Origin of the sequence: Variovorax gossypii (assembly GCF_003965815.1) — a bacterium.
GTDB lineage: Bacteria > Pseudomonadota > Gammaproteobacteria > Burkholderiales > Burkholderiaceae_C > Variovorax > Variovorax gossypii.
This window is the reverse complement of sequence record NZ_RXOE01000009.1, coordinates 1-54,176: the sequence shown is the minus strand read 5'-3', so window position 1 is coordinate 54,176 and position 54,176 is coordinate 1. Positions and strand designations below refer to the sequence as shown.

Sequence of the window (54,176 nt, the reverse complement as noted above, 5' to 3'; positions counted from 1 at the left end):
GCATCGCGACTGGTTCAGAAATGCTTCAAAACGTTGCAGAATTCGAGGCCATGCACCTTCACCGCATCTCCCAACGCCGCGCACCGTCTCTTGCTCTGCGCGCCCTCGCGGCCTTGCCCCTCGTGCTCGCCGCATCCTTCGCCACCGCACAGCAGGACCCGTCGGGCTTTCCGCTCGACTCGGTCGGCTACCTGAACGAGGAGCTGCCCCGCATGGAGGCCGCCATCGCCGCCAAGGACCGCAGCTTCTTCCACGGCGCGATGGTCCGCACGGTGCAGTTCTCGGAGCGCTGGGGCTTCAAGAGCAAGGCCAATCCCGAGCTTGCCGCATACCCCATGTGCACGGCGGCGGTGATGGACTACGCTGTGGTCGGCATGTGCAGGCTAGCCCCTTCCGACGAGTGCGAACCGGGCCTGGCCTCGCGCTTCGACGCGAACGTGCAGCGCTGCCGGGAAGTGGCGGCAAGAAAGTAGCCGAACAACCGAAAGAGACCCTGCAATGGACTACGCCGCCCGCTACAAGACCCTCGCCATCGAGCGCCGCGGAGCGAACGGCGCGGTGCTCGACATCCGGATGCTGGCGGCCAACGGCAAGCTGCCCACGGCGGGCCATGACGGCCATCGCGAACTCGCCGAAATCTGGCGCGACGTGTCGGCCGACGACAGCGTGCGCTGCGCGGTGCTGCGGGGCGAGGGGCTGGGCTTTTCGGGCGGTGGCGACCTGGCCATGGTGCAGGACATGACCACCGACGACGCGGTGCGCCAGCGCGTGTGGCGCGAGGCGCGCGACCTCGTCTACAACATCATCAACTGCGACAAGCCCATCGTGAGCGCCATGCACGGCCCGGCGGTGGGCGCGGGGCTGGTGGCGGGGCTGCTCGCCGACATCTCCATCGCCACGAAGAACGCGAAGATCGTCGACGGCCACACCCGCCTGGGCGTGGCGGCGGGCGACCATGCAGCCATCGTCTGGCCGCTCCTGTGCGGCATGGCCAAGGCCAAGTACCACCTGCTGCTGTGCGAGCCGGTGAGCGGCGAGGAGGCCGAGCGCATCGGCCTCGTGTCGCTCGCGGTGGAAGAGGCGGAGCTCTTGCCGCGCGCCTACGAGGTGGCCGACCGGCTCGCGGCCGGCAGCCAGAGCGCCATCCGCTTCACCAAGTACGCGCTGAACAACTGGCTGCGCCAGGCCGGTCCGACCTTCGACGCATCGCTGGCGCTCGAATTCATGGGCTTCGCGGGGGCCGACGTGCGCGAGGGCGTCGCCTCGCTGCGCGAGAAGCGCGCGCCGGACTTCGGCTGACTGGCCTCGGATTGTTCGCGGGACACCGCGGAACCGGTTTTGCCGGGCCGCTGGTGTCGCCCCCTGAAAGGGGGTTGGCGAAGCGACACGAAGTGCGCGAAGACTGGGGGTCAGCTCGCTTTCAGGCCCTGCAGCGTCTGCAGCAGCACGACGCGGGTCTGGCCCAGGATCATTCCCTTCCACTCGTCGTTGTCGCAGTAGAAGCCGTCGCGCAGCCGCGTGCGGATCTCGCGCTTCTGCGCTTCCGGCGCCTCGGGGTGGCGACGCAGCCAGGTGTCGGCGCGCAGGCGGTCCAGCACTTCCAGATCGGGCAGCGTGCCGAACTCGAGGCCCATCGGCGCGATCTTCGCGTTCGGGCATTCGTCGTAGGCGGTCGAGATCACAGGGCCCGACACGTCCGCCGAGGCCGAGTCGCCGGCGAAGGGCGCGAACACGTCGGCGCCCCACCAGTCGTGGGCTCGCGCCAGGTCTTCGGGCGTGTTGCGGCCGGGGTAGATCTTTTCGCCGTGGCCGTAGGGGCCCAGGCCCGTGTGCACGTCGATCCAGCCGAGGTGCGTGGCAGAGGCGGCGTACTTGCGCAGGATCTTGCGGATGGTCCTGTTGCTCCACGAGGGCGCGGTGCCGCCGTAGAACAGGCCGTCGGGCGATGTGTACTGGCCGCGCGTCACGGCGGCGCGGAAGGCGCGCATGCCGTGCTTCGCCACGTAGGCCGCCACGGCCGCTTCGTCGGCGGGTGTCGGCGGCCAGGTCGCGGGCAGCACCAGCGGCTCGACATCGGCGTATTCGGCGTTCACCGGCAGCGGCGCGTCGAAGTCGATGTGGTTGCGGTTCAGGTCGATATTGTCTTCGTTCGTGCGGTGCAGGTGCGAGAAGCCGTGCGGGTTGACCGCGTGCACCAGCAGCAGCGAGACGCCGGCCTGTTCCAGGCGCGAGAGCAGGTCCGCGTCGTTGAGCGTGGCGACCTGCGTGCCCGAGCCGCAGAAGCCTTCGGGGCCGTGCGTGCCCGAGCTCACGAGCAGCACCTTCTTCGCGTCGATGGCGCCGATCAGCGCGACGTCGGTGGCCAGTTCTTCGCCGAGCGCGCCGCGGTGTGCTTCCAGCACGAACGATTCGACGGCCGCGCCGCGCTGCGCGGCGGCTTCGAGGAACTTGGCGCGGGCCTCGACGTAGGTGCCCGAGAAGAACCGCGTTGCTGCGGTGGCTTGTGCTTGCATGAGGTGGGGACTCCTGTGCTTGGAATGATGGGGAAGATCGTCAGGCCGATGCGGCGTGGGCGTCCGCGGCGTCGATGTCGCGGCCCGTATGGTCGCGCAGCCAGATCAGGCCCAGCAGCGAGACCACCGTCATCGCCACCAGGTACCAGGCGGGCGCGAGCTTGCTGCCCGTGGCGTTGAGCAGCCAGGTGCTGATGAAGGGCGCGAAGCCGCCGAACAGCGCCACGCCCACGCTGTACACCAGCGACATGCCGCTGGCGCGCACGGCCTTCGGGAACATCTCGGGCAGCATCGTGATGCCGGGCACCGTCTGCACGACCAGGCCGAAGCTGAACACGCCGAGCACCACGAACAGCACCGTGGGCGTGGGCGAGGCGTTGAGCCACAGGAAGCCCGGGTAGATCAGCACCGCCAGCGCGATGCGGCTCCACACGATCAGCGTCTTGCGGCCCACCACGTCCGACAGCTTGCCGACGAAGGGCGCGAAGGCGAACGAGATCAGCCCCGTGAGCGCTGCGCCGAAGAGCGCCACCGACGGCGTGAAGCCGAGCTCGCGCACGGCGTAGGTCGGCATGTAGAAGGTCACGACATACGCGGCCGTGGTGCCGCCCACCAGCGTGAGGATGGCGGCCAGCACCGTCTTGCCGTGCTGCGTGCAGACGATCTTCAGGCTGCTCTCGCGCGGCGCGGCGGCCTGTTCGGGCGAGACGTGCAGCGATTCCTCGAGGTGGCGGCGGATGTACATGCCCACCGGCGCGATCAGCATGCCGATGACGAAGGGCACGCGCCAGCCCCAGCTCTGCATCGATTCCGTCGACAGCGTGAAGGTCAGCAAGCCCACCACGACGGCGCCGAGCATCACGCCCAGGCCCTGGCTGGCGAACTGCCAGCTCGCCATGTAGCCGCGGTTGGCCGGCGTGGCGTGCTCCACCAGCAGCGTGGTCGATGCGCCGACCTCGCCGCCGGCCGAGAAGCCCTGGATGAGCCGTGCCAGCACGATGACGATCGGCGCCGCGACGCCGATGGAGGCATAGGTGGGCGTGAAGGCGATGAGCGCGCAGCCCAGCGCCATCAGGAAGATGGTGAGCGTCATGGCCTTCTTGCGGCCCGCGCGGTCGGCATACGCGCCGATGACGATGCCGCCCAACGGCCGCATGATGAAGCCCACGCCGAAGCTCGCCACCGTCAGCAGCAGCTGGCCGTAGGAACTGAAGGTCGGAAAGAACAGCTTGCCGATCACGAGCGCCAGGAAGCCGTAGACGGTGAAGTCGAAGAACTCCAGCCCGTTGCCGATGGTGGTGGCCACGATGGTCTGGCGGCGGCGCGCGGGAGAAGAGGACGGCGCGGGCCGGGTGCTTGGGGTGCTCATGTGTCTCCAGTGTTGGCTTGCTTTTCGGAATGTCGGTCGAAGGTCTACGCCTTGGCCGCGCCGGATGCTAGAGATTCGCCGCTGTCATGAAAAGACAATAATTGGGCGTCGAAGATAACTTTTTGTTTTCATGAAACCCAACCAGCTGCATGCCTTCGTGGCCGTGGTCGAGCAGTTGAGCATCCGCGCCGCCGCGCGCGTGCTGGGCATCTCGCAGCCGGCCGTCACCAAGATCGTGCGCGAGCTGGAGCGCGAGGTCGGCGCGCCGCTGGTGGAGCGCAGCGTCAAGGGCGTGCAGCTCACCGAGTTCGGCAAGGCCTTCGCGCCGCGCGCACGGCTGCTGCTGGCCGACATGCAGCGCGCCCGCGACGAGATCGCGCAGATCCGCGACGGCCTCACCGGCAAGGTGGCGCTGGCCGTCAGCACCTCGTTTGCGCTCACGGTGCTGCCGGCCGCCTTCAAGGACTTCCACGCGCGCCTGCCGGCGGTCGACGTGCAGTTCAGCGAAACCGTGCTGCCCTGGATGCTGGCCCGCCTGCGCGAAGGCTCGCTCGACTTCGCGGTGGCGCACGTGGTGCCGGGCCGGCTCGACCCGCAGTTCGAGGCGATGGAGCTCTTTCCGGTGAAGCTGGTGGTGGGCATGCGCGAGCGCCATCCGCTGCGCGGCAGCCGCTCGATCCGCGATCTGTACAAGGCCGAGTGGATTCTTCCGGGCGACGACCACTTCAGCGGCCGGGAGGCCGTGTCGCCGCTGCTGCCGCTGGGCCTGCCGCCGCCGGCGAGGGTGATACAGGGGCAGTCGGTCACGGTGGCGCTGGCGCTGGTCGGGCAGATGGACCTGGTCGGCCTGTTCGTCGAGCCGCTGGCCACGCTGACCTTCAAGCGCCACGGCATCCGCCGCGTGGAGATCGAGGAGGAGCTTCCGATGCTCAGCGTGAGCGTGATCAAGCGCCGCGGGCAACTGCTGACGCCGGCCGCGCAGCATTTCGTCGAATGCATCCAGCGGGCCTCGGCGGCGGCGATGGCCGGCTAAGGCGAAGGCGGAAAGTCGACGCCGGTTTCGCCGGACTTCCAGGGCGCGTACTTGTGCATCGCGCGCTCGAAGATCCCGGAGGCGGTCCAGCCCGAGAGCCAGGCCTGCAGGCGCGGCCTCGGCTGCGAGTCGAACCATGCCCGATCGACCATCGCGAACTGGCGCACGAAGGGCATGACGGCGGCGTCGGCCAGTGTCGCGTGCGAGGCGGCCAGCTGCGGCGAGCGGGCCAGCCTGGCCTCTAGGTCGCGCAGGAAGGCGGCACCGCGCTCGCGAGCGGTTTCGCCGCCGTCCGCGTGGCGCTCGGGGTACTTGTAGCGGTCGAGCTGGGGCTTGAACTCGTCGTCGCACGTCGCGACCAGCGCGAGCATGTCCTGCAGCGTGCCGTTGGCGGGCTGCAGCCAGCGCAGCGGGTCGTCGCGGCGCAGGGCCCACAGCATCACGTCGAGGCTCTGCTCCAGCACCGTGCCGTCTTCCGCGAGCAGCACGGGCACCGTGCCCTTGGGCGATGCCGTGAGCATCTCGGCGGGCTTGTTGCGCAGCACCACCTCGCGCAACTCGCAACGCTGTCCGGCGGCGACCAGCGCGAGGCGGGCGCGCATCGCATAGGGGCAGCGACGGAACGAATAGAGAACGGGCAGGGCGGAAGGCATTCGATTCGGACAGGCGAGGCGGCCGATTTTCGGCCATGCCCGGGCGGGTTTTTCAACACAATCGGTGCCCATGGCCGAACGCCTCTTCCTCCGGCTCGACGACGACCCCTTGCACGGGCCGGAATCGGGCGTGCCTGCCGGCACGCTGCGCGCGTTTCCGGTCGAGGCCGCGCTGCGCGGGCATGTCTCGCACGTGATGCTGTACCGCGAGAGCTTCGCCGACGGCCACGAGGTGCATGAGCGCGTCTTGCCTGACGGCGCCGTGCGGCTGGTCTTCAACTTCGGCGATGCGCCCTCCGTCGGCGACGAGCAGGGGCAGGCGGTGGAGGCCATCGGTGCCTCGACCACGCCGGTCGTCGTGCGCATGCGGCGGAAGGTGGAAGGGCTCTCCGTCACCCTTCGCCCCGGTGCCGCCGCCGCGCTGCTGGGGCTGCCGGCCGGGGAGATCGGCGGCACGGCCGTGCATCTCGATGCGCTCTGGCGCGGCGAAGGCACGGAACTGCTCGAACGCATGATCGATGCGCGGGACGACGCGGCGCGGGTGGCGCTGCTGCAGGCCGTGCTGCAGCGCAGGCTTCGCGACGGCAATCCGGGGGGCAGTGCCGGCAACGCCGGTGCCATGCATGCCGCGCAGCTCATCGCCGACTCGGGCGGGCGGCGTCCGTTGCGCGAGGTGGCGGCCGCCGTCGGTGTCGGCGAACGGCGCCTGCAGCAGCTCTTCCATGCCCATGTGGGGCTCTCGCCGCGTGCCTGGGGCCGGCTCGCGCGCATGCACGGCTGCCTGCGGGCGCTGCGCCTGCAGTCCTCGCCCGCCTGGGCCGAGGTGGCGCTGGAGGGCGGCTTCTACGACCAGTCGCACCTGGTCAACGAGTTTCGCGCGCTGTGCGGCGTCACGCCGACCGAGTTCCTCGATCAGGCGGTTTCGGGTTCTTCCAAGACGGCGGTTTGAGCGCTGGCTATCTTCATCCGCTCCGAGGCCAACGGATCAAAGGAACGAACAGGATGAACGACGAAGAAAACACGGCAGGCCGCCCGCTGAATGACTGCGTGGCGGTTGTGACCGGCGCGAGCCGCGGCGCGGGACGCGGCATCGCAGTGGAGCTGGGCGCGGCCGGCGCCACCGTGTACGTCACCGGGCGCAGCACGCGCGAGCGGCCCGCCGACACCTACGGCCAGCTGCTGGCACTTTCCGACATGGCGACGGTGCCCGGCAGCATCGACGACACGGCGGACGAGGTCACGCGCATGGGCGGGCGCGGCATCGCGGTGCGCTGCGATCACACGAACGAAGAGGAGGTCGCCGCGCTCTTCGCCCGGGTGGAGCGCGAGGCCGGCCGCGTCGACCTGCTCGTGAACAACGCCTGGGGCGGCCACGAGACCTTCAACGGCGTGTTCGAGGCGCCGTTCTGGGAGCATCCGCTCGCCAACTGGGACTCGATGTTCGACCGCGGCGTACGCAACCACCTCGTGGCCAGCCGCTGCGCCGCGCCGCTGATGGTGCGGCGGAAGAAGGGCCTGATCGTCACCACCACCTTCTGGGACCGCGGCCACTACCTGCGCGGCAGCCTCTTCTACGACCTGGCCAAGGCGTCGATGACGCGGCTGGCCTTCGGCATGGCGCAGGACCTGAAGCCGCACGGAGTGGCATCGGTGGCCGTCTCTCCCGGCTGGATGCGCACCGAGTTCGTGCTGGCCGGCCACAAGACCGACGAGGCGCACTGGCAGGAGCGGCCCGCGCTGTCGCGCACCGAGTCGCCGCGCTACCTGGGGCGGGCCGTCGCGGCACTGGCCGGCGACCCGAAGGTCATGGACAGGAGCGGCGAGGTGCTCCGCGTGGCCGACCTCGCGCGCGAGTACGGCTTCACCGACATCGACGGCCGGCAGGTCGCGGCCTTCGAGATGTAGCGCTACCGCAGCGCCCGCACGTCGATGCGAAAGCGCAGTTCCGGCGTGCCGCCGAGCCCGGGCAGCTTGACGAATTCCTCGACCAGCACGCCGCCGTTGGCACGGATCACCTGCTGCGAGGCGATGTTGCCCGGGTCGGTCGTGATGTCGACGTGGTCGAGGCCCCTGGCGCGCGCCTCGGGCAGCAGGGCGCGCAACGCGGCCTTGGCGTAGCCCCGGCCGCTCTTCCACGGCACCACGGCGTAGCCGATGTGGCCGAGGCAGTAGTCGGGCAGGGCGCTGGTGCCCGGCTGCCAGCGCAGCTGGATGCTGCCGCAGAACTCGCCGTCCCACATCCAGCGCCGGTAGCCCGGCAGGCGGGGCACGGTGTCGCCGTCGGGCAGCGCGACGGGCGGGCCCTTGGCCTCGGGGTCGACGAGGCTGGCCAGAAAGCCTTCGGGGTCGGCGTGGATCTGTGCAAGGTCTTCCCGGCCCGCTTCGGGCCGAAGGTTGTTGGGCGACCAACCGCGCTCGAGCGCGGCGATGTAGCTGGAAAGATGTTCCCGCGAGGGCCAGACGAGTTGCATGGAGAGTCTTTTCCTTCAGTAAGAGCGCAGCGAGATGCCCCAGCGCTCGCCGGTCCTCACGACGATCCACAGGTTGACGTGCGTGCTGAGCACGGCGTCCGCCGCGTCGCGCCGCGTGTAGGTCACGACGAAATGGACTTTGTCGTTGCCCGCCAGCACCGGCTCCTTCTTCTCGTACTGCGTGCGCGCCCAGCCGGTGGCCTTCAGTGCCTCGAAGAAGCCGGGCGGGTGCTGGCCCGGGCCGACCCAGTCGAGCCGCTGCGCGCCCGACAGCATCACGTGCGGAAAGTGCAGCTCGGCGTCCATGCCGCGGGTGTCCGATGCGTTGAATGCGGCGGTGAAGCGGTCGAGGCAGGCAGAGGCGGCGTCGACCGCCGCGGCATGGAGCTCGCCGGAAGGCGGCGGCGCGACGAAGGCGGAGAAATCGGAGCGGGCGGTCATGCCGCCGATGGTAGGCCAAGGCCCGGCATCGCAACAAATGCAACGCAGTTGCATTGGATTCATATAATGCAATCCTGTTGCATATATGGAGCCTCCTCCCATGGCCAACCGCCTCCCCGTCACCGTGCTCTCCGGCTTTCTCGGCGCCGGCAAGACGACGCTGCTGAACCACATCCTCCACAACCGCGAAGGCCGGCGCGTCGCCGTCATCGTCAACGACATGAGCGAGGTCAACATCGACGCCGCGCTGGTGCGCGACGGCGGCGCCGAGCTCTCGCGCACGGACGAGAAGCTGGTGGAGATGAGCAACGGCTGCATCTGCTGCACCCTGCGCGAAGACCTGCTGCTCGAGGTCAGGCGCCTCGCGAAGGAAAAGCGCTTCGACCAGCTCGTGATCGAGTCCACCGGCATCTCGGAGCCGCTGCCGGTGGCCGAGACCTTCACCTTCGCTGGCGAGGACGGCAAGAGCCTGTCCGACGTGGCGCGGCTCGACACCATGGTGACGGTGGTCGACGCCTTCAACTTCCTGCGCGACTACGGCTCGCCCGACAGCCTCGGCCAGCGCGGACAGTCGCTCGGCGACGAGGACACGCGCACCGTGGTGGACCTGCTGATCGAGCAGATCGAGTTCTGCGACGTGCTGGTGGTGAACAAGACCGATCTCGTCTCGCCCGAGGAGCGCGAGCGGCTGATGGCGATATTGCGCAGCCTGAACCCGCGCGCACGAATCGAAGTCTCGGAGTTCGGCCGCGTGGCGCTCGACCGCGTGCTCGACACCGGCCTCTTCGACTTCGAGCAGGCCGAGCAGGCGCCCGGCTGGCTGGCCGAACTGCGCGGCGAGCACGTGCCCGAAAGCGAGGAATACGGCATCCGCAGTTTCGTCTACCGCTCGCGGCTGCCGTTCCACCCGATGCGCTTCTGGAAGCTGGTGCAGAGCGAATGGGAGGGCGTGGTGCGTTCCAAGGGCTTCTTCTGGCTCGCCAGCCGCGCCACGCGCGCGGGCTCGTGGTCGCAGGCCGGCGGCGCATGCCGCTACGGCGCGGCGGGCTTCTGGTGGGCGGCGGTGCCGCGCGAGCACTGGCCGACCGACCCCGATGCGCTGGAACTCATCCGCAAGAACTGGGACCCGGCCACCGGAGATGCCCGCCAGGAGCTGGTGCTTATCGGCATCGGCATGGACGAGGACGCCCTGCGCGCCCAACTCGACGCCTGCCTGCTCACGGAGAACGAGATGCGCTTCGGCGCCTCGTGGTGGCAGAACTTCCCGGATCCGTTCCCGTCCTGGAACGTCTAGAGAGCGGCTAGCGGGCGCAGTCGCCGCAGGTGCCGTGCAGGGTGAGGGCGGTGTGGCGGGTGTCGATGCCCTGCTTGCGCAGCGCGCGCCCCAGTCGGCCCATCACCTTCGGCAGCTCCGGGTCGGAGGGCAGCGCCAGCACCTTGTGGCACTGGTCGCATTCGAAGGTGTTGCCCGACTCGGCTTCCACGTGGCGCGAGAAGCGGTTGACGCGGTCGGCGCCCACGCGGCGGTCGCACAGGCCAGCCTCCACCAGGCGGTCGAGCACGCGATAGACCGTCACCCGGTCGGGCGCCTCGCCGGCGGTGGCGGTGTAGGCGGCGGCCACTTCCTCGTGCGTCAGGGGTTGCGAGCTGTGCTCGATGAGCTCGAGCACGGTCTGGGCGGCGCGCGTCACGCGCAGGCCGCTCTCGCGCAGCAGCGTTTCGCTGTCGAACGGGGCGGCGCGCGGGGGCTTCGGGTGCGAGGGCGTTGTCTTCATGCGGTCTTCTTGCGAAACGCCATTGTGTTGCATCCCGGGGCGCCATGGGTAGCGGGCGGCCGAATCGCCCGCCTGGCATGCCAGATAATCGCCGCCATCTCCGAGACAGACAGACCACCGGGCGGCACGAACAGCATGGACACAGAGCGGGACGGCGACGTACTCAGCCATGTGCTTGCGACGTACAGGTCCGAAAGGGCCGTGACCGCGCGCTTCTCGCTGTCCGCCCCATGGTCGCTGCACTCGAGCGGCGTCGCCGGCCCGCTGATCCGCATGTGCACCGGCGCGCCGTACTGGATCGCGGTGGACGGCGCCGAGCCGGTGCAGGTCGCGCCGCACGACATCGCGATGCTGCCGCAGGGCGGTGCGCACACCGTGTCGTCAGCGCCGGGGCTGGAGCCGATGCCGTTCCGCACGCTGATCGAGGCGAACTCGGTCGGCCGGCATGGCGACCATCCCATCGTCTTCTCGCACGGCGGGGGCGGTCCGGCCACCGAGCTCTTCTCGCTGCACCTGTGGATGCCCGCACAGGGGCTGGGCTCGATCATCGGCAGCCTGCCGCCGCTGATCGTGCTGCGGCAGGCGCAGATTCCCACCACCGCCTCGCTCGCGCAGGCCATGGAATCGCTGGTGAACGAGACCGTCGCCCAGCGCCCGGGCTGGCAGCTGTCGGCGGCGCGCATGGCCGACCTGCTGCTGGTGCACATCCTCTGCGAGCACCTCTACGCCCAGCCGCAGGCGCAGGAGCACGGCGGCAGGTTCGGCAGCCTGCGCGGGCTGGACGACGAGAGCATCGCCCGCGCGATCTCGCTGATGCACGAGAAGCCGGGGCACCCGTGGTCGGTCGCCTCGCTGGCGCAGGCCAGCTACCTGTCGCGCACCGTCTTCAGCGAACGCTTCCGCGCGCTGGTGGGCGTGACGCCCATGCACTACCTGGGCTCCTACCGCATGACGCTGGCGGCCGAGAAGCTCAAGAACCGGCAGCTGAGCCTGCACCAGGTGGCCGAGGCGGTCGGGTACGAGTCGGAGAAGGCGTTCTCGCGCGCCTTCCAGCGCTGGACGGGCATGACGCCCAGCGCGTACGCGCGCCGGGCCGAAGCGGACTGAATCCGCTTCCCCGTACGCCCGGTGCCCAAATCCGGCCTGCCGGAGGTTGAGGCAGCCGCGCACGCGCCGAACAATCGGCGCATGGCCACCACCCCACGCAAGAGAGTCGTTCCCGAAGTCCGCAACCCCGCGCTCGAGCTGTCGCTGGTGAAGCCCATCGCCACCGGCGACAACACGCAGCGCGCCACGACCGTGCGCGACACCGACGGCGAGCCGCTGACCGCCTTCGAGGGCACCAGCAACCCTTACCTGGAGCACCAGCGCAACGACCTGCTGCTGAGCCTGCAGCACATGCGCAGCGAAGGCCACGACGAGATGGTCTTCATGTGCATCACGCACTGCAAGGAGCTCACCTTCAAGGCCATTCACTACGAGCTGGCCAACATGCAGGCGCGCGTGCGGGCCGACGACGTGGCCGGCGCGCTGCAGCTGGCGCCGCGCGTGAAGGCGCTGCTCGAATTCCTCGGCAAGACCTGGGACGTGCTCTCGACCATCACGCCGCACGAGTTCAACCAGTTCCGCAACACGCTGGGCATCGCCTCGGGGCAGCAGTCGTACATGTACCGGCACGTGGAGTTCATCCTGGGCAACAAGTCGGTACCGCTGGCGCGCGCGCATGCCAACAACCCCGACGTGTGGCTCTGGATGGAGCGGGCTCTGAACTCGCCGAGCCTCTACGACGACGTGCTCGCGCTGCTGCACCGCCGCGACATCGCCGTGCCGCCCGAGGCGCTGTCGCGCGACTGGTCCGCGCCCTACGTGACGAACCCCGGCGTGGAGGCGGCATGGCTGTGGGTGTACGGCGATCCGACGCCCGAGAACGAGCTCTACCGCCTCGGCGAGGCGCTGATGGACATCGCCGACGTGTTCTCGCAGTACCGCTGGCGGCACTTCGTGTCGGTCGAGCGCATCCTGGGCTTCAAGCCCGGCACGGGCGGCTCGGCCGGCGTGGGATGGCTGCGCAGCGTGGTCGACCACCGCTTCTTTCCCGAGCTGTGGTCGGTGCGCACGCAGCTCTGAGGCTGCCTCTTTTTCTTTCTCCTGGAGTTCCTGTGTTCGATCGACTGCCGGCGTACGCCGACGACCCCATCCTCGGCCTGTTCGAGACCTACAAGGCCGACCCGCGACCCGACAAGGTCAACCTCGGCATCGGCATCTACTGCGACGAAGCGGGGCAGGTGCCGGTGCTCGAATCGGTGCGGGCGGCGCGTGAGGCGGGCGCGGGGGCGCACGGCCCCAGCGTCTACCTGCCGACCGAGGGCGACGAGGCTTATCGCCATGCCGTGCGCGAACTGGTCTTCGGCGGGAACACCGGGAACATCGTGGTGGTGCAGACCGTCGCCGGCACCGGCGCGCTGAAGGTCGGCGCCGATTTCCTGAAGGGCGTGCTGCCCGATGCCGCGATCTGGATGCCCGACCCGACCTGGGCCAACCACGAGGCCATCTTCGCCGGCGCGGGATTCAGCGTCGAGAGCTATCCGTACTACGCGAAGGCGACTGGGCGCTTCGACCTCGACGGCGCCGTCGCGGCGCTGCGGAAGCTGCAGGCCGGCAGCGTGGTGCTGCTGCACCCGTGCTGCCACAACCCGACCGGCGTCGATCCGTCGCAGGCAGAGTGGCGAGCGCTGCTCGACGTGATCGAACAGCGCGGCCTGCTGCCTTTCTTCGACATGGCCTACCAGGGCTTCGCGCACGGCGTGGACGAGGACGCATGGGCGGTGCGCGAATGCGTGCGGCGCGGCATCGCCTGCCTCGTGGCGAGTTCGTTCTCGAAGATCTTCTCGCTGTATGGCGAGCGCGTGGGCGCGCTGGCCGTGCACGCGTCCTCGGCGGACCAGGGGCGGCTGCTGGGGCAGCTCAAGCTGGCGATCCGCCGCAGCTATTCGTGCCCGCCGGCACAAGGGGCTGCGCTGGTCGAGGCCGTGCTTTCGAACGCAGCCTGGAACGCGCAGTGGCGCGCCGAACTGGACGCCATGCGAGCCCGCATGCGCGCGATGCGCACGGGCCTGCACCGCATGCTGGGCGAGGCCCTGCCTGAGCAGGACTTCGGCTTTCTCGTCGAGCAGAGCGGCATGTTCAGCTACTCGGGGCTGTCGGCCCGGCAGATCGCGGCGCTGCAGTCGCGCCACGGGGTCTACGTGGTGGGGTCGGGGCGCATCTGCGTCGCGGGGCTCAACGAGTCGAACATCGCCCGCGTCTGCGAGGCGCTGGCCGACGTGTGCGGTGGCGAGGTGGCGCGATGATGCAGGCGGCACGGGTATTGATCGTCGGCGCGGGCATCGCGGGCTGCTCGGCCGCCATCGCGCTGGCCGACCGGGGCTTTCGCGTCACGCTGGTCGAGAAGCAGGCCGAGTGGCGCTTCCAGAGCTCGGGCATCTTCATCTACGGCAACGGGCTGGAGGCGCTGCGCCGGGTCGGGGTGCTGCCGGAGATCCTGCAGGCGGGCTTCTCCATCGAGGACGGCCGCAACGTCTACCTCGACCACCACGGCGAGCCCATCGTCGACGTGTTCTATCCGCGCTCCAGCGGCGGCGCGGCGCCCATCGTGGGCATCAGGCGCGCGGAGATGCATCGCATCCTGGCAGCGCGGCTCGATGCGCTGGGCGTGGAGATCCGGCTGGCGACCACCGTGACGAAGATCGAATCGCCGGAAGGCAGCGATTGCGCGGAGGTCGTGTTCTCCGATGGCACGGCGCAGCGCTTCGACCTCGTCGTCGGCGCCGATGGCATCCGCTCGCAGCTGCGCGAGGCCGTCGCCGGCCCCATCGCGCCGCGCTACACCGGCTTCGGCGTCTGGCGCAGCGTGCACGAGCGGCCGCGCGAGCTGGACGCCAAGATCATGATGATGGGCATCGGCAAGCGACTGGGCATCATGCCGATCAGCGACGACAGGCTCTACATCTTCGGCACGGTGAGCGAGCCGGCCGGGCGCTGGTATCCGAAGGAGGACTGGCCCGCGCGTATGCGCGAGCGCTTCGCCGAGTTCGGCGGGCCGGCCCGGCAGTTCCTCGACCAGCTCGACGCCGGGTCCGAGGTGCTCTACACGGCGGTCGAGGAAGTGCAGGCGCCGCTGCCCTGGCACGCGGGCCGCGTGCTGCTGATCGGCGATGCGGCGCATGCCTCCACGCCCTTCATGGGGCAGGGCGGGGCGATGGCGGTGGAAGACGCCGTGGTGCTGGCCGACATGCTGGCGCGCGACGGCATCGGCGAAGCCACGCTGCGGGCGTTCGGCGAGCGCCGGTTCCCGATGTGCCGCTTCGTGCAGGACGCTTCGCGCAGGGTCGGCGAGGCGGGCGCGCTGGAAGACGCGGAAAGCTGCGCCCGGCGCAACGCCGCCATGCGCGAGGGCGCGCAGCAGCAGGTCGATGCCTTCTATGGCCAGCTGGCCGGGTTCGCGGCGCCGCATATGCCGGAACCGGCCTAAGCATCTGACAAATGGGTCGTTCGCTTGCGGGCGAGGGCGCGACAGAATCGCGCCCTTTGTCTCCTGCAACCGAAAGTTCGTCATGCGCGCCCATTCCCCTTTGTCGAAGCTGCTGAAACCCGCCCTCGTGCTGCTGGCGTGTGCTTCGCTGGGCGTGGCCGCTCAGGCGCAGACGGCCGCGGCGGCCTATCCGTCGAAGCCGGTGCACATCACCGTGGCGAACACGCCCGGAAGCTCGCCCGACGTGCTGGCGCGCTACCTGGGGCAGCGGCTGTCGGAGCAATGGAAGCAGCCGGTGGTGGTCGACAACCGCGCCGGCGCGGCGGGCATCCTGGCAGCCGACGGGCTGGCCAAGGCGCAGCCCGACGGCTATTCGCTGCTGGTGGGGGCGGACGGCCCCATCACCATCCTTCCCAACATCCAGGCCGGTCTTCCCTATGACGCGCGGCGCGACCTGGTGCCGGTGGTGTCGCTCGGCCAGATCGACTTCGTGCTGGTCGCCAACCCGAAGACGGGTTTCCGCACGGTGGCCGACTTCGTGCACGCGGCGAAGGCCCGCCCGGGGCACATCAACTACGCATCGGCCGGCAACGGCAGCCCGCAGCAGCTCAGCATGGAGCTGCTCAAGCAGAAGGCGGGCATCTACGTCACCCACATCCCGTACCGCGGCGGCCCGCTGGGCATGCAGGACGTGATCGCGGGGCAGGTCGACGTGATGTTCATCGCGGTCGGGCCGGCGCTGCCGCACATACGCAGCGGCCGGCTGGTGGCGCTGGGCACCAGCGGCGAGAAGCGCCATGCGCTGCTGCCCGAGGTGCCGACCGTGGCCGAGAGCTACAAGGGCTACCGCTCGGGTACCTGGTTCGGCCTGTTCGCGCCGGCGCGCACGCCGCAGCCGGTGCTCGACGCCATCGCCTCGGAGGCCGGGCGCATCGTGCAGGCACCGGCCGCCCGCGCCGAACTCGCGGCGCAGGGCATCGAGGCCACGGGCTATCCGCAGCGGCAGTTCCAGACGCAGGTGTCGGCCGAGTACGAGCGCTATGCGCAGATCGTCAAGGCCGTCGGCATCAAGGCCGAATAGCAACGTTTCGCCCCTCGAGGTAACGGCAGGGCCGCACATCGAAACGATGTGCAAGTCGGCCTACCGGCCGTTTCGGAGGCCCGGGCCGGGATGCGCTAAGGTCCGGGCATCCGAGTTCCCGAATACCTTCGCCCGACCATGTCCCGTCCTCCCATCGAGATCGAAACCGCCCCCAACCCCACCGCCACGGTGATCGTGATGCACGGCCTCGGCGCCGACGGCAACGATTTCGTGCCCATCGCCGGCGAGCTCGACCTCTCGGTCGTGGGGCCGGTGCGCTTCGTGTTCCCCAACGCGCCCGTCATGCCCGTGACCATCAACGGCGGCTACCAGATGCCTGCCTGGTACGACATCGTCGTGCCCGACCTCGAGGCTGAGGAAGACGAAGCCGGCCTGCGCCGCTCGCAGGCGACCGTCGAGGCCGTGATCGCAGGCGAGAAGGCCCGCGGCATCGCCGCCGACCGCATCGTGGTGGCCGGCTTCTCGCAAGGCTGCGCGATGGCCCTGATGACTGGCCTGCGCCACACCGAGCGGCTGGCCGGCATCGTCGGCCTCTCGGGTTACCTGCCGATCGCGGCCACCACCGCGGCCGAGCGGCATGCGGCCAACCACGAGACGCCCGTTTTCCTCGCCCACGGCCGGCAGGACCCGGTGGTCCCCTATGCGGCGGCCGTGCGCACGCGCGAGGCGCTCGGCGCGCTGGGCTATGCCGTCGAATGGCACGAATACACCATGGCGCACTCGGTGTGCATGGAAGAAGTCGCCGACCTGAACCGCTTCCTGCTGCGGGTGCTCGGCTGAACCTGAATCAACGCTCGCACGAAGGAGCCGCAAAATGATCCTCGTCATCGGACACGCGCTGGCCAAGCCGGACACCCTGCAGGCCATGCTCGCCATCAGCACCGAGCACGTGCTGCGTTCGCGCGCCGAGCCCGGCTGCATCTCGCACGAGGTGTCGACGGACGTGCAGGAGCCGCTGCGCCTGACCTTCGTGGAGCGCTGGAGCGACATGGACGCGCTGCAGGCGCACTTCCGGGTGGACGCCTCGCGCGCCTTCGCCAAGGCGCTCTCGGCCATGGCCGAGGGCACGCCGGAAATCCATGTGTACCGGTCGGAAGAGATCGACCTGTCGGCGGGCCGCTCCAGGGTCTGAGCGGGGCCCGGAATGCCGGCAGCTATCAAAAACATAGCGCGCAACAGGGTAGCCAGCCCCGGGATTCCCTGCACGAGCAGTGCCCGCTTGCCCGTGCTACCTTCCTGCCCCTCAGAAGATTGATGGGTCATAACAATATGAGCAACAGATTGCAGGAGAGGTTGGGTGCACTTTCAGCCGTACGACTGAAGGGCATGCGACGCGGAATCGAGAAGGAAAGCCTGCGCGCGCTGCCGGACGGCAAGCTCGCGCTCACGCCGCATCCGCTCGCGCTGGGCTCCGCGCTCACGCATCCGCACATCACCACCGACTTCAGCGAATCGCAGCTCGAACTCATCACGGGCGTGCACGCGGACGTCGATTCGGCGATCGAGGAACTCACGCGGGTGCACCAGTTCACCTACCGCGTGCTCGACGGACTTGGCGACGAGCGCCTCTGGGTGTCGAGCATGCCCTGCGGCCTGCCCACCGACGAGACCATTCCGATCGGCCGCTACGGCTCGTCGAATGTGGGGCGCGCCAAGAGCGTCTACCGCATGGGCCTGAGCCACCGCTATGGTCGACGCATGCAGACCATCTCGGGTATCCACTACAACTGGTCGCTGCCCGACGTGTCGAGCGAACAGTATTTCGCGCTCATCCGCAACTTCCGCCGCCAGGCCTTCCTGCTGCTGTACCTGTTCGGCGCCTCGCCGGCGCTGTGTTCGAGCTTCGTGGCGGGCCGCCCGCACGAGCTGCAGCCGCTGGGCGACGGCAGCATGTTCATGCCGCACGGCACCTCGCTGCGCATGGGCCGCCTGGGCTACCAGAGCGACGCGCAGGCCTCGCTGGCCGTGAGCTACAACAGCCTCGAGGGCTACGGCGCCTCGCTGCAGGACGCGCTCACGCGCCCGTGGCCGGCGTACGAGGCCATCGGCATCCGCAACCTCGGTGGCGACTACAACCAGCTCGGCACCAGCCTGCTGCAGATCGAGAACGAGTTCTACGGCACCATCCGCCCCAAGCGCGTGATCAACCCCGGCGAGCGCCCGCTGCATGCACTGCGCGAGCGCGGCGTGGAGTACGTCGAGGTGCGCCTGATGGACCTCGACCCCTTCGAGACCGTCGGCATCAACGCGCAGACCATGCGCTTCATCGACGTGTTCCTGCTGCACTGCCTGCTGAGCGACAGCCCCGACGACACGCCGCAGGAAATCGCCGACCTCGCGCAGAACCAGCACCTCACCGCCGCGCGCGGCCGCGAGCCGGGCCTGAAGCTGCGGCGCAACGGCGCCGAGGTGACGCTGGCCGACTGGGGCCTGGAGCTGGTCGAGCAGTGCCTGCCCATCGCCGCCGCGCTCGACGCGGCGCAGGGCAGCGGCACGGCGCATGCCGATGCGGTGCGCGCCGCCAGGGCCGCGCTGCAGGACCCCGACAGCCTGCCTTCGGCGCGCGTTCTCGCGGCCATCGAGAAGGAGCACGGCAACTCCTTCATCGGCTTCGTGCGTGCCCGCTCCGAGCAGACCCGCGCCACGCTGCTGGGCCTGCCGTTCTCGGCGGCGCAGCAGGCGGAGTTCGAGCAGATGACGGCCGAGTCCATCCAGGAGCAGAAGCGCATCGAGGCGGCCGACACCATGCCCTTCGAGATCTACCGCGAGCAGTACGTCTCGCCCGCGCGACTGGGCATGCCGCGCAGCCGCGCGGCGGTTGCCGCCTGACTCCTTTCCTGACGCGCTGGCGACTGGGGCAGTCGCGCGCGGGCTGCCTCGCGGCCGCTTTCTGGGGTAAAACGCCACGCTGCCGACCGCCGGGGAAGCCAACCCCGGCACGGCAACGAACAATGGCAACTCCCATGGAAGGCGACACAGAGACATGAGCAACGGCAGCAGCAACCTCGATTTCAAGGGCCGCGTGGCCATCGTGACCGGCGCGGGCGGCGGCCTGGGCCGCCAGCATGCGCTGGCACTGGCGGCGCGCGGCGCGAAGGTGGTGGTCAACGACCTGGGCGGCGCGCGCGACGGCTCCGGCGGTTCGGTGAGTGCCGCGCAGGCGGTGGTCGACGAGATCAAGGCTGCCGGCGGCGAGGCCATTGCCAACGGCGCCTCGGTCACCGACTTCGAGGCGGTGCAGGCCATGATCAAGGAGGCGGTCGATGCCTGGGGCCGCGTCGACATCCTCGTCAACAACGCCGGCATCCTGCGCGACAAGAGCTTCGCCAAGATGGACCTCGCCGACTTCAAGCTGGTGGTCGACGTGCACCTGATGGGCGCCGTGAACTGCACCAAGGCCGTCTGGGCGCTCATGAACGAGCAGAAGTACGGCCGCATCGTGATGACCACCTCGTCCACCGGCCTGTACGGCAACTTCGGCCAGAGCAACTACGGCGCCGCCAAGCTTGCGCTGGTGGGCCTGATGCAGACGCTGAGCATCGAGGGCGCGAAGAACGACATCCGCGTGAACTGCCTGGCGCCCACCGCGGCCACGCGCATGACCGAGGACCTGTTCCCCAAGGAAATGCTCGAGGCCTTCCGCCCCGAGGCCGTGGTGCCGGCGATGCTGGTGCTGGCCGCGCAGGACGCGCCCAACCGCACCGTCCTCTGCGCGGGCGCCGGCACCTTCGAGGCCGCGCACATCACGCTGACGCAGGGGGCCTGGCTGGGCATCGAGGCCGACACGCCAGAGCAGCTGGCGGCGCGCCTGTCGGAGGTGACCGACCGCGAAGGCGAGGCGGTGCCGCAAAGCGGCGCGGCACAGGGCGCGAACGAAGTCGCCAAGGGCATGGCGAACGCGAAGCGCATCTGATCCCGGCACCGTGTTCATGGCGCTTGACCTAGAGCGCACTCGAGCATTTCCAATGAATTCACCGGGTATCCGGTTCATTCAACAAGAGGAAATCAAGCCATGAACACGATCGAGAACAAGGCCCTGGTCCAGCACATCCACGACGAGCTGGACAAGGGCAACGGCCGGGCCTTCGTCGACAGCCTCGCCGACGACGCGAGCTGGAAGCTCGAGGGCAGCACGGCGTGGTCGCGCACCTACCGGGGCAAGAAGGCGATCCGCGAGGAGCTGCTCGACCCGCTCTTCGCCCAGTTCGCCGCGCCCTACAGAAGCAGGACAGAGCGCGTCATCGCCGAGGGCGACCGGGTGGTGGTGCTCTTCAGCGGCGACGTGCCCACCAAGGCCGGCAAGCGCTACAACAACCGCTATTGCTACGTCTACCGACTCGAAGGAGGCAAGGTGAAAGAGCTGACCGAGTACTTCGACACCGCGCTGGTGCAGGAGGCGCTGCAGCCCCCGCCGGCTTCGCCGGCGACCGCCCATGCCGGCTGACACCGGCACGCCCTTCCACATCGGCGAGCTGGCTGCGCGCACCGGCCGCACCGTGCACGCCATCCGCTGGTACGAGACGCAGGGCCTCGTGCCCGGCGTGGCGCGCGACGAGGGCGGCCGGCGGCTGTACGTCGAGCTTCACGTGGGCTGGCTCGACCTGATGGAGCGGCTGCGCCGCACCGGCATGTCGATCGCCGAGATGCGCGAATACACCGCGCTCGCGCTGCAGGGCAAGGTCACGCTGCGCGAGCGGCGCGACATGCTCGCGGCGCACCGCGAGCGCGTGAACCAGACCATCGCCGAGTGGAAGAGGGCGCTGTCGCTCGTCGATCGCAAGATCGACTTCTACGACGAGTGGATGACCAGCGGCCACCGCCCGCCGCTCATTGCCGCGGAGCCCTCCGCCGTGCCCGCCAGGCGCGGGCGCGGCGCTACTCGGCGATGAAGTTCGGATCGGTGCGGATCGAGCCCCGGTCCCGGTGGTTGTGAAGCCGCCCCAGTGTGTTCTCGATCAGGCGCTTCAGCTTGTCCGACGCGCCCCGGAAGGCCTCGTCGAGGCTGGCCGCGTGCTGCGTCACCGCCAGCGGCTGGTGGTGCGCCAGGCGCGCCTCCATCACGCAGCACTTGTCGCCGCTGCCGGCCTTGTCGTGGTTCTCGTCGCTCAGGTGTACCTCGACGCGCGTCACGTCGTCGACGAAACGGCTCAGGTTCTGCTTGATCTCCGCATCGGCCCAACGCTCCAGCGCGTCCTTGTTGGTGATGCCGTTGCTCGTGTTGACCTGTATCTGCATTCAGTGTCCCCGCTGGATGGATGAACGAAAGCCCACTGTGCGCCATGAGGCGCCGGAGGGTGCGTAGGTCTATTCCCTACCCGCGCGCCGGGCAGGGTCTGCGATGGCGCGGACCGGCTCAGCTCTGGATGTAGGTGGTCAGCTGCTCGATGGTGGCTTCCTGGTCCGCGATGATGTCGTCCATCAGGTCCTGGATGGAGATCATGCCGACCACCTTGTCGCCGTCGACCACCGGCAGGTGGCGGAACTTGCGCTGGCTCATGAGCGCCATGCAGGCGCGCGTGCGGGTCTGGGGGGTGACGGTCATCACGTCGGGCGTCATGATCTCGCGCACCTTCACTTCCTTCGAGTTCTTGCCCTGCAGCGCGACCTTGCGGGTGTAGTCGCGCTCGGAGAGGAAGCCCACCAGCCTTTCGCCGTCCATCACCATCAGCGCGCCCACCTCGAAGCGCGCCAGGATGGAAAGCGCGTCGAACACGCTGGTGTCGGGGGAGGTGCGCCATGCCGCGGAATCATGGCGCTTGAGCAGTTCGGAGACGGGTTTCATCGTTGGCAACTCCATCAAAGGGTTTCGATTCGACCGACGCTCGGGCGCCGCACTCGGTCAAATCATAGGGGCGATGAATGACCGCGCGGCGCAAAAAACTCTAAGGGAATGCGCGTGTGTGCAAGACACGCGCAATGCGCGAGAACTTAAGGCTGCGCAGCCGGTGTCGCGACGAACACGCGGCTCAGCGCCACGGCGTCGCCCACCACCGCCTTCACGAGGCCCTTCTCGTCGAACTGCACCTGGAACTCCGACCAGCTGTCGCGCCAGTAGCGCCACACGGGCGCGTCGAGGCTGGGGTTCTCGCTGGCCACCGGGTAGGCGATGGCCATCAGCACCTGCTCGCGCGTCATGCCGGTCATCACCTTGCCGGCGAGGATGGCGTCGCGCACCGGAGCGGGGAAGGTCGCGAGCTTCTGCTTCGGGTCCTGGGTCACGACGTAGCGCTGCGCGAAGGTGGGCAGCGGGATGTTGCGGCTGTAGTCGTTCTTGATGCGCTGCTGCTTGCCGCCGAGCTCCACGCCGAACCAGCGGAAGTCGTAGGACGTGACGCGCGCCGGCGTGCCCACCGGCACGATGCTCGTGCCTTGCTCGTCGTAGTTGATGTCGCTGATCGAGTCGCCGTAGGTGCGCATGTTGCAGCACAGGAAGCCGCTGACCAGCGGGCCGGGCGGCGGGGAGGGCCGCTGGGCGTGGGCGACGGTGACGAACGCGGGCACGACGGTGGCTGCCAGCAGGGCGGCAGCGGCAAGGCGCTTGAACATGGATTTCCCTCGGAGTTGTTGGAGTAACTGCCGCACCGGTGCCGGTTGGCAGCGAAGGGATTCTAGGAGCGAACAACCCGAAAGCGAAGGCAGAATGCCCGCCTGCAGCTATGGAAAGCGTAGCAACAAGCTCCCGTTCAGGTTCCCGGTTCACAATGCGCACCGGCCCCCGCGGGCCGCCCCATTCACAGGCAGAGACAGCGCGAAAGAAAGAAGAGCCCACGATGGCGATCCAGTGGTTCCCCGGTCACATGTATTCGACCCAGAAGGCCATCACCGAGCGGGTGAAGGACATCGACGTGGTCATCGAGCTGCTCGACGCGCGGCTGCCCGGCTCCAGCGCCAATCCGATGCTGGCCGAGCTCACGGCCGGCCGGCCCACGCTGAAGGTACTCAACAAGCAGGACCTGGCCGACCCCGAGCGCACCGCACTCTGGCTGGCGTACTACAACGCGCTGCCGGCCACCCGCGCCATCCCCCTGGACGCGAGCCAGACCACCCCGGCCCAGCAGATCGTGAAGGCCTGCCACGAGCTCTCGCCCAACCGCGGCGGCCTGGCCAAGCCGATGCGGGTGCTGATCTGCGGCATTCCCAACGTGGGCAAGTCCACTCTCATCAACACGCTCACCGGCAGCCGCAAGGCCAAGACCGGCGACGAGGCCGGCATCACCAAGCTCGAACAGCGCATCACGCTGACCGACGACTTCTACCTGTGGGACACGCCCGGCATGCTGTGGCCGCGCATCATCGTGCCCAGGAGCGGCTACAACCTCGCGGCCAGCGGCGCGGTGGGGCGCAACGCCTTCGACGAGGAAGAGGTGGCGCTCGAGCTGCTCGGCTACCTCAAGTCGAACTACGCAGCCGGCATCGCCGCGCGCTTCAAGCTCGTGGAACTCGACGCCGAGACCATGGCCGACATGAAGGACGAGGCGCTGCTCGACACCATTGGCCGCAAGCGCGGCGCGCTGCTGGGCAAGGGCCGCGTGAACCTGCAGAAGGCGGCGGAGATCGTGATGCACGAGTTCCGCGCCGGCAACCTCGGGCGAATCACGCTCGAGACGCCCGAGGAGTTCGCCGTGTGGCTGGCCGAGGGCCAGCGCGCGGACGCCGAACGCGCCGCGAAGAAGGCCGCGCGCAAGCAGAAGGGCAAGCCGAAGCCCGAGGCCGCGTCCGGGCAGGACGCCTGAGGCAGCCGGAGATGCCTGCCGAGCCCGATGACGCCTGGGCCTCGCGCTCGGCGCCCTGTTCGCAGGGCGGCGGTTCAATCCAGCGCGAACAGTGCGGCAGCTGCCTCGTCGAGCGCCGCGACCCGGCGCGAGTCTGAGCGCGGGCCGGCCGCCTGCAGCGCACGCTGATACATCGCCAGCCGCGTGGCCGACACCGGCCTGCACAGCGGCCTCCCGCGCGTCTGCGCAATGCCGCGTCCGGGCACCACGTAGCGCCCCGGGTTGAGTCGCGCGAAGCGGATGTACGCCTGCAGCGTGGGCAGGACGTCGGCGTGCAGGGCGTTCATGCGCTTTTCAGCGTCCTTGCCGATCTGCGCGAGGCCCTTCGCGTCCTTCGTGATCGGCAGGCCCAGGATGTCGGCCATGTCGATCTCGAAGTGCGTGAAGTCGCCGTAGGGGCGCTTGCAGTCGATCACGAAGCTGTTCCAGTTGGCGTGCTGCAGCAGGCGGATGTGCTCGGCCGTCACGTCGAAGGCCGTGCGCTGCTCGAAGGGCGGCTCGAAGGCGTAGTGCCCGGCCACGAAGTTCGCGTGCAGGAAGAAGGCGGCCGCCACGTTCACGAAGCGGTCGAAGACCGGCGAGCTGCCGCCGTCGAGCACGTCGCCGAACTGCTCGAGCGTCATGTCGGGCGGCACGATGGCGGGCGCGCCGGATTCGCAGCCGACCCACTCGGCATGGCTGCGGCGGAACCAGTCGATGTCCGCCTGCGTGATCTCTATGCTGCCCGGCTGGGGCGGCGGCGTCGCCGGGGCGGCCGCGGGCGCGTCCTGCGATTGCCCGCAGCCCGACGCGGCCAGCAGGGCGGCGGCGGCGCATGCGGCAGAAAGTACCAGCGCATCCCGCCGATGGAACCATCTCACGTTGTTCTCTCCACTGAAAAAGCTGTCTATCTCTGTCTGTTCGGCGCACGAGGATGCCATGCGGGCCTGACATCTGCCTGAGGGCGGCCGGGGCCGGTGTAGGCTTGCCGCCATCGAGATCGCAAGGAGCGCAAGGAGCGACATGACCGAAGCAGCGCAAGGCCGGGACGCCGCCGACGACGAAGACCTCTCGCCGGGCTGGGACGCCATCACCGCCGCACTGGAGCGCGTCTACCCGGGCCAGGAGCCGAAGCACTACGCCACGGTCATCAAGTGGATGCTCGGCGGGCCCGACCCGCTCGACGGCGTGAGCGTGTGGAGGCGCATGGAGCCGGTGCCGCACTGGCACTACCTGAGCTACGGGCTCAGCGAGCTCTACGCCAAGGAATCGAACGATGCCGAAACCAGCGGCTACGGCTTCGAGTTGACCTTCCGCCTGGCCTGCGAGCCGGACGACGAAGACCCGCCCGCATGGGCCGTCAACTTCCTGCAGAACCTCGCGCGCTACGTGTTCAAGAGCGGCAACGTGTTCGACGACGGCCACTGGATGACCGCCAACGGCCCCATCGCGCTCGAGCAAGAAACGCTGATCCGCTCGATGGGCTTCGTGTTCGACCCGGAGCTGCCGGCCATCGACACGCCGAACGGCCGCATGAGCTTCATCCAGGTCGTCGGCCTCACGGAAGACGAGGAACGCGCCGGCAAGCAATGGGATACGCGCAAGCTGCTCGAAGCGCTGCTGCCCGCGATGCCGCTGTGGGTGACCGACCTCGCCAGGCCCTCGCTGCTCGACGACGCCGAAGTTCGCCGGCGCGTGGAAGAGGGCGCGGCGCGCGACGGCTCTTCCAGTGGTTTTCTCTTCACCGAAGTGCTCGGCTGGGAGACGAGCAAGCGGCTGCTGCGCTCGCCCGTCACCGAGATCACCCTCGGCGCGCGGCAGGTCGACGAGCTGGTCGCGCTGCTGCCACTGCGGCTGCCTTTCGGGCGCGACTTCCACTTCGCGAGCCGCGAGAAGTCACTGGTCTTCGAGCATGGCGAGGCCGACAGCGTTTCCGAGGAAGACGACAGGCTCGTGATGCGGCTGAGCGACGCCACCGTGCGCGAGCTGGCCCGCACGCTGAAGCCGGTCGCCGGTACCTACGAGGTACGGGGTTTTGGCGCCGTGCGCTGGAAGGTGCAGAAGACGACAATCAGGGACCCGCAGGGGAACGTGGTCCGCACCATCGGCTGACCGGTCGCCCGCAAAGCCAGCCCCGAAGCCAGCTCCAGAATCCAGATGCAACGTCTCACGCGTCAACGCAACGCCGTTTTCTCCGCCTTCAGCGACGCAGGCCGCGTCCTCACCGCTCCCCAGATCCTGGCGCACGCGCGCGAGATCGTCCCCGAGATCAGCCTCTCGACCGTCTACCGCCAGGTCTCGCTGCTGCTGGCGGACGGCGAGATCGCCAAGGTCGAGCTGCCCGGCGAGCCCGCCCGCTACGAGGTGGCGTGCAAGGCCGAAGCGCACCCGCACGCCGGCCACGGCGGCAAGCAGGCCGACCACCACCATCACTACTTCCATTGCTCCAGCTGCGGGCAGGTGTACCTGCTGCACTCGTGCCCCGGGCCGATGGACGACCTGGTACCGAAGGGCTTTCAGGTGAAGAGCCACGAAGTGACGCTGCACGGCGTGTGCGCGTCGTGCGCCGGCGCGTCAACGTCCGACAAGGGGCGTGCAGGCAAGGCGCACTGACCGGCCGCCTTTCATCCGGCTTTCGATTTATTGAGAATGAATTCTCAATAACGTATAGTCGCGGGTCCGAATCCTCTGGTTCCGATCCCGACCATGCAAGTCCTGTCCTCGCTCAAAGAAGCAAAGAAACGCCACCGCGACTGCCAGGTGGTGACGCGGCGCGGCCGCACCTACGTCATCTGCAAGTCCAATCCGCGCTTCAAGGCCCGCCAGGGCGGCGCGAAGAACAGGCACAAGCGCTGAGCGCATGCGCCGGGCGGCGCCCCGGCTGAATCGCCGGCGCCGCGGGTTTCCCAATCACTGAACGACCGCTTCGGCGCGCATGCGCCGGCGCGCGGCTGCGCTCGCCCATTTTTCTTCTCATACCGGGTCCCTTCCATGCTCCGAGCCATCGGCCTCACCAAGCAGTACGGCGCGCACACCGCGCTCGACCGCCTCGACCTCGACATCCGCGCCGGCGACATCTACTGCCTGCTGGGCGCGAACGGCGCCGGCAAGACCACGACCATCAACCTGTTCCTGAACTTCGTCGAGCCGAGTTCCGGCACGGTCGAGATCAACGGCATCGACGTCGTGCGCCACCCGGTGGCCACCAAGCAGCACGTGGCCTACATCCCCGAGCAGGTCACGCTGTACGGGCCGCTCTCGGGGCTGGAGAACCTGCGCTTCTTCGCCGGCCTGGCGCTGGGCCGCGAGCTGCCGCGCGAACGGCTGCTGGAGTTGATGACGCAGGTGGGGCTCGACCATGCCGCAGCCGACAAGCGTGTGTCCGCGTATTCGAAGGGCATGCGCCAGAAGGTGTGGATCGCCGTGGCGCTGGCCAAGCAGGCCAAGGCGCTGCTGCTCGACGAGCCCACCTCGGGGCTCGATCCCCAGGCCGCCAGCGAGTTCTCGGGCCTGTTGCGCAGCGCGGCCGACAGCGGCGTGGCCGTGCTCACCACCACGCACGACCTGTTCCATGCGCAGCAGACCGCCACGCGCGTCGGGATCATGAAGCGCGGACGGCTCGTCGAGAGCCTGGACGGCGAGGCGCAGATCGCGAGGACCGATCTGCAGTCCCTTTACTTGCAGCACATGAGGGCCTGACATGCTGACGAGCTGGATCGCACGCCGCGAATTCCTCGAGCGCCTGCGCGACGGGCGCCTCTACTGGGCCGGCGGACTGGTCGCCGTGCTGCTGCTGACCGCGCTGGCCGTGGGCTGGGCGCACCAGCGCGCAGCGCAGGCCGAGCAGCGCACCGCGCAGGCCATGGACTACCGCGACTGGCTGCGGCAGGACCGCCGCCATCCGCACGACGCCGCGCACCAGGGCATGCATGCCTTCAAGCCCGAGGCGGCGCTGTCGATGATCGACGCGGGCATCAACCCCTTCATCGGCAGCACCGTGTGGCTGCAGGCGCACCGCCAGAGCGAAGTGAAGTTCAACGCCGCGCAGGACGCGACCGGCCTGCAGCGCTTCGGCAATCTCTCGGTCGGCTGGATCCTGCAGGTGCTGGGGCCCCTGCTGGTGATCGTGCTGGGCTTCAACGCCTTCGCGGGCGAGCGCGAGCAGGGCATCCTGCGGCAGACGCTGAGCCTGGGCGTGCCGCCGCTGCGGCTCTTGGGCGGCAAGGCGCTCGCGCTGGCCGGCTCGCTGGCCGCGCTGCTGGTGCCGGCCGCGCTCATCGCCGCCGTGGCGGTGGCCGCCGGCGCGGGAGAGGGCGAACGGCTCGACGCGCTGCTCAGGCTGGGCGCCTGGTCGCTCGGCTATGCCGTGTACCTGGGCATCTTCGTGTTCGTGGTGCTCGGCGTGTCGACCCTCTCGTCGACCTCGCGCATGGCGATCACGCTGCTGCTGGCGCTGTGGATCGCGCAGGCGGTGATGGCGCCGCGCGTGCTGTCGGAGCTGTCGCGCGCGTGGTTTCCCAGCCCGACGCGGCTGGAGTTCAACCAGGCGCTCGGGGCCGAGCTCAAGACGGTGTCCGACGGCGTCTGGCAGAAGAACTTCGGCTCCACCGAGCGCTGGGGCCGCGACGTGCCGTTGAGCAAGTGGGGCATCGCGCTGCGCCTGGACGACCAGGCCTCGTACCCCGTGTACGACCGCCACTACGGCCGCCTGTGGGACACCTGGGAGCGGCAGCAGGCGGTGCAGGAATGGAGCGGCCTGCTGTTGCCCATCCTCGCCGTGCGCAGCTTCTCGATGGGCATGGCAGGCACCGACTTCGCGCACCACCGCAGCTTCACCACCGCGGCCGAACTGCATCGCCGCCGCATCCAGGACCTGATGAGCGAAGACCTCGTGGCGCACGCCGATCCGCTGGGCGACCGTCATTTCGCCTACCAGGCCGCGCCCGACCTGTGGGCGACCGTGCCGCCCTTCGACTACCACCTGCCGCACGCGGGCTGGGCGTTGCGCCACCAGATGCGCAGCTTCGCGGTGCTGTGCGCCGGCCTGCTGCTGGCGGCGGCCTTTGCGGCCTTCGCCGCCTCGCGTCAGCGAGCGCTCTGAAGCAGGCAAGGCATGACAACGACCATGACACTCCCCATCGATCCACCGCAGGGCCGCCGGCTTCTGTCCGTGATGCGCCAGGAATGGCGCCTGATGCTCGCCGAACGCACTCTGTGGGCCGTCGGCGCGCTGTTCCTGCTGCTCGTGGCCTATGCCCTCGGCAACGGGCTGCTGCAGACCGCGAGCCGCGACCGCGCGCAGGCGGCAGTCGCGCTGGCCGACCATGACGCCCGCGCGGCGCAACGCGTGCTGCTGGAGAACATCCTCGCCGGCACCGCGCAACCCACGCCCTTCGAGAACCCGGCCGACCCGTCGCGCATGGCCAGCGGCTACGGGGGCCATCACGCGATCCTGCCGACCGCGCCACTGGGCCCTGTCGCGCTGGGGCAGAGCGACCTGTTCCCGAGCCAGTTCAAGGTCACCGGCCAGAGCCGCGTGGTGTTCATGAACCCCAGCGACATCGAGAGCCCGTGGCACCTGCTGAGCGGGCACTTCGACCTGGCCTTCGTCATCGTCTACCTGCTGCCGCTGCTGATCTTCGCGCTGGGCTACAACCTGCTGTCGGCCGAGCGCGAGAACGGCACGCTGCGCCTGCTGCTGTCGCAACCGCTGCGACTGCGCACGCTGCTCGCGGGCAAGCTCACGGTGCGCGCGGCGGTGCTGCTGGCTCCCGCCGTGCTGCTTCCGGTGGCTGTGCTGCTGGTGGCGCGGCAGGCGGGCCTGGCCGGCTCGCCGGGCGCTACGCTGTGGTGGTGGGCGCTGCTGGTTGGGGCGTACGCGCTCTTCTGGTTCGCGCTGGTGGTGGCGGTGAATGCCTTCGGCGCTTCGTCGGCGACGAACGCGATGGTGCTCGTCATCGCCTGGGTGCTGCTTGTGCTGGTGGCACCGGTGCTGCTGAACCTGGCGGTGACGCAGGCCAGCCCCGCGCCTTCGCGCACCGAGCTGGCCACGCGCCAGCGCATCGTGACCGCCGAGGCGATGAAGCGCCACGCCGACCTGATGAGCACCGACTACCAGCACGTCGGCCGCGGCGCGATCCTCGTGCCGCGCGACGGCAAGATCGAGATCGCCGGCCGGCTGCTGGGCAACTACCTGATCGAGAAGGAAGTCGACGAGGCCATCAGGCCCGAGCTCGATCGCTTCGACGCGCAGCAGGCTGGGCAGCAGGCGCTGCTGGGCCGCTTCAGCGCGGTGTCTCCGGCGGCCGTGGCCTACGAGGGCATGACGGCGCTGGCCGGCACCGGCACGCGGAGGCAGGCGCGGTTCGAAGCGCAGACCGTCGCCTATCACGAGGCATGGAAAGACTTCTTCTTCCCCCGTATCGACGCGCGCGACGCGCTCTCGCCCTCCGACTTCGATCGCATTCCCGCATTCGCCTGGCAGGAAGAGCCCGCCAGCCTCGTGCGCGGACAGGCCGCGCTTGCCGTGCTGCAGCTGCTGGTGCCGAGCCTGCTGCTGTTCGGCCTGGCCGCGTGGCGCCTGCGCCGCTTCTCGGTCGCGTAGCCGCGCCCCGGTTTTCTTTCCTCATTGCAATTCAGAGCAAGCAATCCAATGACCATGTTCATCCGCACGGCCATGGCGGCGGCCGCCGTCAGCGCATTCCAGGCTTCGTACGCGCAGGAGGGCGCGGAGCTCGGCACCGTCACCGTCGAGGGCAGCCGCGAGGCCAACAGCCTGCATCTGGGCGAATCGAGCGGCACCGCCTCGCGCCTGGGGCTTTCGGTGCGCGAGACGCCGGCCTCGGTCGAGATCCTCACGCAGGACGCCATCCAGCAGCGCGGCGCGCGCACCTTCAGCGAGGCGCTGCGCGGCATGACGGGTCTCACCGGCGGCGGTCCGCCGTCGTCGCCGACCACGCTGTCCACGCGCGGCTTCACCAGCCTGCAGTACCTTTACGACGGCGTGCGCAGCTCCGGCGCGGGCGTGACCAACCGCGTGCAGGACACCTGGAACTACGAGCGCATCGAGGTGCTGAAAGGCCCGGCCTCGGTGATCGACGGCGAGGGCGCCATCGGCGGCGTCGTCAACTTCGTGACCAAGCGGCCCGACCGCAGCAATCCGAACAAGGAGGCGTTGCTTTCGTACGGCAGCTACGGCTCCACCCGCGCTGCCTTCGGCTTCGGCGGCGCGTTGGGCGACGCGAGCGCCTACCGGCTGGACTACAGCCGCAACGACACGAAGGTCGGCACCATCGCCCGCAACGGCGAGCGCATCGATCACTTCACCAGCGGCCTGATGGTCGACTTCGGCGGCTCGGTGAAACTGGACCTTTCCTTCGACTACCTGCGCGACGACAACCAGGCCTACTGGGGCACGCCGCTGGTGCCGGCCAGCTTTGCCACGCAGCCGACGAACGTGGTCAGCACGCCCGACGGCCGCGTGATCGACCGGCGCCTGATCCGCAACAACTACAACGTGCCCGACGACAGGAATTCGTCGGAAACCTACTGGCTGCGCGCGCGCCTCACGGGCCAGCTCGACGGCGGCTGGTCGTGGCGCAACGAGTTCTCGGCCAACAGGGCGAACCGCGTGTTCCGCAACTCCGAGAGCGCGGTGTTCGTGGCGCCGGCCAACATCGCGCGCGACCAGACGCTGATCACGCACGACCAGGACTTCTGGCTGAACCGCTTCGACGCCACCCACAAGGGAACGCTGGGCGGCATGGAGAACCGCTTCGTCGTCGGCGGCGAATACAGCGAGACGCGCTTCGGCAGCCAGCGCCGCTTCTCCGACAGCAGCGCCGCCACCGCCAGCCTGCTGCGCGTGCCGGTGTTCGACCCGTACCTCGCGCCGTTCAATGAGAACCCCGCGCTCAGCACGGGTGCCGGCAACCGCACGAACACCAGCGCGAACGTGAAGGTGAGCTCGGTCTTCGTGGAAGATGCGCTGAAGCCCTTGCGCAACCTCACGTTGGTGGGTGGCCTGCGCCACGACCGCACCGAGGTGGAGCGCGGCATCGCCGACCTGAACCTGGGCAGCTACACACGCTTCGGCGCCAGCTACCGTTCGACCTCGGGCCGCATCGGCGCGGTGTACGACATCACGCCGCAGTCGAGCGTGTATGCGCAGTACACCAACGCCACGCTGCCGGTGAACTCGCTGTTCCTGCTCTCGGCTTCCAACGCGGCTTTTCCGATGTCGCGCGGCAAGCAGGCCGAGGTGGGTTTCAAGCAGAGCATTCCCGAGGCGAACCTGGAGTGGACGGCCGCCGCCTACAAGATCGCGCTCGACAACGTGCTCTCGCGCGACCCCAACGACGCCCGCAACACCGTGAACAACGGGCGCCAGTCCTCGCGCGGCATCGAGCTCTCGACCGTGTGGCGTCCGACGCGCGAATGGACGCTGGCCGGCAACCTCGCCGCGCTCGACGCGCGCTACGACACGCTGATCGAGGCCGGCGGCGTCTCGCGCGTGGGCAAGACGCCGCCCAACGTGCCCGAGCGTGTGGCCAACCTGTTCGCCACCTATCGGCCCGACGGGTCGAAGTTCGAGTACTTCGCCTCGCTCAACCACACGGGCCGCATGTACACCGACAACGCCAACCAGATCCGCATCAACGGCTTCACCACGCTCGATGCGGCGGTGAGCTACCGCTTGCAGAACGTGCTGCTGAGCTTCCGCGTGCGCAACCTGACCGACAAGCTCTACGCCACCTGGGCCGGCCGCGCGACCAGTCAGGTGCTGCTGGCGCCGCGGCGTACCTTCGAGTTGTCGGCCAAGTTCGACTTCTGAACTTCTGAAAGTGCCCGCTCAGCGCATCTGCAGGCGCGCGTCCTTCGGATAGCCGATGGTGTAGTCGGCCGTCACGCGTGCGGTCTGGCCGGCCGCCAGGTCGAGCTGCCACATGGCCAGGCCGGGCTGCTTTTTCCAGGCCAGCTCGGCGGGCTGCGGCGAGAACTCCGAAGCCACGCGCACCTTCTCGTCGACCGACACCGGGGCGGCCTCGAGCACCTGCACCGTGACCGGCGTGCGGTGGCGGTTCTCGACCACGTAGGCGCGCTGCACCTTGCGCTCGGCGCGCGAGCCGGCGAAGCCGCCGGTGCCCTGGTTGTCGCGTTCGGGCTCGGCCTGCACGCGCACCAGTTCGTCGCGGCCGAAGGAGAGCGTCAGGCGCGCGTCGCTCGGTGCATTCCACCGGCCGCTGCCCACGAAGGCGCCGTCGCGGTAGAGCTGCATGGTGCCGGCGGGCCACACGCCGGCGGGCTGGTCGAGTTCGGCGACGAGGAAGGCGCTGGCGTCCACGCGCGGGCTGGTGCGGGCGGCGAGCTTGGCCGTGTCTTCGTGCTGGCCCAGCGCCATGGTCACGCGCTGGCCGTTGGATGGCACGTCGATGGCCTGCGGCACCGAAAACTCGGTGGCGAAGCTGCTGTCGAACACGCTCACGTCGAACAGCGGCTCCGCCCGGCGCTCGCGGCTGTCCATGGACTTGCTGGCCATGATGGGCGATGGCGCCATGGCCGCTGCCGGCGCGGCGGGGTAGGCCATCTCGGCCGCCGGACGCGGCGGCGGCTCGATGCCGATGCGCCATGCCGTGGGCAGGCGGCCGGTGGTCTCGCGGCGCGGCTGGCCGGTGGAAAGCACCAGCTTCACGCCGCGCCAGTCTTCGCCCGTGGACTGCGCCACCAGCGCCTGGCGCTCGATGCGCACCTTGCGCGTGGTGGTGTCGAGCAGCGCGCGGTAGGTGGGCGTCCAGCCAGGGCCGTTGACCTGGTAGCTGAGCTTCACGTCGGCATCGGCGCCCGCGGCCAGCGTCACAGTCACGGCCGTCACCTGGCCGCCGTTGCCCTGGGTGCGCGTGCGTTCGGCCAGCAGCGGGTTGAGCTGGCGGTCGATCTCGGCCTGCCTGCGCTGGATCTGGTGTTGCTTGAGCAGCGAGTCCTGCCCGGTGCGGCGCATGGCCTCGGTCATCGCGGCGAGGTTGCGCGCGTCCATCGGTGCGCGAGCGCCTGAAGTGGCATCGCTGCCGCCTGCCAGCCCCTTGAGGTAGCCGGTGACCATGCCGAGCGCGTCGGTCTCCGCCTGCAGGGCGGCCTTCTGGTCTTCCAGCTCGCGGATGCGGCCGTCGAGCGGGCTGGTCGAGCATCGCGCGGAGAGTTCGCGCTGCTCGCTGAGCACCGAGGTCTCGCCGATGCGCACCGAGGCATCGGCCGACACCTGCAGGCTCTGCACGTCCAGGCCCGCGGGCAGGCAGGCGAAGGTGACCGACCGGGCGCCGGCCGCGACACGCGCCACGCGCTCCACGGTGGCGCTGCCCGGGTAGACCTTGACCTGCGTGATGCGCGAATCGGCCGCTGCCGGGGCCTGCGGCGTTGCGGCCTGTCCCTGGGCGCTGAGGCTCAGGACCAGCAGCACGGCGGCGCCGGCGGTTGCGCGGAGAAGGGCGGAAGTCGATGCTTTCATGGAGTGCCTTTGGAGCGAAGGTGATGAATGACCCCTGCTCATACGGGCGACCCCGGCGAACGGGGTTAAGGCATCGTCAAAAAAATTTCACGCAGCCCGGCGGCGCTGTCGCCAATGCAACCGCCGCGGCGTTTCCGGTCGCGCGCGCGACGGCGGATGCCGGGTGTGCTTCATAGAGTGGCCGCATCGTCTTTCCACCAACCCAGGACAAGGACACACAGCCATGCTCGACACCATCCAGGCCATCAACAAGACCGCCGCCTTCAACCGCTGGGCCGGCTTCGAAGTCACCAGCGCCGCCAACGGCGAAGCGGAACTGCGCATGAACTGGCGCGAGGAGGACATGGGCCAGTACGCCGGCTTCCTGCACGCCGGAATGATCGGCGCGATGCTCGACACCGTGAGCGGTTACGCGGCCGCCACAGTGGCGGGCCGCGTGCTGGCTTCGCATTTCTCGGTGAACTGCATTTCGCCGGCCATCGGGCGTGCGTTCGTGGCGCGCGGGCGGGTGGTGAAGGCCGGGCGCAAGCAGGTGTTCGCGGTGGCCGAGCTCTATGCGCAGGGTGACGGCGAGGGCGCCGATGCGCTCAAGCTCGTGGCGACGGGGAACGCAATCCTTGTTCCGGTCGAAGAGCCTGCTTCGGCGCCGAAGAAGCCAGCGGCCGCCGCCTGAGCTTCAGCCCGAAGAGCGGACGCAGCAGGTTGGTGCGGCGGATCAGCCCGTCCGTCAGCAGCCAGCAGCCGAGCAGCGTCAGCGCCACCAGCAGCGCGGGCTCGATCACCGGGCCGAGCGCGAGCGGCGCCAGCAGGCTCACGCCGACGATGATCAGCGTCTGGTGCAGCACGTACCACGGGTACACCGACTCGTTGGCCCAGCGCAGCCAGGGCCACGGGCGGTTCAGATAACGGTGGCCGTGGCCGAGGATGGTCGCGACGGCCAGCCACAGGTAGAGCGTGCGCAGGGTGTCCATCAGCAGGCCCGAGGGCGGGGGCTTCACGCCTGCGCGCAGCGCGATGAAGGTGGCGATCACCGCGACCGCCAGCGCGAGCGACACGCGGCGCAGCCGCTCCAGTTCCTTCCACACGCCGGTATCCACGCCCATCCAGTAGCCGTAGAGGAACATCGTGAAGTAGAGGCTGTGCAGGTGGAAGTCGCGCACCAGGTCGTGCGTGGCCGGAAAGCGTGAGGCCAGCAGCATCGTGAAGATCAGCAGCGGCACCACCGGCAACAGCAGCAGCTTCCAGCCGCGCAGGCCGTTGAAGGCGCGGCGCACCCGTTGGCCGGCGGCCGAATTCCACAGCGGCAGCGTCAGCGCGACCAGCGCCGTGTAGGTGAAAAGGTAGGGCAGGTACCAGAGGTGGTTCCACGTGATGCCGAACTCCGCGCCGTCGAAGGCCTGTTTCGGCCAGGGCTGGGCCATCGACAGGTAGCGCAGCAGGAAGGCGCCGAAGCCCGGCGCGACCAGCCCGTTGGCCACGCCCTGCGCGTAGGCCTGGTAGGGAACGATCACAGCCATGCCGAAGACCAGCGGCAGCATCAGCCGCTGGCCCCGGCTGCGCAGCAGTCCCCATGTGCCCTGGCCCCGGCTCAGGAAGCCGAGCGACACGCCCGAGATCAAAAAGACCAGGTCCATGCGCCACAGGTTCAGGACGCGCATCGGCCATTGCAGCCATTCGGCCGCGTGCGGGCTCTTGAGGTGCCAGGGCCAGTCGGCCACGTAGTACATGCCCACGTGATAGAGGATGACGAAGAGGAAGGCCAGCGCGCGCAGGGCGTCGATGTCGTGGCGGCGGTGGTCGGGCGGGGTGGGGGCGGCGGTCATGGGCGGTTCCTCGAAGCGGGAAGGCCGCCATGCTCGGCCCGGCCGCCCCCGCATGGCGCGGCCAGGGGACGGATCGCCCGCGCTTTGTGACGAGCGGTGGCAGGCGGGGATGAAATCCGGGACGAAAAAGCCGGCCCTGGGGCCCGTTTTCGCGAGAATTCCCCGCATGGGAGACCCCCGCAAGAATCTGTACGAGCGCTATGCACCGATCCGCCGGCCGCTGGAGGTGGCTTTCTGGATCGTGCTGATGAGCCTTCAGGCCGTGTTCAGCACGATGGTGGCGATCGTCGACATGCGCACCCGGGCCGTGCCCCGGCCCAACTGGGAGGTCGCGACCTGGGAAGGGTCGAGCCACCTGGTGTTGCTGCTGCTGGTGCCCGTGCTGGCGGCCGTCGAGCGCCGGCTGTCGCCGCTGGCGCGCACCCATCTGCCGCGCTTCCTGGGCTTGCACCTGGTGGCGAGCGTGGTGTTCAGCGTAGCCCACGTGGTCGGCATGTTCGGGCTGCGGGCGCTGGTCTATGCCATGGCGGGGGAACGCTACGACTTCTGGGGCTGGGCCGGCCAGTGGAGCTACGAGTACCTGAAGGACGTGCGGGTGTACGTGAGCATCGTCTTCGGCATCTGGGCCTACCGGCTGTTCCTGCTGCGCCTGCAGGGCGAGGCGCGGGTGCTCGACGCGCCGGAGGAGGGCGTGGCGATGCCACCTCCGGCCCCGGCTCCGGCTTTGGCGGAACCGGAGGGTTTCGAACCCTCGATGCCGGAAGCACCCCAGCCTCCGCCGTCACCGCCACCGCCGCCCGCGCGCCCCGAGCGCTTCCTGGTGCGCAAGCTGCGCCGCGAATTCCTCATCGCCGCCACCGACATCGACTGGCTCCAGGCCGAGGGCAACTACGTCGGCCTGCACGTCAACGGCCACGACTACCTGCTGCGCTCCACCCTGACCGACTTCCTGACCCAGCTCGACCCCGCGCTCTTCGCGCGCGTGCACCGCAGCCATGCGGTGAACCTGGGGCGCATCAAGGAAATCGAGCCGCTGGACGGCGGCGACGCCCGGCTGCACATGCACGACGGCACCACCGTGCCGTGCAGCCGGCGCTACCGGGACGCCCTGCGCACGGGTATCGGCGCGGCCTGATCCGGTGCGCGACGGGCCGTGAGTGGCCCGTTATTGGTTCATTTCGCACCATCAGAGAGCTTTTTGGCACCATTTTTGCTTCATTGGCCGGCCGCGCTGGTTGATTCGGGTGCGGCGCACCAATTCAAACCAAAAATCCGCAAGAAGCTCCAATGGACGCACTCAAACAGGGCGCAGATGCGCTGTTCATCCTTCTCGGCGCCATCATGGTCCTGGCCATGCACGCCGGCTTTGCCTTTCTCGAACTCGGCACCGTGCGCAAGAAGAACCAGGTCAATGCGCTGGTGAAGATCCTGGTCGACTTCTCGGTCTCGACCATCGTGTATTTCCTGGTGGGCTACGGCGTGGCCTACGGCACGCATTTCTTCGTGAGCGCCACCGAACTGTCGGCAAAGAGCGGCTACGAGCTCGTGAAGTTCTTCTTCCTGCTGACCTTCGCCGCGGCCATTCCGGCCATCATCTCGGGTGGCATCGCCGAGCGCGCCAAGTTCTGGCCGCAGCTGATCGCCACGGCGGTGATCGTCGGCTTCGTCTATCCGCTCTTCGAGGGCATCGCCTGGAACAAGCACTTCGGCATCCAGGAATGGATCGCCTCGCTCACCGGCCACGAGTTCCACGACTTCGCGGGCTCGGTGGTGGTGCACGCGTTGGGCGGCTGGCTGGCGCTGCCGGCGGTGCTGCTGCTGGGCGCGCGGCGCAACCGCTACAGGGGCGACGGCTCGCTGAGCGCGCATCCGCCGTCGAACATTCCCTTCCTGGCCCTCGGCGCCTGGGTGCTGTGCGTGGGCTGGTTCGGCTTCAACGTGATGAGCGCGCAGAGCATCGACAAGATCTCCGGCCTGGTGGCCGTCAACTCGCTGATGGCGATGGTGGGCGGCACGCTGGTGGCGCTGGCCATGGGCAAGAACGACCCGGGCTTCGTCTACAACGGCCCGCTCGCCGGCCTGGTGGCCGTGTGCGCCGGCTCCGACCTGATGCACCCGCTGGGCGCGCTGGTGGTGGGCGGCGTGGCGGGCGGCATCTTCGTCAAGCTGTTCACGCTTACGCAGAACAAATGGAAGATCGACGACGTGCTGGGCGTGTGGCCGTTGCACGGCCTGTGCGGCACCTGGGGCGGCATCGCGGCCGGCATCTTCGGCACGCAGGCGCTGGGCGGCATCGGCGGCGTGAACGTGTGGGCGCAGCTCATCGGCACCGTCATGGGTGTGGCCTGGGCGGCGCTGGCCGGTGCGGCGGTGTACGGCGCACTGAAGGCGGTGGCGGGACTGCGGCTGTCGCAGGAGGAGGAATACGACGGCGCCGACCTGTCGATCCACCACATCTCGGCCACGCCGGAGCGCGAGGTCAACTGGTAGGCGGGTGGGTAAGCGGGTGGTAGGCAGGCGCCCTGCAGGGCCGGCCTGCCTCGGCTATTCTCGGCGCCCCTTCAAACCACCGAGGAGCCGAACCATGACAACAACACCCGCTCGCTGGCTGCGCAAAGGCATCGCCGCGCTGGCCGGCAGCCTGCTGATGCTTTCGTTTTCTTCCACGGCGCTGGCCGGCGCGCCGCAGGTCAAGACCCAGGCGCCGGGCTTCTACCGCATGATGCTCGGCGACTTCGAGGTGACGGCGCTCTTCGACGGCACCCTCGACCTCGAACCCAAGAAGCTGCTCACCAACACCACCCAGGAACAGGTCGGCAAGCTGCTCGACCGGGGCTTCGAGAAGGACGCCGTGCCCACTTCGGTGAACGGCTACCTCATCAACACCGGCAGCAAGCTCGTGCTGGTCGACACCGGTGCCGGCGGCCTCTTCGGCCCCACGCTCGGCAACCTGCAGGCCAACCTCAAGGCAGCGGGCTACCAGCCCGACCAGGTCGACGACGTGCTCATCACCCACATGCACGGCGACCACGTCGGTGGCCTGGTGCAGGACGGCAAGCTGGTGTTCCCCAACGCCACCATCCACGCCGGACAGGAAGACGCCGACTTCTGGCTGAACAAGGCCAACCTGGAGAAGGCCTCGGCCGAGATGAAGGGCTTCTTCCAGGGCGCGATGGCCTCGCTGAACCCCTACGTGGAAGCCGGCAAGTTCAAGGGCATGAAGGGCGGCACCGAGCTGGCGCCCGGCATCAGGGCCGTGCCCGCCCACGGCCACACGCCCGGCCACAACATCTACGTCGTCGAGTCCAAGGGCCAGAAGCTGGTGTTGTGGGGCGACCTGATGCACGTGGCCGCGGTGCAGTTCGCGCAGCCGCAGATCACCATTTCCTTCGACGTCGACTCCAAGCCGGCGGCGGCCGAGCGCAAGAAGGCGTACGCCGATGCGGCCAAGGGCCGCTACCTGGTGGGCAGCGCGCACCTGCCGTTCCCGGGGCTGGGCCACGTGCGGGCCGAGGGCAAGGGCTACGTCTGGGTGCCGGTGGACTACCAGCAGATTCGATAGCCGGCCCGGGGTGAAGGAAGGTTGAGCGTCGCGCGCCGGTGTTGCCGCGCGGGCGGGCGCGAACGCGCGCCCTGTAGCAAACTTGCCGGTCGCTTCGCTTCAACCATTCGCCCCATGACCCAAGCTCCCCCCGCCCTCGAAGTCCTCCCGCGCGATCTTTCCGCCTACCGCAAGGGCAACGTGGGCGTCGACTACGTGCACCGCTTCGAGTCCGGCAAGCCCGGCCCGCACGTGCTGATCAACGCGCTCACGCACGGCAACGAGATCTGCGGCATGACGGCCGCCACGCACCTGCTCGACAACAATGTGCGCCCGAAGATCGGCACGCTCACCGTGAGCTTCGCCAACGTGGCCGCGTACGAATCCTTCAACGAGGCGCTGCCCTTCGACAGCCGGCAGCTCGTGCACAACCTCAACCGCATCTGGTCGCCCGAATGGCTCGACGGCACCGAGGACAGCCCCGAACTCAGCCGCGCGCGTATCCTGCGCCCGGTGGTCGAGGCGGCAGACCACATCCTCGACATCCACTCGACCAGCCAGCCCGTGGTGCCTTTCTGGGTGTACCCGGGCTTCGAGCGCAACGCCAAGGTCGCGCTGGCCATCGGCCGCCCCTCGGTGCACCTCGTGATGCCCGACGGCCTGGGCTCGGGCACGCCGCTCATCCAGTACGGCAGCCACGGCGGCCCCGACGGCAAGGGCGTGGCGATGGTGGTCGAGTGCGGCCAGCATTTCCTGCGCTCGGCCTCCGACCTGGCCACCGCCGTCACCTACGACTTCCTCGCCTACTTCGGCCTCGTCGACAAGGACCCGGCCACCCCGCCGGCCGAGCCGCAGCGGCGCTTCCAGCTGCTGCAGACCTTCGTCATCAAGTCGCCCGACTTCGCCTTCGTGCGCCCGCTCATCGGCTTCGAGACCTTCGCCAAGGGCGAGCTGATCGCGACCAATGGCGGCGAAGAGATTCGTGCGCTGTGCGACGACTGCACGATCTTCATGCCGGCCCAGCGCGCGATCGTGGGGCGCGAGGCGGTGTATCTGACCAAGCCGATCTGAGGCTGGACGCTTAGCAGATCAGCAGGTGCCGCGGCTCGTTCGCGGTGCTGTAGTCCGCATGCCAGTAGTGCGGGTCGTTGCAGAGGCTGAAGACGGCCTCAGCATTGGCATGGCGCCCGTCGAATCGTCTTGCCAGCGTGACGTGCACCGACCCGGGGTCGGGCCAGTCGACGTTGGCGTCGCGCACGCGGTTGCCCGCCGAGACTTCGGCCGCGACGATGGCCTGCAGGGCAGGGTGCAGGCGTTCGTTGAGTAGGGCGAGGATGTTGCGCCGCTCGCCGGACTGGATCGACGTGTCGAGGCAGTCTTCGGTGAAGACGGTGCGGGCAGTCATCGTCGAACTCGGGCTGACGGCCTCAGGCCGCAATGAACAACGCCGGATCCACCATCGCCCGGTTCAGCATCACAGACCAGTGCAGGTGCGGCCCCGTCACCCGCCCGGTCGCGCCCACGGCGGCGAGCTGCTCGCCGGTCTTCATCACGTCGCCGACCTTCACGTCGATGCGGCTCAGGTGGCAATACATGGTCAGCAGGCCGCCGCCGTGGTCGAGCCAGACGGTGCCGCCGTTGAAGAAATAGTCGCCCGTGTCGATCACCTTGCCGGGCAGCGGCGCGAGCACCGGCGTGCCGGTGCCGGCGGCGATGTCCATTCCGCTGTGCGGATTGCGCGACTGGCCGTTGAACACGCGGCGCAGGCCGAAGGAGCTGGAGCGGCGGCCGGGCACCGGCACGCGCATCTTCAGCACGGTGTCGGGGCGCATGTCGGTGAGGGTGGCCATCACGCCGGTGAGGTGGTCGCGCTCCTTGACATAGCGCGCCTCGTCCTCGGGCGACAGGTCGACGGTGCGCGGGGCCACTGTGAGGCGCTGTTCGCGGTATTGCTTCGGGGCGACCGTGTAGGCGATCTGGCGCTCGGGCTTGCCTTCGGCGCGCACCGTGATGCCGGCCTCGCCGGGTTCGGCGGCGAGGGGAATGCCGGTCAGCGCGGTCCATTCGATGGCGTCGCCGAGCACCAGCAGGGGGATGTCGCCCGCGAAGGCCTGGGGCCGCTTCGCCGACGGGCCCAGCGACAGGCGGGCCACGCCGCCCGGCACCTGCGATGCGCGCGGCCATACCTCGGGGGCTGGCGCGGGTTGCTTCTTCGATGCCTTGGCTTGGGCTGCGGCGCTGGCGTGCGCGGCGGGCAGCGCGGCAAGCAGGCCGATGGTGCCGAGCATGACGCTGCGTCGATCGAGGTTCGCGGGAGCGGGGAAGGAAGAGTGCGTTTGCTTCATGAGAGGAAGACGTGAATGGTTCGGATGAAGGCCGTGCGGTCTGTCTGTTGCGGCGCTATTCGCGCCAGGTTCCGGGCGCCAGTCCGTCGAGCGTGTGGGGTCCGATCGCGGCGCGGATCAGCCGCAGCGTGGGCAGCCCCACGGCGGCCGTCATGCGCCGAACCTGGCGGTTGCGCCCTTCGCGGATCGCCAGTTCGATCCAGGCAGTGGGAATGCTCTTGCGCTCGCGGATGGGCGGCTGGCGCTCCCACACCTCGGGCGGCGGGTCGAGCAGCCGCGCCCGCGCGGGGAGAGTGGGGCCGTCGTTGAGCTGCACGCCGTTGCGCAGCGAGTCGAGCGCCTCTTCGCCGGGCTCGCCTTCGACCTGCACCCAGTAGATCTTCTCCATCTTGAAGCGCGGATCGGCGATACGGGCCTGCAGCTTGCCGTCATCGGTGAGTAGCAGAAGCCCCTCGCTGTCGGCGTCGAGCCGGCCGGCGACATAGACGCCCGGAATGTCGATGAACTCCTTCAGGCCGCGCCAGCGGCCCTCGGGCGTGAACTGGCTGAGCACGCCGTAAGGCTTGTTGAAGCGGATCAGCCGGGAGGAAGAAGAGGAACGAGAAGAAGGGCTCGGACGATTCATGTGCCGACAGGATAGCCCGGGTCTGTCCTGCAACCTCCGGAGGCTGCGGCGGCTCCAATCGACTGGTTCATGACACAGGGGAATCCGGTATGACGACGATGCGTAGCTCCATCCAACTCGCGTGCACGGCGGCCGTGGCCGGCCTTCTGCTGGCGGCATGCAACAGCCCGGGCATCCGCGTGGGCGGCGCGCCCGAGGCCAGCGTGAAGAACTGCGTGACCGCGGCCGCGCGCGAACTCAGGGTGCCGCCGGGCAGCATCGTCGCCGACAAGGGCACGACGCCGCGCGACGGCGTCTACACGATCAACCTGAAGGTCGGACCGCAGGGACGATCCGCCGTGTGCACCACCGACGAGAACAGCGCGGTGATCGGGGTGGTCTACAAGCGGCCCGAATAGAGACAGAGAGACAGCGGGCGGGGCTTACTTGCCCCAGCTGTCCCGCATGCCGGCCGCGCGGTTGAACACCGGCTTGCCGACGATGCTGCTGGCCTTCGCGTCGAGCACGAAGTAGCCGTGCCGCTCGAACTGGATGCCGACGCCGGGCTCTGCCTTGGCCAGCGAGGGCTCGACGAAGGCCGAGCACACTTCCAGGCTCTGCTTGTTCAGCTCTTCCAGCAGTTCGCCGCTGCCCGGCTGGGCTTCGGCGAACAGGCGCTCGTAGAGCCGCACTTCGGCCTGCACCGCGTCGGCGGCGGCCACCCAAGTGATGTTGCCCTTCACCTTGATCGCGTCGGCGCCGGGCGTGCCGCTCTTGGTGTCGGGCACCAGCCTGGCCTGCACTTCGACGAGCTTGCCGTCGGCGTCCTTGGTGCCGCCGATGCATTCGATGACGTGGCCGTACTTCAGCCGCACCTTGTTGCCGGGGAACAGGCGGAAGAAGCCCTTGGGCTGCACTTCCTCGTAGTCGGTGCGCTCGATCCAGACTTCGCGGCCGAGCTTGAACTCGCGGTGGCCCATCTCGGGGTGGTGCGGGTGCACCGGGGCCGAGCACGAGTCGAGCGCGTCGTCACCGCCCATCAGCTCGCCCCAGTTGGTGATGACCAGCTTGACCGGGTCGAGCACGGCCATGGCGCGCGGTGCGACGGGGTCGAGGGTGTCGCGCAGCGCTGCCTCGAGGCTGGCGTAGTCGATCCAGCCGCCCGACTTGGTGGTGCCGCTGCGTTCGCAGAACAGGCGCAGCGCCTCGGGCGTGTAGCCGCGGCGGCGCAGGCCGGCGATGGTGGGCATGCGGGGGTCGTCCCAGCCGTCGACGTATTTCTCTTCGACCAGCTGGCGCAGCTTGCGCTTGCTGGTGAGCACGTGGGTCACGTTCAGGCGTGCGAATTCGTACTGGCGCGGGTGCGGGCTGGCGATGAGGCCGCCTTCGGCGAGACGGTCGAGCAGCCAGTCGTAGAAGGGGCGCTGGTCTTCGAACTCCAGCGTGCAGATGCTGTGGGTGATCTGCTCCAGCGCGTCCTCGATGGGGTGCGCGTAGGTGTACATCGGGTAGATGCACCACTTGTCGCCCGTGTTGTGGTGGTGGGCCCGGCGCACGCGGTACAGCGCGGGGTCGCGCATGTTGATGTTGGTGCTGGCCATGTCGATCTTGGCGCGCAGGATGGCGGCGCCGTCGGCCACCTGGCCGTCGCGCATGGCGCGGAAGCGCGCGAGGTTTTCCTCGGGCGTGCGGGTGCGGAAGGGGCTGTCGGTGCCGGGCGTGTTGAAGTCGCCGCGGTTCGCGCGCACTTCATCGGCGGTCTGCTCGTCGACGTAGGCCAGGCCGGCGCCGATGAGGTATTCGGCGGCTTCGTACATGAAGTCGAAGTAGTTGCTGGCGAAGTATTCGTGCGGCTGCAGCGTGCCGGGGGCGCTGGGGCGGTCGGCCAGGTAGGTCTCGTAGCCGAGCCACTTCACCGCGTCGCGGATGGAGTCGACGTATTCCTGGTCTTCCTTTTCGGGGTTGGTGTCGTCGAAGCGCAGGTGGCTGACGCCGCCGTATTCCTTGGCCAGCTCGAAGTTGAGCCAGATGCTCTTGGCGTGGCCGATGTGCAGGTAGCCGTTGGGCTCGGGCGGAAAGCGCATGCGCACCTTGGCCGGGTCGGCCATGCCCTGCGCATGATGAGCGGCGTTGCCGGGCGATCCGCCCCACTTGCGGCCAGAATAGGCACCCTGTGCGAGGTCGTTCTCGATCACGTGGCGCAGGAAATTGCTCGGAGCGGCGGTCGTTTTGGTACCGTTTTTGTCGGTCGGGGAGGTCATCGTTGCATTTTAGGGGTCACCCCTTATGGGTTACCTTTGGCAACTTTCTTCACAATGCCGAGTGCACCCTCTTTGCATTTGCCGCGTTCAATACATCACATGGGCGGTTCAGACCCGAACGCAGCCCGACCAAACAAGGAGTGCAGGATCATGAGCTTCACACGTTCAACCTTTTTCAAGTGGGCCGCCGCAGGCGCCGTGGCAGCCGGTGCATTGTTCGCCGCCACTTCGGCCAGCGCCCGCAGCGACGTGAGCTGGTCGATCGGCGTCGGCGTTCCAGGCGTGGCAGTGGGCGTGGGCAGCCCGGCCTACTACCCGGCCCCGGTCTACGTGCCGCCGGCCCCCGTCTATTACGCACCGCCGCCGCCGGTCTACTACCGCCCGCCGCCGGTGTATTACCGTCCGGCCCCGGTCTACTACGGCCCGCCGGCCTATTACGGCCCGCGCTACTACGGTCGCGGCTACTACCGCGGTCATGGCCACGGCCACTGGCGCTAAAACGCAACGGCATTCGTGACTGAATGAAAAAGCCGGCCCTGAAAGGGCCGGCTTTTTCTTTGGGCGCTCGCCCGCCCGATTTCACATGGCGCGAAAAAGATGGGCGTACAGCCGGCTGACCGGAATCTTCTCGGCCCGCCCGCGCAGCATCAGGTGCAGCTTGCCGGCCTCGTCGCGGTGCACCGATTCGATGGCCGAACTGCGCACCACCACCGCCCGGTGCACCTGCCAGAAGGTGTCGGCGTCGAGCTGGGGCAGCAGTTGCTTCAGCGGCGTGCGGATCAGGTATTCGTGCGTGGCGGTCAGCACGCGCAGGTATTTGTCGGCTGCCTCGAAATACAGCACTTCGTCGATCGGCACCATGCGCACGGTGCTGCCGCCGGCGTCGCTCGCGGCGATCATGCGCAGCGGAGCGGGCGTGGCCGAGGCCGCTCCGGCTCCTGCCGCGCCCAGCACCTGGCGCCACTGGGCGAGCGTCTGTTCCAGCGCCGCGTCGGCCAGGGCCGGCGTGGAGGGCGCCGGCTGCCTGGCTGCCAGCGCCTGCTGCAGCCGGCCCACGGTCTTGCGCAGGCGCTCGGGCTGCACCGGCTTGAGCACGTAGTCGATGGCCTGGGCCTCGAAGGCGCGGGCGGCGTATTCGTCGTAGGCCGTCACGAACACCAGCTGCGGCATGGGCGCTTCGTCGGCGGGCCAGCAGTCGGCCAGTTCGGCGGCGGCGCCGAGGCCGTCGAGGCCGGGCATGCGGATATCGAAGAAAAGCACCTGGGGCAGCAGCCGCAGGGCCTCGCGCACCGCGCTACGGCCATCGCCTGCCGTGGCGACGATCTGCAGCTCGGGCCATGCGGAGGCCAGTTCGGCCTTGAGGGCCTGCGCGAGCAGGGGCTCGTCTTCTGCGATGAGGGCGGTAGGGTTGGTCATCTTGTCGTTGTTTTGTGGTGTGTTCGCATTCAGGCGGATGCCGGAAAGCTCAGCGTGGTGCTGGTACCGCCGGAAGGCGAGGGCCCGATGCTCATGCGGCCCTGCGCGCCGTAGACGGTGGCGAGCCGCTCGCGCACCTGCTCCAGCCCGAAGCCGCTGCCTTCCGAGGGCGGCGCCGCGCCGAGGCCCACGCCGGTGTCGTTCACCTCGATCACCAGCTGGCCGGCTTCCGTACGCGCACGCACGACGATCTCTCCGCCTTCCACCTTCGGCTCCAGGCCGTGGCGGATGCTGTTCTCCACCAGCGGCTGAAGCAGCAGCGGTGGCACCGGCGCGTCGCGCAGCTCCTGCGGCAGGTCGAGCGTGTAGCGCAGGCGCGCGCCCATGCGCACCGACATCAGCTCCAGGTAGTCGCCCAGCCGCTCGAACTCGGCCGACAGCGGATGCGAGAGCGCGCGCGAGCCGCTCAGCGTCATGCGCAGGTAGCTGTTGAGCCGGTCGAGCATGGCCACGGCGCGCGGCGGGTCGACGGTGATCAGCACCCGCAGGTTGGCCAGCGTGTTGAAGAGCATGTGCGGCTCCAGCTGCGTCTCGAGCAGCTTCAGCCGCGCCTCGGTGGCGTTGCGCTGGGCCAGCTCGATCTGGCTCTGCATGTGCTTGCTCTTGCCGAGGCTGTAGAAGAAGAAGCACATGCCGACGGTCGCGATGATGGTGATCGTGACGCCGGTGGCCAGCTTGTGGCCCCTGATGTCGAGGAAGTCGAACCGGGGAGCGCCGAACACGGCGTCGCCTATGAGGTTGCCGACGAAGAAGCCGACGGCCACGCCGAGCGCGATCAGCATGAAGCCCCAGGGCCAGTTCGGCCAGTGGGTTTCACTGGCCCCGCTGAGCAGGAGCCGCCCCGTGTCGATGAACAGCCAACTGACCATCCCGATCGCCAGCGAATAGACCAGATGACCGGCCCAGTTCTCGCCGCCGGTGATGGTCATTGCGATGGCGATGAGGCAGCAGAAGACGGCGGTGATCAGGCCATGCCGAAGCATGTCCCGGATGTTTTCCGCGCGGAAGCGGCCTGGCGGCGTAGAACTCATCCCCGGTCCCGGCCCCCCAGCGCGCGGCGCTCGCGCTCCACCAGCCGGTCGTAGAAGCCACCGCCGGGAGCGATGAACCAGACCACGGCGCCATGGATCAGCAGGCCCAGGCCCCAGCCCATGAGCGGGTACATGGCCCAGCTGCGGCCGTTGGCGGCCGAGATAGTGACGAGGCCGACGTTGACCAGCACGTAGACGAAGGCGTGGATGTACCAGCCCATCTTGGCGCCGGCGCGGCGGCGGGCGAGGCGCTCGATGTCGGAGCGGGAGGAATCGGAGGATGCGTAGGAAGTCATGACAGCTCCTTGTATTGGACAGGAAGGAAATCGGTGGTGCCGGCAGGCTGCCCCGCCGGCACCGCCTGCAGGGCAGCGCGCTGGCGCAGCTCCTCGGTGGTGTCGCCGGGGCCGTCGGGCTTCCAGCCCGGCGGCTTCACGAGGTAGCCGACGAAGGCGCGCACCGAGCGGGCCGAGGCGAGGTCGCGAAAGAGCGCGCGCCACTGGCCGAACTCGATCTCCAGGATGTTGTGCGTGGTGACCGGGTTGACCAGCCCGTAGCGGCAGGGCAGGTCGGCGCGCTCGGGAATGTAGGTGCCGAACAGGCGGTCGAACACGATCAGCACGCCGCCGTAGTTGCCGTCCAGGTATTCCAGGTTCGAGGCGTGGTGCACGCGGTGGGCCGAGGGGGTGTTCAGCACCCATTCCAGCGGGCCAAGGCGCGGGATCCAGGTCGCGTGAATCCAGAACTGGTACAGCAGGTTCAGCGTGAGCATCAGCAGGATCACCCGGGGCGGCATGCCCAGCAGCGGTGCCAGCATGAAGAAGGCCAGGGTGCCGGTGAGGCGGCCGGTCCAGCCGAAGCGGTAGGCGGCCGACAGGTTCAGCTGGTTCGGCGAGTGGTGGATGGCGTGGGTGCACCAGAACCAGCGCACCCGGTGCGCCGCGCGGTGATACCAGTAGTAGCAGAACTCCTGGCCGATGAAGCAGGCGGCCCAGCCGGTCCAGTGGTCCATCGGCAGGGTGAAGAGGCGGTGGGCGTAGAACCAGTCCATCGCCCCGGTCCAGAAGGCCAGCGGCAGCAGCCAGCGCAGGGGGTATTCGCGCACCAGGAAGTCGAACACCGAGACGCCGGCGGCCTTCCAGTCGTAGCTGCGCCAGCCGTTGCGCCACGACAGCACCAGCGCTTCGGCGATGGAGGCGACGAGCACCACCGTGACGGAGATCTTGAGGATCAGCAAGAGCGCGTTCATGGCGGCGGTCCGGGAAGTCGTGGCTCGGGAATATTAGGCGGCGCGGGCGGCGGCCGACATAGCGTCAGTGCGGATGGCCAGCTTCCACAGCCGTACGGCGCGGGCCACGAAGACACCGGTGAAAGCGCCGTAGAGCACGGGCACCGCGAGGGCGAGGACGGGCTGGTGGCGCATTTCGGGGTGCATGGCCAGCGTGGCGCCGACCACGTACTTGGTCAGGAAGATGCCCATCATGAGCATGAGCGGCACCGGGCTGCCGGCCACCTGGAACTGGCGCGCGGCCGCGTCGTAGCGGGTGGCGGCTGGCAGCGGGCGCTGCAGCACCAGTGCCGCCATCACGGCCGCGGCGGCGGCCCAGCCGAGCAGGGCGCCGAAGGAGTCGCCGAAGACCGAAACCACGCCGTAGACCGACAGGCCACCCATGGCGACGGGCATCAGCGTCACGCGGGTCAGGCTCACCTCGTTGGTGAGCAGTTGCCGGGCGCCGAGCCACAGCAGCAGGAAGAACACGGCGAAGACCCACTTGGGCGTGTGAAGGATGATCTGCATCAGCATGGCGGCACTCCGTGGAAGGTGAAGGAATCCTGAAAGGGGACTGGAATCGATGGAGCAGACTGTGCCGGCGCCCATCCGCAGCCGCCACCGGCGTGCGACGGAATGCATGCACGCGGCGCGAATTGCAGCCCGGCGGCGCGAATTGCGCAGGCCTGGTGAACAGCTTTACCGCCCCTTTACGGGGCAGCAAAGAGCGGGGCTACCATTCCGCGCTGTACTACGCTGGTTCGCTTTCCGCACCTTTCGCACGCACCGTCCATGGAACAAGAAAAACCGACCGAGCCGCTGCCTTCCACCGTGTCTCCGACACATCCGACAGTGCGCAGGCGCCGCTGGGTGGGCGGCCTGCTGACCCTGCTGCTGCTCGTGGTGCTCGGCGGCAGCGCCTGGTACCTGATCCAGCGCTCGAAGACGCCCGCGGCCGGCCCCGGGGGCTTCCCCGGCGGAGGCCGGCAGGGCGGTCCCGGAGGTCCGGGCGGCCCTGGCGGTCCCGGGGGCCCCGGACGCGGCGGCGGCGGCGGAGCGGCTTCCAGCACCGTCGGCATCGCCACGGCCCGGCAGGCCGACATTCCGGTGCAACTGGAGGCGCTGGGCACCGTCACGCCGCTGGCCAACGTGGTCGTCCAGCCGCAGGTGTCGGGCGTGCTCACCTCCGTGCTCTTCCAGGAAGGGCAGATGGTCAAGAAGGGCGACGTGCTGGCCACCATCGACCCGCAGCCTTTCCAGAATGCGCTGGACCAGGCCTCCGGCGCCCGGCAGCGCGACGAGGCGCAGCTCGCGGCGGCGCGCGTCACGCTGCAGCGCTACCAGACCCTGCTGGGGCAGGACTCCATCGCCCGGCAGGACGTGGACACCCAGGCCGCGCTGGTCAAGCAGCTCGAGGGCACGGTGGCCATCGACCGCGCCAACGAGAACACCGCAAAGCTCAACCTCGCCTGGAGCCGCATCACCGCGCCGGCCAGCGGCCGCATCGGCCTGAGGCCGGTGGACGCGGGCAACTACATCTCCACGGGCACCACCAACGGCGTGGCGACCATCACGCAGATCGCGCCCATCGACGTCGAATTCGCCATTCCGCAGGATCGCGTGCCCGAGGTGCAGGAGCGCCTGGGCCAGGGCGCGAAGCTCGACGCCACCGCCTTCGACCGCACGCGCACGCGGCGGCTGGCGAACGGCACCTTCTCCACGCTCGACAACATGGTCGACACCGCCACCGGCACCGTGAAGGCCAAGGCCCGTTTCGCCAATGCCGACAACGCGCTGTTCCCGAACCAGTTCGTCAACCTGCGGCTGCTGCTGCGCACCGTGAACAGCGCGGTGGTCGTGCCCGTCACGGCGCTGCGCCACGGGCCCAACGGCGACTACGTATACGTGCTGAACGACGACAGCACGGTGTCCCAGCGTCCGGTGACGCGCGGCGAATCGAGCGTGGACAACGTGGCGATCATGTCCGGCCTGAAGGCCGGCGAGCAGGTCGTGACCGAAGGCGGCGACCGGCTGAAGGACGGCGCGCGGGTGCAGACCCAGGTCGACCGGCCGGCCGGCGCGGCGTCGGCACCCGCCGGCGGTGCGCGCGGCGGGCGCCGACACGGCGGCGCCGGCGGTGCCAACGGTACGGCGGGGTCGAAGGGCGAGGCACCGGGCCAGGCCCCGGCGGCTCCCGCGGCAGCTGGCGCAACACCCGCTGCCCCGGCTGCTCCGTCGGCGGCAACGGCTCCTGCTGCTCCAGCGGCGCCGGCGGCTCAGGCCCCGGCCGAACCAGCCCCGGCCCCCGCAAAGCTCCCGACCGCCGAGCAGCGCCAGCGCATGCTCGATTCGGCCAAAGACAACCCCGAACAGCTCGAACGCCGCAAGCGCTTCCTGGAGGCGCTGGACCGCGGCGACCCGGCGGCGCTGGAGCGCTGGCAGCGCATGTCCGAAGGCCGCGGCGAAGGCGGGCAGGGCAGGCGCGGCCCATGACGAGCGGCGCTGAACGCAATCGCGCGGAGGCTTCCCGGTGAGTCCGTCACGTCCGTTCATCCTCCGGCCGGTGGCGACCTCGCTGCTGATGGTCGCCATCGTGCTGGCCGGCCTGGTGGCGTTCCGCTTCCTGCCGCTGTCGGCATTGCCGCAGGTCGACTACCCGACCATCCAGGTCCAGACGCTCTACCCAGGGGGCAGCCCCGAGGTCATGAGCAACACCGTCACCGCGCCGCTGGAACGCCAGTTCGGCCAGATGTCGGGGCTCGACCGCATGAGCTCGACCAGCGCTGCGGGCGTGTCGATCATCACGCTGCAGTTCTCGCTGGGCCTCACGCTCGACGTGGCCGAGCAGGAAGTGCAGGCCGCCATCAACGCCGGCGGCTCGCTGCTGCCGGCCGACCTGCCGGCGCCGCCGGTGTACGCCAAGGTCAATCCGGCCGACGCGCCGGTGCTCACGCTTTCCATCACCTCCGACACGCTGCCGCTCACCGACGTGCAGAACCTGGTCAACACCCGGCTCGCGCAGAAGATCAGCCAGGTCTCGGGCGTGGGGCTGGTGTCGCTCAGCGGCGGGCAGCGCCCGGCGATGCGCATCCAGGCCAACACCCAGGCGCTGGCGGCCAACGGCATCGGGCTGGACACGCTGCGCACGGCCATCTCGGCGGCCAACTCCAACGGCGCCAAGGGCAGCTTCGACGGACCGAAGCGCGCCTACACGATCAATTCGAACGACCAGCTGATGACGGTCGACGACTACAAGAACCTGATCGTCTCGTACAAGAACGGCGCGCCGATCCGCATGGTCGACGTGGCGCAGGTGGTCAACAGCGCCGAGAACAACCAGCTCGCCGCCTGGGCCGGCAACAAGGCCGACGGCACCAACAAGCTGTCGCCCGCGATCATCATGAACGTGCAGCGCCAGCCGGGCGCCAACGTGATCGCCACCGTCGACGCCATCAAGAAGCAGCTGCCCGAGCTGCAGGCCGGCCTGCCCGCCGGGCTGAAGATCGAAGTGCTGAGCGACCGCACGGCCGGCATCCGCGCCTCGGTGGAGCACGTCGAGATGGAACTGGTGCTGGCCGTGGTGCTCGTGGTGCTGGTGATCTTCGCCTTCCTGGGCAGCCTGCGCGCCACCGTCATCGCCAGTGTCGCGGTGCCCATCTCGCTGATTGGCACCTTCGGGCTGATGTACCTGCTGGGCTACAGCCTCAACAACCTGAGCCTGATGGCGCTGACCATCGCCACCGGCTTCGTGGTGGACGACGCGATCGTGATGATCGAGAACATCGCGCGCTACATCGAGGAGGGCGAGAAGCCCCTGCAGGCAGCGTTCAAGGGCGCGACGCAGATCGGCTTCACCATCATCTCGCTGACCGTGTCGCTCATTGCGGTGCTGATTCCGCTGCTCTTCATGGGCGACGTGGTGGGCCGCCTGTTCCGCGAGTTCGCGGTGACGCTGGCCATCACCATCCTGATCTCCGCCGTGGTGTCGCTCACGCTGGTGCCGATGATGTCGGCGCGCTGGCTCAAGCACGAGCAGAAGAAGCAGGTCTCCGACAAGGGCTTCGGCGCCCGCGCCCAGCGCTTCTTCAGCGGCGTGATGGTGCGCTACGACCGTTCGCTGCACTGGGTGATCGATCACCAGGCGCTCACGCTGCTGGTCGCGCTGCTGACGCTGGTGTTGACGGTGGTGCTCTACCTCTCGATTCCGAAGGGCCTGTTCCCCACGCAGGACACCGGCCAGCTCCAGGCTCGCGTGCAGGCCGCGCAGGACGTGTCCTTCGACCGCATGTCGCAGCTGCAGCTGCAGGCGGCGCAGGCCATCCTGGAAGACCCGGCGGTCGAGAACCTCAGTTCCTTCGTCGGCGTGGACGCCGCCAACAACACCATGCTGCACACCGGCAGCATGCTCATCAACCTGACGAAAAGCCGCGACAGCCAGCAGGAGGTGATGGACCGCCTGCGCGAGCGCGTGCGGCAGGTGGCGGGCGTCACCCTCTACCTGCAGCCCACGCAGGACCTGACCATCGACGCCGAGACCGGCCCCACCGAGTACCGCATGTCGCTCGAGGGCGTCGACAGCGCGGCCGTCACCGAGTGGATGAAGAAGCTCGTGGCGAAGCTGCAGGAGTCGGGCAAGGTGCGCAACGTGAGCAGCGACGCCGGCGCGCAGGGTCTCGCGGCCTTCGTGAACGTGAACCGCGACACCGCGGCGCGGCTGTCGATCACGGCGAGCACCGTGGACGACGCGCTCTACAGCGCCTTCGGCCAGCGCATCGTCTCGACCATCTTCACCGAGACGAACCAGTACCGGGTGATCCTGGAGGCGCAGCCCGGCATGGTGAACACGCCCCAGACGCTGGGCCAGCTCAGCCTGATCGCCGGATCGGGTACGGCCACGCCGCTGTCGGCCATCGCCCAGATCTCGGAGCAGCAGGCGCCGCTGCAGATCACGCACGTGGCGCAGTACCCGGCGAGCACGCTGAACTTCGACACCGCGCCGGGCGTCTCGCTCGGCGCATCGGTCGATGCGATTCGCGCCGCCGCGAAGGAGATCGGGTTGCCGAGCAGCCTTACGATGACTTTCCTCGGGGCCTCCGGCGCCTATGAAAAGTCGCTGTCGAACCAGCTGTGGCTGATTCTTGCGGCCGTGGTCTGCGTGTACATCGTGCTGGGGGTGCTGTACGAGAGCTATGTGCATCCGCTGACGATCCTGTCCACGCTGCCGTCGGCGGGGGTGGGGGCGCTGCTGGCGCTGATGATCACCGGCAACGACCTGGGGGTGATCGGGATCATCGGGATCATCCTGCTGATCGGCATCGTGAAGAAGAACGCGATCATGATGATCGACTTCGCCATCGATGCTGAGAGGACTCAGGGGAAGTCTCCTCGGGAGGCTATTCATCAGGCTGCTTTGTTGCGGTTTCGGCCTATCTTGATGACTACCCTGGCGGCGCTGTTTGCTGCTGTGCCGCTGATGCTGAGTTTTGGGGATGGGGCTGAGTTGCGGCGTCCTCTTGGGTTGGCGATTTTTGGGGGGTTGATCGTCAGTCAGCTGCTTACTCTGTTCACTACGCCTGTTATTTATCTGGCGTTTGATCGACTGGGTGGGGGGAGTTCGCGGCGGGTTGTTATTGAGGAGGAGGCGGTTTGAGTTGTATTGCCTCCTGTGGCTGGTTTGCTTTTCGA

General features: G+C 68.9%; 55 protein-coding genes. 34 read left to right on the top strand and 21 right to left on the bottom strand.

Annotation, left to right across the window (positions count from 1 at the left end):
* Window positions 1-50: 50 nt before the first annotated feature.
* Complete coding sequence (locus EJP69_RS25400) at window positions 51-473, top strand: hypothetical protein (protein WP_093204350.1); 423 nt, start codon at window positions 51-53, stop codon at window positions 471-473.
* Between the two features lie 25 nt (window positions 474-498).
* Window positions 499-1,299 carry an enoyl-CoA hydratase/isomerase family protein gene (locus tag EJP69_RS25395; RefSeq protein WP_093204352.1) on the top strand — a complete coding sequence of 267 codons (801 nt, stop codon included), beginning with the start codon at window positions 499-501 and terminating at the stop codon, window positions 1,297-1,299.
* Between the two features lie 110 nt (window positions 1,300-1,409).
* Here the strand turns inward: EJP69_RS25395 and EJP69_RS25385 are convergent, their stop codons facing one another.
* Together EJP69_RS25385 and EJP69_RS25380 are read right to left on the bottom strand one after the other, a co-directional pair.
* The gene (locus tag EJP69_RS25385; RefSeq protein ID WP_126473044.1) at window positions 1,410-2,513 is read right to left on the bottom strand and encodes a M14 family metallopeptidase; all 1,104 of its coding nucleotides are present in this window, start codon (window positions 2,511-2,513) and stop codon (window positions 1,410-1,412) included.
* 40 nt (window positions 2,514-2,553) lie between these two features.
* Window positions 2,554-3,882, bottom strand: coding sequence for an MFS transporter (locus EJP69_RS25380; RefSeq protein WP_093204357.1), 1,329 nt, complete (start codon window positions 3,880-3,882; stop codon window positions 2,554-2,556).
* A 130-nt stretch (window positions 3,883-4,012) separates the two neighbouring features.
* On the opposite strand from EJP69_RS25380, the gene EJP69_RS25375 reads away from it, so the two are divergent.
* Window positions 4,013-4,915 (top strand): LysR family transcriptional regulator, encoded by a 903-nt coding sequence (locus tag EJP69_RS25375; RefSeq protein WP_126473042.1) that lies wholly within the window; start codon window positions 4,013-4,015, stop codon window positions 4,913-4,915.
* Here the strand turns inward: EJP69_RS25375 and EJP69_RS25370 are convergent.
* Window positions 4,912-5,568, bottom strand: coding sequence for a glutathione S-transferase (locus tag EJP69_RS25370; RefSeq protein WP_126473039.1), 657 nt, complete (start codon window positions 5,566-5,568; stop codon window positions 4,912-4,914). The genes EJP69_RS25375 and EJP69_RS25370 overlap by 4 nt on opposite strands.
* Window positions 5,569-5,638: 70 nt before the next feature.
* On the opposite strand from EJP69_RS25370, the gene EJP69_RS25365 reads away from it, so the two are divergent.
* On the top strand, window positions 5,639-6,517 hold the full coding sequence (locus EJP69_RS25365) for an AraC family transcriptional regulator (RefSeq protein WP_126473037.1): 879 nt from the start codon (window positions 5,639-5,641) through the stop codon (window positions 6,515-6,517).
* A gap of 53 nt (window positions 6,518-6,570) precedes the next feature.
* Window positions 6,571-7,473, top strand: coding sequence for an SDR family NAD(P)-dependent oxidoreductase (locus EJP69_RS25360; protein WP_126473035.1), 903 nt, complete (start codon window positions 6,571-6,573; stop codon window positions 7,471-7,473).
* Window positions 7,474-7,475: 2 nt separating this feature from the next.
* Here EJP69_RS25360 and EJP69_RS25355 read toward each other — a convergent pair whose 3' ends face one another.
* Both EJP69_RS25355 and EJP69_RS25350 read right to left on the bottom strand, forming a co-directional pair.
* Window positions 7,476-8,039, bottom strand: a complete 564-nt coding sequence (locus EJP69_RS25355; protein WP_126473033.1) for a GNAT family N-acetyltransferase — start codon at window positions 8,037-8,039, stop codon at window positions 7,476-7,478.
* Between the two features lie 15 nt (window positions 8,040-8,054).
* Entirely contained in the window at window positions 8,055-8,480 is a 426-nt protein-coding gene (locus EJP69_RS25350; RefSeq protein WP_126473031.1) for a hypothetical protein, read from the bottom strand.
* A 100-nt stretch (window positions 8,481-8,580) separates the two neighbouring features.
* Between EJP69_RS25350 and zigA the strand changes: the two genes are divergently transcribed.
* Window positions 8,581-9,774, top strand: coding sequence for a zinc metallochaperone GTPase ZigA (zigA, locus tag EJP69_RS25345; RefSeq protein ID WP_126473029.1), 1,194 nt, complete (start codon window positions 8,581-8,583; stop codon window positions 9,772-9,774).
* Window positions 9,775-9,781: 7 nt separating this feature from the next.
* On the opposite strand, the gene EJP69_RS25340 is transcribed toward zigA, so the two are convergent.
* The gene (locus EJP69_RS25340; RefSeq protein ID WP_093204376.1) at window positions 9,782-10,255 is read right to left on the bottom strand and encodes a Fur family transcriptional regulator; all 474 of its coding nucleotides are present in this window, start codon (window positions 10,253-10,255) and stop codon (window positions 9,782-9,784) included.
* Window positions 10,256-10,390: 135 nt separating this feature from the next.
* On the opposite strand from EJP69_RS25340, the gene EJP69_RS25335 reads away from it, so the two are divergent.
* The 11 genes from EJP69_RS25335 (at window position 10,391) to EJP69_RS25285 (ending at window position 20,777) form a co-directional block, all read left to right on the top strand.
* The gene (locus EJP69_RS25335; RefSeq protein WP_126473027.1) at window positions 10,391-11,362 is read left to right on the top strand and encodes an AraC family transcriptional regulator; all 972 of its coding nucleotides are present in this window, start codon (window positions 10,391-10,393) and stop codon (window positions 11,360-11,362) included.
* Window positions 11,363-11,443: 81 nt separating this feature from the next.
* Window positions 11,444-12,382: a tryptophan 2,3-dioxygenase gene (locus EJP69_RS25330; RefSeq protein WP_126473026.1), complete on the top strand. Its 939-nt coding sequence runs from the start codon at window positions 11,444-11,446 to the stop codon at window positions 12,380-12,382.
* 32 nt (window positions 12,383-12,414) lie between these two features.
* Entirely contained in the window at window positions 12,415-13,605 is a 1,191-nt protein-coding gene (locus EJP69_RS25325) for an amino acid aminotransferase (protein WP_126473025.1), read from the top strand.
* The gene (locus tag EJP69_RS25320) at window positions 13,602-14,786 is read left to right on the top strand and encodes an FAD-dependent oxidoreductase (RefSeq protein ID WP_126473023.1); all 1,185 of its coding nucleotides are present in this window, start codon (window positions 13,602-13,604) and stop codon (window positions 14,784-14,786) included. Before EJP69_RS25325 ends, EJP69_RS25320 begins: the two co-directional genes overlap by 4 nt.
* 82 nt (window positions 14,787-14,868) lie before the next feature.
* The gene (locus tag EJP69_RS25315) at window positions 14,869-15,867 is read left to right on the top strand and encodes a Bug family tripartite tricarboxylate transporter substrate binding protein (RefSeq protein WP_093300847.1); all 999 of its coding nucleotides are present in this window, start codon (window positions 14,869-14,871) and stop codon (window positions 15,865-15,867) included.
* A 138-nt stretch (window positions 15,868-16,005) separates the two neighbouring features.
* Window positions 16,006-16,668 (top strand): alpha/beta hydrolase, encoded by a 663-nt coding sequence (locus tag EJP69_RS25310; protein WP_126473021.1) that lies wholly within the window; start codon window positions 16,006-16,008, stop codon window positions 16,666-16,668.
* A 34-nt stretch (window positions 16,669-16,702) separates the two neighbouring features.
* Window positions 16,703-17,020, top strand: coding sequence for a putative quinol monooxygenase (locus EJP69_RS25305; protein WP_093204392.1), 318 nt, complete (start codon window positions 16,703-16,705; stop codon window positions 17,018-17,020).
* 137 nt (window positions 17,021-17,157) lie between these two features.
* Window positions 17,158-18,717, top strand: coding sequence for a glutamate--cysteine ligase (gshA, locus tag EJP69_RS25300; RefSeq protein ID WP_126473019.1), 1,560 nt, complete (start codon window positions 17,158-17,160; stop codon window positions 18,715-18,717).
* Between the two features lie 154 nt (window positions 18,718-18,871).
* Window positions 18,872-19,801 carry an SDR family NAD(P)-dependent oxidoreductase gene (locus EJP69_RS25295; RefSeq protein ID WP_126473017.1) on the top strand — a complete coding sequence of 310 codons (930 nt, stop codon included), beginning with the start codon at window positions 18,872-18,874 and terminating at the stop codon, window positions 19,799-19,801.
* A 99-nt stretch (window positions 19,802-19,900) separates the two neighbouring features.
* Window positions 19,901-20,332, top strand: coding sequence for a nuclear transport factor 2 family protein (locus tag EJP69_RS25290; RefSeq protein ID WP_126473015.1), 432 nt, complete (start codon window positions 19,901-19,903; stop codon window positions 20,330-20,332).
* Complete coding sequence (locus EJP69_RS25285; RefSeq protein ID WP_126473013.1) at window positions 20,322-20,777, top strand: MerR family transcriptional regulator; 456 nt, start codon at window positions 20,322-20,324, stop codon at window positions 20,775-20,777. The genes EJP69_RS25290 and EJP69_RS25285 overlap by 11 nt, the downstream gene beginning before the upstream one ends.
* On the opposite strand, the gene EJP69_RS25280 is transcribed toward EJP69_RS25285, so the two are convergent.
* The 3 genes from EJP69_RS25280 to EJP69_RS25270 form a co-directional block, all read right to left on the bottom strand.
* Window positions 20,764-21,123, bottom strand: coding sequence for an HPF/RaiA family ribosome-associated protein (locus EJP69_RS25280; protein WP_093204408.1), 360 nt, complete (start codon window positions 21,121-21,123; stop codon window positions 20,764-20,766). The genes EJP69_RS25285 and EJP69_RS25280 overlap by 14 nt on opposite strands.
* Window positions 21,124-21,241: 118 nt before the next feature.
* Complete coding sequence (locus EJP69_RS25275; protein ID WP_093204412.1) at window positions 21,242-21,670, bottom strand: CBS domain-containing protein; 429 nt, start codon at window positions 21,668-21,670, stop codon at window positions 21,242-21,244.
* 146 nt (window positions 21,671-21,816) lie between these two features.
* Window positions 21,817-22,434 carry a cell envelope protein SmpA gene (locus EJP69_RS25270; RefSeq protein WP_126473011.1) on the bottom strand — a complete coding sequence of 206 codons (618 nt, stop codon included), beginning with the start codon at window positions 22,432-22,434 and terminating at the stop codon, window positions 21,817-21,819.
* A 224-nt stretch (window positions 22,435-22,658) separates the two neighbouring features.
* Between EJP69_RS25270 and ylqF the strand changes: the two genes are divergently transcribed.
* The gene (gene ylqF, locus EJP69_RS25265) at window positions 22,659-23,621 is read left to right on the top strand and encodes a ribosome biogenesis GTPase YlqF (protein WP_126473009.1); all 963 of its coding nucleotides are present in this window, start codon (window positions 22,659-22,661) and stop codon (window positions 23,619-23,621) included.
* Between the two features lie 74 nt (window positions 23,622-23,695).
* Here ylqF and EJP69_RS25260 read toward each other — a convergent pair whose 3' ends face one another.
* Window positions 23,696-24,520 carry a hypothetical protein gene (locus tag EJP69_RS25260; RefSeq protein WP_126473007.1) on the bottom strand — a complete coding sequence of 275 codons (825 nt, stop codon included), beginning with the start codon at window positions 24,518-24,520 and terminating at the stop codon, window positions 23,696-23,698.
* 142 nt (window positions 24,521-24,662) lie between these two features.
* Here EJP69_RS25260 and EJP69_RS25255 point away from each other — a divergent pair, with 142 nt between their 5' ends.
* From EJP69_RS25255 to EJP69_RS25225, 7 genes are all read left to right on the top strand, one after another.
* Window positions 24,663-25,751 (top strand): suppressor of fused domain protein, encoded by a 1,089-nt coding sequence (locus EJP69_RS25255; RefSeq protein WP_126473005.1) that lies wholly within the window; start codon window positions 24,663-24,665, stop codon window positions 25,749-25,751.
* Window positions 25,752-25,796: 45 nt separating this feature from the next.
* Window positions 25,797-26,252, top strand: a complete 456-nt coding sequence (locus EJP69_RS25250) for a Fur family transcriptional regulator (RefSeq protein WP_126473004.1) — start codon at window positions 25,797-25,799, stop codon at window positions 26,250-26,252.
* 93 nt (window positions 26,253-26,345) lie between these two features.
* A complete protein-coding gene (ykgO, locus tag EJP69_RS25245; protein ID WP_019654976.1) occupies window positions 26,346-26,495 on the top strand; it encodes a type B 50S ribosomal protein L36 in 150 nt (49 codons plus the stop codon).
* Between the two features lie 135 nt (window positions 26,496-26,630).
* Window positions 26,631-27,338 carry an ABC transporter ATP-binding protein gene (locus EJP69_RS25240; protein ID WP_126473003.1) on the top strand — a complete coding sequence of 236 codons (708 nt, stop codon included), beginning with the start codon at window positions 26,631-26,633 and terminating at the stop codon, window positions 27,336-27,338.
* A gap of 1 nt (window position 27,339) precedes the next feature.
* Window positions 27,340-28,740 (top strand): DUF3526 domain-containing protein, encoded by a 1,401-nt coding sequence (locus EJP69_RS25235; protein WP_206169383.1) that lies wholly within the window; start codon window positions 27,340-27,342, stop codon window positions 28,738-28,740.
* Between the two features lie 24 nt (window positions 28,741-28,764).
* Window positions 28,765-30,243, top strand: coding sequence for an ABC transporter permease subunit (locus tag EJP69_RS25230; RefSeq protein ID WP_126473001.1), 1,479 nt, complete (start codon window positions 28,765-28,767; stop codon window positions 30,241-30,243).
* 48 nt (window positions 30,244-30,291) lie between these two features.
* On the top strand, window positions 30,292-32,472 hold the full coding sequence (locus EJP69_RS25225) for a TonB-dependent receptor (protein WP_126472999.1): 2,181 nt from the start codon (window positions 30,292-30,294) through the stop codon (window positions 32,470-32,472).
* 18 nt (window positions 32,473-32,490) lie between these two features.
* On the opposite strand, the gene EJP69_RS25220 is transcribed toward EJP69_RS25225, so the two are convergent.
* A complete protein-coding gene (locus EJP69_RS25220; RefSeq protein ID WP_126472997.1) occupies window positions 32,491-34,140 on the bottom strand; it encodes a DUF4139 domain-containing protein in 1,650 nt (549 codons plus the stop codon).
* A 223-nt stretch (window positions 34,141-34,363) separates the two neighbouring features.
* Between EJP69_RS25220 and EJP69_RS25215 the strand changes: the two genes are divergently transcribed.
* Window positions 34,364-34,813 carry a PaaI family thioesterase gene (locus EJP69_RS25215; protein WP_093204435.1) on the top strand — a complete coding sequence of 150 codons (450 nt, stop codon included), beginning with the start codon at window positions 34,364-34,366 and terminating at the stop codon, window positions 34,811-34,813.
* Here EJP69_RS25215 and EJP69_RS25210 read toward each other — a convergent pair.
* A complete protein-coding gene (locus EJP69_RS25210; protein WP_126472995.1) occupies window positions 34,728-35,963 on the bottom strand; it encodes an acyltransferase family protein in 1,236 nt (411 codons plus the stop codon). The two genes, EJP69_RS25215 and EJP69_RS25210, sit on opposite strands and share 86 nt — an antisense overlap.
* Window positions 35,964-36,129: 166 nt before the next feature.
* Here EJP69_RS25210 and EJP69_RS25205 point away from each other — a divergent pair, with 166 nt between their 5' ends.
* From EJP69_RS25205 to EJP69_RS25190, 4 genes are all read left to right on the top strand, one after another.
* The gene (locus tag EJP69_RS25205; protein ID WP_126472993.1) at window positions 36,130-37,098 is read left to right on the top strand and encodes a LytTR family DNA-binding domain-containing protein; all 969 of its coding nucleotides are present in this window, start codon (window positions 36,130-36,132) and stop codon (window positions 37,096-37,098) included.
* Window positions 37,099-37,250: 152 nt separating this feature from the next.
* Entirely contained in the window at window positions 37,251-38,453 is a 1,203-nt protein-coding gene (locus EJP69_RS25200; RefSeq protein ID WP_126472991.1) for an ammonium transporter, read from the top strand.
* A 94-nt stretch (window positions 38,454-38,547) separates the two neighbouring features.
* On the top strand, window positions 38,548-39,525 hold the full coding sequence (locus EJP69_RS25195; protein ID WP_126472989.1) for an MBL fold metallo-hydrolase: 978 nt from the start codon (window positions 38,548-38,550) through the stop codon (window positions 39,523-39,525).
* Window positions 39,526-39,639: 114 nt separating this feature from the next.
* Complete coding sequence (locus tag EJP69_RS25190; RefSeq protein WP_126472987.1) at window positions 39,640-40,575, top strand: M14 family metallopeptidase; 936 nt, start codon at window positions 39,640-39,642, stop codon at window positions 40,573-40,575.
* Between the two features lie 10 nt (window positions 40,576-40,585).
* On the opposite strand, the gene EJP69_RS25185 is transcribed toward EJP69_RS25190, so the two are convergent.
* The 3 genes from EJP69_RS25185 to EJP69_RS25175 are packed head-to-tail and all read right to left on the bottom strand — an operon-like array spanning window position 40,586 to window position 42,474.
* Window positions 40,586-40,909, bottom strand: coding sequence for a hypothetical protein (locus EJP69_RS25185; protein WP_126472985.1), 324 nt, complete (start codon window positions 40,907-40,909; stop codon window positions 40,586-40,588).
* 22 nt (window positions 40,910-40,931) lie between these two features.
* On the bottom strand, window positions 40,932-41,849 hold the full coding sequence (locus EJP69_RS25180; protein WP_126472983.1) for a M23 family metallopeptidase: 918 nt from the start codon (window positions 41,847-41,849) through the stop codon (window positions 40,932-40,934).
* Between the two features lie 55 nt (window positions 41,850-41,904).
* The gene (locus EJP69_RS25175; protein WP_093204452.1) at window positions 41,905-42,474 is read right to left on the bottom strand and encodes a pseudouridine synthase; all 570 of its coding nucleotides are present in this window, start codon (window positions 42,472-42,474) and stop codon (window positions 41,905-41,907) included.
* An 89-nt stretch (window positions 42,475-42,563) separates the two neighbouring features.
* Between EJP69_RS25175 and EJP69_RS25170 the strand changes: the two genes are divergently transcribed.
* Window positions 42,564-42,872 (top strand): hypothetical protein, encoded by a 309-nt coding sequence (locus tag EJP69_RS25170; RefSeq protein WP_126472981.1) that lies wholly within the window; start codon window positions 42,564-42,566, stop codon window positions 42,870-42,872.
* Window positions 42,873-42,896: 24 nt separating this feature from the next.
* On the opposite strand, the gene EJP69_RS25165 is transcribed toward EJP69_RS25170, so the two are convergent.
* Window positions 42,897-44,714: a glutamine--tRNA ligase/YqeY domain fusion protein gene (locus tag EJP69_RS25165; protein ID WP_126472979.1), complete on the bottom strand. Its 1,818-nt coding sequence runs from the start codon at window positions 44,712-44,714 to the stop codon at window positions 42,897-42,899.
* A gap of 150 nt (window positions 44,715-44,864) precedes the next feature.
* Here EJP69_RS25165 and EJP69_RS25160 point away from each other — a divergent pair, with 150 nt between their 5' ends.
* Window positions 44,865-45,212: a hypothetical protein gene (locus EJP69_RS25160; RefSeq protein WP_093204464.1), complete on the top strand. Its 348-nt coding sequence runs from the start codon at window positions 44,865-44,867 to the stop codon at window positions 45,210-45,212.
* An 81-nt stretch (window positions 45,213-45,293) separates the two neighbouring features.
* Here the strand turns inward: EJP69_RS25160 and EJP69_RS25155 are convergent, their stop codons facing one another.
* The 5 genes from EJP69_RS25155 to EJP69_RS25135 are packed head-to-tail and all read right to left on the bottom strand — an operon-like array spanning window position 45,294 to window position 49,025.
* On the bottom strand, window positions 45,294-46,130 hold the full coding sequence (locus tag EJP69_RS25155; RefSeq protein WP_126472977.1) for a LytR/AlgR family response regulator transcription factor: 837 nt from the start codon (window positions 46,128-46,130) through the stop codon (window positions 45,294-45,296).
* A gap of 29 nt (window positions 46,131-46,159) precedes the next feature.
* Window positions 46,160-47,173: a sensor histidine kinase gene (locus tag EJP69_RS25150; protein ID WP_240652285.1), complete on the bottom strand. Its 1,014-nt coding sequence runs from the start codon at window positions 47,171-47,173 to the stop codon at window positions 46,160-46,162.
* A 44-nt stretch (window positions 47,174-47,217) separates the two neighbouring features.
* Window positions 47,218-47,517, bottom strand: a complete 300-nt coding sequence (locus tag EJP69_RS25145; protein ID WP_093204472.1) for a 2TM domain-containing protein — start codon at window positions 47,515-47,517, stop codon at window positions 47,218-47,220.
* Window positions 47,514-48,470, bottom strand: a complete 957-nt coding sequence (locus tag EJP69_RS25140) for a sterol desaturase family protein (RefSeq protein ID WP_126472973.1) — start codon at window positions 48,468-48,470, stop codon at window positions 47,514-47,516. The genes EJP69_RS25145 and EJP69_RS25140 overlap by 4 nt, the downstream gene beginning before the upstream one ends.
* A gap of 33 nt (window positions 48,471-48,503) precedes the next feature.
* The gene (locus EJP69_RS25135) at window positions 48,504-49,025 is read right to left on the bottom strand and encodes a DUF6622 family protein (protein WP_126472971.1); all 522 of its coding nucleotides are present in this window, start codon (window positions 49,023-49,025) and stop codon (window positions 48,504-48,506) included.
* Between the two features lie 258 nt (window positions 49,026-49,283).
* On the opposite strand from EJP69_RS25135, the gene EJP69_RS25130 reads away from it, so the two are divergent.
* Together EJP69_RS25130 and EJP69_RS25125 are read left to right on the top strand one after the other, a co-directional pair.
* Window positions 49,284-50,984 (top strand): efflux RND transporter periplasmic adaptor subunit, encoded by a 1,701-nt coding sequence (locus tag EJP69_RS25130; RefSeq protein WP_126472969.1) that lies wholly within the window; start codon window positions 49,284-49,286, stop codon window positions 50,982-50,984.
* A gap of 37 nt (window positions 50,985-51,021) precedes the next feature.
* Entirely contained in the window at window positions 51,022-54,141 is a 3,120-nt protein-coding gene (locus EJP69_RS25125; RefSeq protein ID WP_093204480.1) for an efflux RND transporter permease subunit, read from the top strand.
* Window positions 54,142-54,176 lie beyond the last annotated feature (35 nt).

Coding starts and splice junctions, on each gene's coding strand:
- EJP69_RS25180 (WP_126472983.1), bottom strand. CDS start 41,849: ATGAAGCAAACGCACTCTTCCTTCCCCGCTCCCGCGAACCTCGATCGA.
- EJP69_RS25360 (WP_126473035.1), top strand. CDS start 6,571: ATGAACGACGAAGAAAACACGGCAGGCCGCCCGCTGAATGACTGCGTG.
- EJP69_RS25330 (WP_126473026.1), top strand. CDS start 11,444: ATGGCCACCACCCCACGCAAGAGAGTCGTTCCCGAAGTCCGCAACCCC.
- EJP69_RS25320 (WP_126473023.1), top strand. CDS start 13,602: ATGATGCAGGCGGCACGGGTATTGATCGTCGGCGCGGGCATCGCGGGC.
- EJP69_RS25355 (WP_126473033.1), bottom strand. CDS start 8,039: ATGCAACTCGTCTGGCCCTCGCGGGAACATCTTTCCAGCTACATCGCC.
- EJP69_RS25230 (WP_126473001.1), top strand. CDS start 28,765: ATGACACTCCCCATCGATCCACCGCAGGGCCGCCGGCTTCTGTCCGTG.
- EJP69_RS25200 (WP_126472991.1), top strand. CDS start 37,251: ATGGACGCACTCAAACAGGGCGCAGATGCGCTGTTCATCCTTCTCGGC.
- EJP69_RS25170 (WP_126472981.1), top strand. CDS start 42,564: ATGACGACGATGCGTAGCTCCATCCAACTCGCGTGCACGGCGGCCGTG.
- EJP69_RS25160 (WP_093204464.1), top strand. CDS start 44,865: ATGAGCTTCACACGTTCAACCTTTTTCAAGTGGGCCGCCGCAGGCGCC.
- EJP69_RS25255 (WP_126473005.1), top strand. CDS start 24,663: ATGACCGAAGCAGCGCAAGGCCGGGACGCCGCCGACGACGAAGACCTC.
- EJP69_RS25400 (WP_093204350.1), top strand. CDS start 51: ATGCACCTTCACCGCATCTCCCAACGCCGCGCACCGTCTCTTGCTCTG.
- EJP69_RS25290 (WP_126473015.1), top strand. CDS start 19,901: ATGAACACGATCGAGAACAAGGCCCTGGTCCAGCACATCCACGACGAG.
- EJP69_RS25310 (WP_126473021.1), top strand. CDS start 16,006: ATGTCCCGTCCTCCCATCGAGATCGAAACCGCCCCCAACCCCACCGCC.
- ykgO (WP_019654976.1), top strand. CDS start 26,346: ATGCAAGTCCTGTCCTCGCTCAAAGAAGCAAAGAAACGCCACCGCGAC.
- EJP69_RS25370 (WP_126473039.1), bottom strand. CDS start 5,568: ATGCCTTCCGCCCTGCCCGTTCTCTATTCGTTCCGTCGCTGCCCCTAT.
- EJP69_RS25350 (WP_126473031.1), bottom strand. CDS start 8,480: ATGACCGCCCGCTCCGATTTCTCCGCCTTCGTCGCGCCGCCGCCTTCC.
- EJP69_RS25220 (WP_126472997.1), bottom strand. CDS start 34,140: ATGAAAGCATCGACTTCCGCCCTTCTCCGCGCAACCGCCGGCGCCGCC.
- EJP69_RS25395 (WP_093204352.1), top strand. CDS start 499: ATGGACTACGCCGCCCGCTACAAGACCCTCGCCATCGAGCGCCGCGGA.
- EJP69_RS25225 (WP_126472999.1), top strand. CDS start 30,292: ATGACCATGTTCATCCGCACGGCCATGGCGGCGGCCGCCGTCAGCGCA.
- EJP69_RS25365 (WP_126473037.1), top strand. CDS start 5,639: ATGGCCGAACGCCTCTTCCTCCGGCTCGACGACGACCCCTTGCACGGG.
- EJP69_RS25190 (WP_126472987.1), top strand. CDS start 39,640: ATGACCCAAGCTCCCCCCGCCCTCGAAGTCCTCCCGCGCGATCTTTCC.
- EJP69_RS25195 (WP_126472989.1), top strand. CDS start 38,548: ATGACAACAACACCCGCTCGCTGGCTGCGCAAAGGCATCGCCGCGCTG.
- EJP69_RS25335 (WP_126473027.1), top strand. CDS start 10,391: ATGGACACAGAGCGGGACGGCGACGTACTCAGCCATGTGCTTGCGACG.
- EJP69_RS25240 (WP_126473003.1), top strand. CDS start 26,631: ATGCTCCGAGCCATCGGCCTCACCAAGCAGTACGGCGCGCACACCGCG.
- EJP69_RS25175 (WP_093204452.1), bottom strand. CDS start 42,474: ATGAATCGTCCGAGCCCTTCTTCTCGTTCCTCTTCTTCCTCCCGGCTG.
- EJP69_RS25205 (WP_126472993.1), top strand. CDS start 36,130: ATGGGAGACCCCCGCAAGAATCTGTACGAGCGCTATGCACCGATCCGC.
- EJP69_RS25285 (WP_126473013.1), top strand. CDS start 20,322: ATGCCGGCTGACACCGGCACGCCCTTCCACATCGGCGAGCTGGCTGCG.
- EJP69_RS25250 (WP_126473004.1), top strand. CDS start 25,797: ATGCAACGTCTCACGCGTCAACGCAACGCCGTTTTCTCCGCCTTCAGC.
- EJP69_RS25280 (WP_093204408.1), bottom strand. CDS start 21,123: ATGCAGATACAGGTCAACACGAGCAACGGCATCACCAACAAGGACGCG.
- EJP69_RS25380 (WP_093204357.1), bottom strand. CDS start 3,882: ATGAGCACCCCAAGCACCCGGCCCGCGCCGTCCTCTTCTCCCGCGCGC.
- EJP69_RS25140 (WP_126472973.1), bottom strand. CDS start 48,470: ATGAACGCGCTCTTGCTGATCCTCAAGATCTCCGTCACGGTGGTGCTC.
- EJP69_RS25270 (WP_126473011.1), bottom strand. CDS start 22,434: ATGTTCAAGCGCCTTGCCGCTGCCGCCCTGCTGGCAGCCACCGTCGTG.
- EJP69_RS25340 (WP_093204376.1), bottom strand. CDS start 10,255: ATGAAGACAACGCCCTCGCACCCGAAGCCCCCGCGCGCCGCCCCGTTC.
- EJP69_RS25315 (WP_093300847.1), top strand. CDS start 14,869: ATGCGCGCCCATTCCCCTTTGTCGAAGCTGCTGAAACCCGCCCTCGTG.
- EJP69_RS25155 (WP_126472977.1), bottom strand. CDS start 46,130: ATGACCAACCCTACCGCCCTCATCGCAGAAGACGAGCCCCTGCTCGCG.
- EJP69_RS25385 (WP_126473044.1), bottom strand. CDS start 2,513: ATGCAAGCACAAGCCACCGCAGCAACGCGGTTCTTCTCGGGCACCTAC.
- ylqF (WP_126473009.1), top strand. CDS start 22,659: ATGGCGATCCAGTGGTTCCCCGGTCACATGTATTCGACCCAGAAGGCC.
- EJP69_RS25150 (WP_240652285.1), bottom strand. CDS start 47,173: ATGCTTCGGCATGGCCTGATCACCGCCGTCTTCTGCTGCCTCATCGCC.
- EJP69_RS25275 (WP_093204412.1), bottom strand. CDS start 21,670: ATGAAACCCGTCTCCGAACTGCTCAAGCGCCATGATTCCGCGGCATGG.
- EJP69_RS25375 (WP_126473042.1), top strand. CDS start 4,013: ATGAAACCCAACCAGCTGCATGCCTTCGTGGCCGTGGTCGAGCAGTTG.
- EJP69_RS25185 (WP_126472985.1), bottom strand. CDS start 40,909: ATGACTGCCCGCACCGTCTTCACCGAAGACTGCCTCGACACGTCGATC.
- EJP69_RS25305 (WP_093204392.1), top strand. CDS start 16,703: ATGATCCTCGTCATCGGACACGCGCTGGCCAAGCCGGACACCCTGCAG.
- EJP69_RS25235 (WP_206169383.1), top strand. CDS start 27,340: ATGCTGACGAGCTGGATCGCACGCCGCGAATTCCTCGAGCGCCTGCGC.
- EJP69_RS25210 (WP_126472995.1), bottom strand. CDS start 35,963: ATGACCGCCGCCCCCACCCCGCCCGACCACCGCCGCCACGACATCGAC.
- EJP69_RS25130 (WP_126472969.1), top strand. CDS start 49,284: ATGGAACAAGAAAAACCGACCGAGCCGCTGCCTTCCACCGTGTCTCCG.
- EJP69_RS25165 (WP_126472979.1), bottom strand. CDS start 44,714: ATGACCTCCCCGACCGACAAAAACGGTACCAAAACGACCGCCGCTCCG.
- EJP69_RS25145 (WP_093204472.1), bottom strand. CDS start 47,517: ATGACTTCCTACGCATCCTCCGATTCCTCCCGCTCCGACATCGAGCGC.
- zigA (WP_126473029.1), top strand. CDS start 8,581: ATGGCCAACCGCCTCCCCGTCACCGTGCTCTCCGGCTTTCTCGGCGCC.
- EJP69_RS25215 (WP_093204435.1), top strand. CDS start 34,364: ATGCTCGACACCATCCAGGCCATCAACAAGACCGCCGCCTTCAACCGC.
- EJP69_RS25135 (WP_126472971.1), bottom strand. CDS start 49,025: ATGCTGATGCAGATCATCCTTCACACGCCCAAGTGGGTCTTCGCCGTG.
- EJP69_RS25295 (WP_126473017.1), top strand. CDS start 18,872: ATGAGCAACGGCAGCAGCAACCTCGATTTCAAGGGCCGCGTGGCCATC.
- gshA (WP_126473019.1), top strand. CDS start 17,158: ATGAGCAACAGATTGCAGGAGAGGTTGGGTGCACTTTCAGCCGTACGA.